We start from the raw sequence: 57671 nt of genomic DNA, 5'->3' as shown, positions 1-57671 counted from the left end.
TTAATCCCATTGTTTTCATGGCACGGGCAACAGAACCCATATTGCCGGTGTGTGACGTCTCCACCAGCACAATTCGAATATTTTGCAGCATTGTCTTTCTTCGTCTAAAGATTATTCGCGCATCTTATCATAAAACGAAGACAGATGCCGATCTCGCTGCTATACTCTGCGCCGTTTTCCCGTTCTTTAACATCCAGTGAGAGAGACCGATGCATCCGATGCTGAACATCGCCGTGCGCGCAGCGCGTAAGGCGGGTAATTTAATTGCCAAAAACTATGAAACCCCGGACGCTGTAGAAGCGAGCCAGAAAGGCAGCAACGATTTCGTGACCAACGTAGATAAAGCTGCCGAAGCGGTGATTATCGACACGATTCGTAAATCTTACCCGCAGCACACCATCATCACCGAAGAAAGCGGTGAACTTGAAGGTACTGATCAGGATGTTCAATGGGTTATCGATCCACTGGATGGCACTACCAACTTTATCAAACGTCTGCCGCACTTCGCGGTATCTATCGCTGTTCGTATCAAAGGCCGCACCGAAGTTGCTGTGGTTTACGATCCTATGCGTAACGAACTGTTCACCGCGACTCGCGGTCAGGGCGCACAGTTAAACGGCTATCGTCTGCGCGGCAGCACCGCTCGCGATCTCGACGGTACTATTCTGGCGACCGGTTTCCCTTTCAAAGCGAAACAGTACGCAACCACCTACATCAATATCGTTGGCAAACTGTTTAGCGAATGCGCTGACTTCCGTCGTACCGGTTCTGCGGCGCTGGATCTGGCTTACGTAGCCGCTGGTCGCGTTGACGGTTTCTTCGAAATTGGTCTGCGTCCGTGGGACTTCGCCGCAGGCGAACTGCTGGTTCGTGAAGCAGGCGGTATCGTCAGCGATTTCACCGGTGGTCATAACTACATGCTGACCGGTAACATCGTTGCCGGTAACCCACGCGTAGTAAAAGCCATGCTGTCAAATATGCGTGACGAGTTAAGCGACGCTCTGAAGCGTTAATGACTCTGGCGGGTGATATCACTCACCCGCCCTCGCCTTTCAGGCGCTATTCCGAAATACTTCCTCACCGCTTTACTTTCTTTCGCCGCTCTCCCACCATCTTTCCCCGATTAATGGATTATAAAGAAGTCGCAAGGAAAGGTTATGGCACTGCCAGTGAACAAACGCGTTCTCAAAATTCTGTTTATCCTCTTTGTTGTTGCCTTCTGTATTTATTTAGTACCGCGCGTTGCCATCAACTTCTTCTATTACCCTGACGACAAAATTTACGGTCCCGAACCCTGGTCTGCAGAATCCGTCGAATTTATGGCTAAGGACGGTACTCGTCTGCAAGGCTGGTTTATCCCCTCTTCGACGGGTGCCGCTGACAACGCCATCGCAACCATCATTCATGCTCACGGCAATGCCGGAAACATGTCCGCCCACTGGCCGCTGGTCAGTTGGTTACCCGAGCGCAATTTCAATGTTTTTATGTTTGACTATCGCGGGTTTGGTAAATCAAAAGGCACGCCGTCCCAGGCTGGATTACTGGACGATACGCTAAGCGCCATCAGCGTGGTGCGCCATCGCAGTGATGTAAACCCACAACGGCTGGTGCTGTTCGGGCAGAGTATTGGAGGAGCGAATATTCTTGATGTTATTGGTCAGGGAGGTAGTGAGGGCATACGTGCGGTGATCCTCGACTCCACATTTGCCTCTTATGCGACCATCGCCAACCAGATGATCCCTGGCAGTGGCTACTTACTTGATGAGAGTTATAGCGGCGAAAATTACATCGCCAGCGTCAGCCCGATCCCGCTTTTACTGATTCACGGTAAAGCCGATCACGTTATCCCGTGGCAGCACAGTGAAAAGTTATATGCTCTGGCGAAAGAGCCAAAACGCCTGATTCTGATCCCTGACGGCGAACACATTGATGCCTTTTCCGATCGTCATGGTGATGTTTATCGTGAGCAGATGGTGGATTTTATCCTCAGTGCGTTGAATCCCGAGAATTCCCCCTAAGAATAAAACAGCAATAAATCACATTAAGACATGGTATTAAACTGGTCATATCCGTTTATATCGATAAAAATTCTGTGATGTCTGCCAGCATTTCTGATAATTAGCATTCCATTCCCCATTTCCCTAAGCAAACTTTAGCTATTCTTATCAATTATGCTTATGGGAGATCTACAGATGATGTCTACACTTGCTCCACCATCTGTCCTTTCTGCTCCCCAGCGCCGCTGCCAGATCTTGCTGACACTATTTCAGCCGGGGTTGACCGCCACCACGGCCACTCTCAGCGAGCTTAATGGTGTGGATGATAATATTGCGGTTCGCGATATCAGCGAAACAGGACGGGAAATCCTCCGCTATCACCAGCTCACGCTCACTACTGGTTATGACGGTAGCTACCGGGTTGAAGGTACAGTACTTAACCAACGTTTATGTTTATTTCACTGGCTACGACGCGGTTTTCGTTTATGTCCATCATTCATCACCAGCCGTTTCACCCCAGCCTTAAAGGAAGAACTGAAGCGCCGGGGGATTGCTCGCAACTTTTACGACGATACCAACCTGCAAGCTTTAATTAATCTCTGTGCACGACGGTTGCAAAAATGCTTTGAAGCACGTGATGTTCATTTTCTGTGCCTGTATCTGCAATATTGCCTGCTACAACATCATGCCGGGATCTCGCCACAATTTAACCCGCTGCAACGTCGATGGGCTGAGTCCTGTCTTGAGTTTCAGGTAGCACAGGAAATTGGTCGCCACTGGCAACGGCGGGCACGCCAGCCTGTACCACCAGATGAGCCTTTGTTTATGGCGTTGCTCTTTTCCATGTTGCAAGTTCCCAATCCGCTGCAAGATGCTCATCAGCGCGATCGGCAATTACGTCTGGCCATTGTTCGTTTGGTACAACGTTTTCGTGAGCAGGGAAATGTTCGTTTCTATGATGAACAGGGGTTATGCGATCAGCTTTATACTCATCTCGCTCAGGCATTACGCCGCAGTTTGTTTACCATCGGTATTGATAACACCTTGCCAGAAGAGTTCAGCCGACTTTACCCACGCCTGGTTCGTACAACTCGCGCGGCGCTGGCCGGGTTTGAAAGTGAATACAATGTCCGTTTTTCCGATGAGGAAAGTGGCCTGGTGGCGGTGATTTTCGGCGCATGGCTGATGCAAGCAAATGAAATTAACGAAAAAAAGATTATTTTGCTGACGGGCAATGACAGTGAAAGAGAAGCGAATATTGAGCAGCAATTGCGCGAACTTACACTATTGCCACTCAATATTAAGCATATATCGGTGAAGACATTTTTACGAAATGGCGCCCCGAGAAACACGGTGCTGATTATTACACCTTATACCATCCCTTTACCGCTCTTTTCGCCACCGCTGATTCATACGAATCAGATCCTGACCGTACACCAACAGGAGCAGATCCGTAAAATGCTGGAATAGTCAGCATGAGGGAACCACTTTCGGGCGCAAAAACATTGCCGGAAGCGCCACCAGCACCATCACCCAAAACACGCCATGTCCGAGATATTGATACAGGAAACCGGCGAAGACGGTCATGATAGCGATACTGCCGCCCATCGCGACGGCAGAATAAACCGCCTGTAAACGGATAACCTCGCTTCCCTGACGAGCAGCAATGTAGCGCATGGCGGCCAGGTGGCACACAGTAAAGGTGCCGCAATGCAGAATTTGCACCACTATCAACCACGCTAGCTCAGTGGTTGCCCCCATAATGCCCCAACGTACTACCCCGCAAATCGCCGAGATCAACAACATATCGCGGGCGCTACAGCGACGAAAAAGTTTGTTACTCAGCGCAAAGATAATGACTTCCGCCACTACACCAAGCGACCATAAATAGCCCACCGCCGAAGCCGAGTAACCCGCAGCCTGCCAGTATATGGCGCTAAACCCGTAATATGCCGCGTGCGCCCCCTGCAATAGACAAACGCAGGCCAGAAAGCGCCAGTTCTGGCGAACCAGCGCCAGCCAGGCCGGCCACCCCGTGCTCTCTTGCTGGCGGCTCTCCCCTTGCGGTTGAATGGTCGGGCGAATCAGAAAACCAAGTAGCATGGATGCCACGCCCAACGTCAACAGCGCGAGGATCACCCGATAATCAAACACGCTGACCAGTTTGCCCGTCAGCGCCGAACCAATGACAAACGCCACTGAGCCCCAAAGTCGCACTTTGCCGTAATCAAGCGGGAACTGCTTTTGCCAGGTATTCGCCAGCGCGTCAGTTAACGGCACCAGCGGTGAGAAAAAGAGGTTAAAACCAACCATCACAAGCATCAGCCATGCCACATGCGCGCCAGCCCAGAAGGCGATGGCGAACAGCAGTGTCAACAACGCCAGTACACGAAGTGCAGAAATCAGGCGAGAAGGATCGCTGACGCGGGGCGCAATTATCAAACTGCCGAGAAAACGGGCAACCAGCCCTGCCCCCAACAACAGGCCGATAGTTTCTGGCGTTAAGCCAATCCCCTTAAGCCAGACGCTCCAGAAAGGTAGAAAAATACCGTAGCTAAAAAAGTATGTGAAATAACCGAGCGCCAGCCAGCGCGTGGATTGCAAAACCATGAGTCCCTCCCGTCAGGAGGCGTTAGTCTGAAGTTAATCGAATGTTGTTGCAAGTTGAAAAATAAGAAAATCAGGGCCACTTCCAGTACACCATTCTGGAAAAAATTATCGTTAATACCACTAACAAAATATCACCTACAGAAAATGTGCTGGATGTTGACCTGGATAATTACCAAATTTCTCATCTGCTGAGGCGTGGCGAGGTGCGAGTGTGTGTATTACGTTTAAATCACATTATCTTGCAAAGGGATTGGTTATGAACACACTACGTTATTTTGATTTTGGCGCAGCCCGCCCCGTGTTGTTATTAATTGCTCGTATTGCCGTCATCTTAATTTTCATTATTTTTGGTTTTCCCAAAATGATGGGCTTTGACGGTACGGTACAATATATGGCCTCGCTGGGTGCGCCGATGCCGATGCTGGCAGCCATTATTGCGGTAGTTATGGAAGTCCCCGCTGCGATATTAATCGTGCTTGGCTTTTTCACCCGTCCGCTGGCGGTGCTGTTTATTTTCTACACTCTGGGTACTGCGGTGATTGGTCACCATTACTGGGATATGTCCGGGGATGCAGTCGGGCCAAATATGATTAATTTCTGGAAGAATGTCAGTATTGCTGGCGCATTCCTGCTGCTGGCAATTACCGGGCCGGGGGCGATTTCTCTCGATCGACGTTAGGAAAGACGCCGGATGCGGCCTACAGATCCAACACCGATTGTAGGCCTGATAAGACGCGATAAGCGTCGCATCAGGCATGGTGCTCCGATTGCTACAAAATTGAAATTACTCGCATCCGGCATTCTATAAATTACAGCAACTCAACCCGCAACGACATCTCTGAGGTTGTTGACTCCCCCGGCGCAAGTGCAATGAGGTCACCACCTTCCGGGCGATGATGGTCATCCGGCGCATGGCTCATCGGTTCCAGACAGAAGAAATCAAACGCATATCCTTTATCAAACGCGGGGTCGGAGACAAAGATGAAATAGCACGGCGCAGGCGGCGTCGCTTCCATAGTGATGGCATAACCCTCCTGCGGCTGCTCAATGCGTGCCTGACCATTCCAGCCGGCAAAACCATTATTCACCCACTGGCGCGGCAGCGGCGCGAGCTGGTTGAAATCCAGTTCTGGCGGTAACTGCTCGCAAAACTCACCCGCCAGCCACTGCTCCCGCTCCAGCCAATAACCGCTCGCCAGTGCCTGAATCCGCGTTTGCGGCGACAACGGAAAATAAGGATGCCAGCCCGTACCAAACGGCAAAGATTCTGCCCCTTGATTGGTGACAGAGAGCGTGACCGTCAGCGTATCCGCCGTCAAATGAAACGCCTGACTTGCCCGATAGTGATAAACACCACTGCGATGTTCATACACCAGGCACAAGCTATCATCACTGCGCGTTACACATTGCCACTCGCCCAGCCAGCCATCGCCGTGCAGATAATGCGCATCCCACTCAACATTCGGTTGCAGTTGATACTCTCGCTCCTGCCAGACAAAACGGTTACCGCTCACCCGGTTTGCAAACGGCACCAGCGGAAAACAGGAGGCATCGGTTGCCACACCGCTTTTTTTACCGGGACGTAGCAGTGGCGTCGTATCGCGCCAGAAACCTTCTATGACACCGCCCTGGTCAGAAACGTCCAGCTTTAGCGCCCCGTGAGATAAGGTATAGATGGTCATTCGCTAACTCCTTAATCCGGGAAGTTAATCACAACTTTCCCGCATTTGCCGCTTGCCATCAGCGCATAAGCATCACCGGCCTGTTCCAGTGAGAAGCGGTGGGTAATGGCGTTACGCGGCCACAGTTTCCAGTCGGTCAAATCGTGGGCGCATTTTTCCATATGGAATAAACTGGTCACCCAGGAGCCAATAATCCGCCGTTGATGATGCATCAGATCGGCGCTGACCTCGAACTCCACTTTTCCGGTTTCTCCGATGTAAACCACGCGCCCCCAGTCGGCGGTGGATTGCAATGCCAGTAAGCGACCTGCGGCATTACCGGAACAATCGAGCGCAACATCTGCGCCGCCGTGGGTGAGTTCGGCGATTATCTGCGGCAGACCTTCGGTGGTTGCTAAATAACCGTGATCCATCACGCCTAACTGTTTCGCCATAGCCAGACGTTCCGGCAGCATATCAACGCCGATGATCCGTTTCGCACCGCGACCTTTCGCCAGCATCATCGCCATCATGCCGACCGGCCCCAGACCGACCACCAGCACGTTATCGCTGCCTGAGACTTCGCCGCGCAAAATCCCTTCATACGCCGTGCCAACGCCGCAACTGATAAACGCACCATCTTCGTAGCTCAGCGCATCCGGCAGGAGGATCAGATCTTTTTCTTCCGCCAGCAAGTATTCGGCATGACCGCCGTCACGCTGCCAGCCGTAAGCCGCTTTTCCTTCGCCAGTACAAGAGATAGGAAAACCGCGACGGCAGTTCGGGCAAAAACCACAGCCAGAAATGTGATACACCAGCACGCGGTCGCCCTCTTTAAAATGGCGGCAACCCTGCCCCATCGCCACAATCTGCCCGCACGGTTCATGACCGTTGATAAATCCCTGGTATAACGGTTTATCGGGCGCCGCCGCCGTGGCGCGGTGTTGATGATAGATATAGTGGACATCGCTTCCGCAAATCCCGGAGGATTTCATTTTGATCAATACCTGGTTAATCCCCGGCGTCGGCATCGCAACTTCCCGCAGATCAACGGTCGAATTTCCTGGTAAATAAGCTGCCAGCATCGTTTTCATAAGTCCCTCATTAACAATACGATTAATTTTCATCCCTGCCGCACCCGCGCCAGGGGCGTTAAGGTTTAGCGTTTCGCTTTAGTGCTTCGCTGGGTCAGCAAGATATTCGCCAGGACCGCCACCACGATGATGACGCCGCGCACCACCTGCTGGAAAAAGGAGTTAATCCCGAGCAACACCAGACCGTTACCGATTAGCGTAATCACCAGTACGCCAAGCAACGTACCGAACAGCGAGCCACGACCGCCGGAAAGCGCCGTACCGCCGACCACGACCGCAGCAATGACATCAAACTCCAGCCCGTTTGCGGCACCTGCGTTACCGGAACCGAGACGAGCAGCCAGCAAAATCCCGGTGACTGCTGCTAATACTCCCGAAAGAGTAAAGATAAGAATGCGCACCCGACGAACGTTAATACCGCACAACTGCGCCGCCGTGGCATTACCGCCAACAGCAAACACCGAACGCCCAAAAGCGGTTTTGCGGCTGATAAACACAAACAGCGCAAACAACACCATCATGATCAGCGCGGATACCGGCACGCCGAGAAATTGCCCGCCCAGCCAGTCCAGCACCTCGTTTTCATCAATGGGCACTGGCAGGGCGTTCGTCATAAACAAGCCCATCCCGCGCAGGGCACTCCACAACCCCAGAGTGGCCACGAAACTTGGCACGTTAAACACACCGCGCAGCACCCCGGCCAGCGTTCCCATCAGCGCGCCTAACAGCAACACCAGTAGACACGCCACCGCCAGCGGAACTTCAAATTGCAGCAAAAATGCCAGGCACACCGAGACAAAAGCCACCATCGGTCCAACGCTGACATCAATTTCACCGGAGATAATAATCAGCGCCATCGCCCAGGCGGCGATCCCAATAGTGGCGGCATCGCGCAGCACGTTCATCTGGTTATTCAATGAGATAAAGCCAGGCGCGTTCAGAGAGAAGACCAGATAAAGAATGGCGATCACCACCAGCAAACCGATCTCATTAATATGGCGACTGACAAATTGTTTGAGCGAGACGCTCTTGCCCTGCGGCAATGGTAATGACGAAGCAGACATCTTCAGGTTCCTCGGTAAAATTCATCAGTGCACAGACAGAATGGCGGACATCAGCTCATCCACATTGACCGGCGAGTGAAACTCCTGCGAGAACGTACCGTGCTGTAATAACAGGATGCGGTCACACACCAGCGGCAACTCCTCCACTTCACTGGAGATAAACACCACGCTTTTTCCTTCGGCAGCCAGCTCGCGGACAATACGGTAAATCTGCTGTTTGGCTTCGATATCGACGCCGCGCGTTGGCTCGTCGAGCAACAAAATCTGGCTGGCGGCATAAACCCAACGACCGATCACCACTTTTTGCTGATTGCCGCCAGAAAGCGTGCCAATAGGCGTTTCGCTACTGGCGGCCTTGACCGTCATCCGCTGCATCACCTCTTCGGTCAGGCGGCGGATGGTGGACCATTGCAGCACGCCGTTGGCGCTGATTTTTTGCCGATTGGTCAGCACTGTATTTTCGTCAACGCCCAGCCAGGGAATGATCCCCGCTTCTTTGCGATTTTCTGGGGTATAGCCAATCCCGCGTTTCAGCATGTCGCCGTAATCGGGGCGGCGATTTTCTCGCCGTTGATAACAATCTCACCCTGCTCATACGCTTCCAGCCCAACAATCGCTTTCAGCAATTCACTACGCCCTGCACCCAGCAGGCCAGCAATGCCAAGCACTTCGCCACGACGCAGGGAAAAACTGATCTCCGTAAGTTTGGGTCTGTGGCGTAACGCGCGGACTTCCAGCACGGCCTGCTCTGCAATGTCCTGAGCGACAACCGGCGCAATATCAACGTGATCGCGCCCGAGCATCAGCGACACAATATGACGCGTGGAGGTATTTTCGAGCATCACATCACCCGCCACCTGACCATCGCGCATGACGGTGGCGCAGGAAGCGATACGGCGGATTTCTTCCATCCGGTGGCTGACATAAATCACCGCTACGCCAAGTGCCGACATCTTTTTCACTGCGCTTATCACCAGTTCAACTTCCGCACTGGCAAGCGAACTGGTGGGTTCATCAAGAATGACCACGCGCGGCTCGCCCTTCATCACCCGCGCAATTTCCACCAGTTGCTTTTGCGCCGGACTTAGCGTTGAAACAAGTTGTTCAGGGCTAACATCAACACCCAGCGCCTGTAAGCAACGTTGGGCATCCTGCGCCATTTGCAGGTAATCAATCATGCCGTTGCGGCGGGGCCACTGACCGAGGCAGAGGTTTTCCGCCACCGTCAGCCCTTCCACCAGACTTAATTCCTGATAAACCGCACGAACCCCCAGTTCAGCGGCACGGCGAGTCAGCGTAGCTTCGTCACCTTCCAGTCGCGTCTCGCCAATCCAGATATCACCGCTGTCCGGACGTTCGCTGCCGGTAAGCATTCGAATGAGGGTCGATTTGCCCGCGCCGTTTTTGCCTAACAGCGCGCGAACTTCGCCTTTATTGAGCGTGAAGTTAACGTTATCCAACGCAACGACGCCGGGGTAACGCTTATTTCCTGCCACCACTTTTGCTACCGGGACTGCCTCTGTTGCCGTGAACATAGGAACCTCTGCGAATCAGCTATTAGGGCAGACCATCAACGTGCGTTGCCAGCCACTGTTTACCGTCTTCCGTTTTGGTATAGAGATCGATAGGCACCTGAATCACTTTGTCACCGTCGGCTTGTTTATTGATAACCTTCAATGTTTGCGCAAAAACAGCATTGCCCATTTTCTTACCGGAAATATCCACCACCGCTTTCAGCACCTGGTTGTTTTCCAGTTCCTGAGCAATTTCAGTCGTCATATCCGAACCGAAAACAGCAATTTTTCCGGCCTGATTTTGATTGCGTACCGCTTTTACCGCGCCGAGTGTCGCACCGCCAGATTCCCCCATAATGGCGTTGAGATCCGGCGTGGAGATAATCAGTTTTTCACCAACGGAAATCGCTTTATCTAAAACAGTCCCTTCCTGATTAGCGACAATTTGCGCACCGGGAACGCGAGCTTTTAATATTTCTTCAAATCCTTTTCGACGCTGCACACAAACTTCAAAGGCTTCGCAATTGATAACGGCAATTTTCGGTTGAGCAATTTTGTTGGCAATAAAATAATCGGCAGCAGCGTTACCCAGTTTTTTACCAAATTCTAGCGGATCGCCGACCAGATACGCCGAGACATATTTATCGACGCCCTTCTGATTAATACAGGTGTTGTAGCAAATCACCGGAATACCCGCTTCACTGGCGCGACGAACGGTGCGGCTGCTGCCATTTTCAGAAACAGCAGATAAAATAATGGCATCGACATTACGCGCCACGAGCGTATCAACAAAAGTACTTTCTTTCGAAATATCGCCCTGCGCGTTAGTTTCTATTAACTGAACCTGTACTGAGGAATCTTTTGCCGCATCCTGAACACCCTGACGCACACCGGCATAATATCCCTGAGTATCAAGATATATTGCGCCAATGGTCATTTCTTTTTCCGCAGCCCTGGCAAATAGTGCGCTACCTAATAGCGTAGCCATTAATAATAGATTACGGGTTATTCTGCTTTTTTTAGGCATAGTGCCTCCTGTAGGGTTTTTATTAACAACGGCTTATTCTAATTATTTAGTGATGAGCGGCAGTGCGTGCCGCTCAAAGATTACAGTTAATAGGGTTTAGTGAACGTAGTTAAAAATAAAAGGCATCACGGTGGTGAATAATGCTGCTTTCGGCCAGGCCGGATTAATCGCCGTCAATTCAGCGCGAGCAGATTCATATTGCGCAATCTCCCCTAATCCCGCTGCCGCCAGCATCGCCACCATCAGGCATTTTTCTTTATGCTGCTGTTGTAAATCGCCATACAGCGACAACAAGTCGGGTTGCGAGACGGCAAAGAAATCCGCTTCGATACTGGTTTTCGCCATCTCTTGTGCCCACTGTTTCATTTCAGTGAACAGTTGTTGTGCGGTTTGTTGTTCGCCCAGCAATCGCAGCGCCATCCCTTGCCAGAAGAGATAATCAACTGGCTGATCGTTGTAATAACTGTGGATGTTGATGGTGCGATCGCCGGTCGCCGCCAGGCGTAAACAACGCGTCGCCTCAGCTTCATCACCCTGCGCTTTGGCGCATACTGCCTGCCAGAACCAGATGTCATTATCAGTCTGCCCCGGTAAACGGCCTTCGCTCAAATTCTCCGGGTAATGCAGCGCGGCATGAAGCAGTTCGCTGGCCTGCTGCGGCTGTCTGGCATCAAGATGGTGCCAGGCACGTAACAACTGATTGAGGATAAACTGGCTGGTGACCTTCCCTTCTCCGCCTTCCCACGGGTGGAATTTGCGCGTGGCGAGAATATCTGCCGCTTTGTTTGCCTGACCGGTGAGATGCCACAAATTGAGCAGTTCTGCGGTCATGTCGTCGCGTTTCAGGGCAATTGCCAGATTATTTTCCAGACGCGCCAGTCGTTTCTCCGGTGCAGCCCCGGTTAACTTATCCAGCAAATCCCGTTCGAAAAGCAGACGAGCATCCTGCGGCGCAAGTTGATAAGCATTATCAAGATAACGGGCAGCCAGTTCATAATCATGCTGTTTATTCCACGCATGGATCGCCAACCCGCGCCAGCCATCGGCAAACTCCGGCGTCATCTCTACGCAACGTTGCCATAACGCTATCGCTTTGCCATAACTGCGCTTGTTGTAGTGGAAACAGGCCAGTAAATGACGGGCGAACCAGCACTCTTCAATACTCTCCAGTGCCGCGACTTCTTCCAGCGTATTCGGGAAACGAACAAACTGCGGGAACACGTCAATGGCTTTCGCAATCAATTCGCCGCGCTCAGCTTTCGGCAACAAACTGGCTTGCAGATAAAGCGGCAGCGTTCGCTGGCAGTCCAGTGCGTTCAGCATCTCTGCCGCCAGGGCGGGCATTCCCCAGTTAATCAGTTGCCCGGCGGTCATCAGGGCGTTAACGTCACGCCCCTGACACAGACCACGCCACTGCGTGAGGGCTGACTCGGTACGACCATCGAACCAGTTCAGCCACCACAGGGGGGCGTTCAGCGGATAATCGCGCAGCAGTTTCTCGCGCTGCAAACGCGCGTTGTCCTGACGACCGCTTAACACCAGCAGCAGATTATGCAGGCACAGCACTTGCTGATTGGTTGGGCAGGCGCGCAGACTTTGTTGGCAAAAATCCAGACCAGCGTCGAAGTTACCATTACGCGCCGCCAGCCGTGCCAGACCATAATAGCCGCCTGCTTTACTGTTACCGCTCCAGACCGAACGCCAGAAATCTTCTTCAGCTTGTTGATATTGCCCCTGACGTTCATACGCACTGGCGCGAATCAAACTTGCCTGTCCGCACTGCGGGTTTTTGTTCAGCGCATGTGCGCGTTTCAGCGCCTGACTGGCATACGCCACCGCTTGCGGGAAATCGGCACGGTTATATTCCAGCATCGCCAGCGCCAGGTTACAGCGATAATCCAGCGGATCCAACGCCACGCCGCGCAGGTAGTAATCGAACGGTGAACGGCTGGCATGATGGTATTGCTCCAGATGCTGACCGATAAACCAGGCTTCATCTGTACTGGTAATGTCTTGCGCTGCCAGTGGCGCTTTGGCGACGTCCGGCAGCGGCAACTCTTGCGGCTGATGTTCCTGATAACTCAGAACAATATTGCCGTCAGCATCGGAAAGTTCGATGGTCAATCTGTCCGGCTCAATACCGTGCAACACGCCCTGGATGGCGGTCGCTGGCGTCAGGGCCACGGCATCGTTAAGTAACGCTTCGCGCTTGCCGATTTCGCGGATCGCCAGACGGTATCCGTTCAACGGGGAGATAGCATACAGCCCCCACTCAATCCCCCGCTCGCTACGCTGTAATTTAATCACCGCATCGCGGGAGGCGTTTTGCACCATGCCCAGAGAATGGTAAGGCAGGAAATACTGCTCGAAACGCTTCTCTTCGTAAGCATCAAGCCAGGTAAAATCGGGCTGGTTATCAGCAAAAATGCCGGTCATCAGCTCGATATACGGGCCGTTATTGTCGGTCAGGCTCTTATCCCACGCCTGGCCAAATTCACTGTGTCCCCAGCTCCACTGTTTTTTACCCGGCGCAATGTGGTGGTTGGCAACGTGTAATAAACCGCCATCTTCATCGTGACACCACGCGCCAACAAAATCGTACTGCGATTTTTCGGCCATATATGAGGTAGGAACAGGCACGTTTTTATAACGCGAAATGTCCACGCCGGCGGAGTAGTCCACTTTGTAATAGGTGCCGGTGGCGATGGGGAAAGCGGAAACTGCGCGTTTGCCGTGATCAAACACCGCAGTCACATCGGGCGGAAAAACGCTCTGATGCCCTTCCCCACCTTTCACTGCCGGGTTGGCCCACCATAAAAAATGACGCGGCGTGGCGTTGCCGTTATAGACGCGGCTGGCAATCTCCAGTGCGGCACGGTCAGGGCGCAGCGTGAAGCCTGTCATCACCTGTAGACCGTGCATCGGCTCCGTCTCACCAACCCACACGGTCTGTGCACCGTCTTCATGGGCTTCAATGGTGAAATCGACGGGCATAAAGGTGGTCGGGCGATGGTGTTGCGGCCAGTTAAACTCAATCCCGCCGGAGATCCACGGCCCCAGCAGCCCGACCAGCGCCGGTTTAATGACTTCATTGTGATAGACAAAATCGCGCTGTTTCACTTTATCCCACGCGCGATGCACCCGACCGCCCAGCTCCGGCAGGATCATCACTTTGATGTAGTCGTTTTCCAGCCACACCGCCTGCCAGGATTTCAGGGTTTTCTGCTCATTCAGCGTATCGGTCACGCCGTAGGGATAAACCGCGCCGGACGATCCCTGATAAACGCGATTTTCCAGGAACATGGGATGTATATCCTGCGGCCCGGTTTCATAGGTAGGGATCTCAACGCGCTCTTGCCACACTTTTACTGGAGTCATGGTGCCCTCAATATTAACAAGACATACTGAATTAAAAGATTTGTGGCAGTGTATTGAACAATCTGGCAATGTTTTCGCGGAATAATCACGCAATTAACTAAACAAGGTTTAGTGAAGATGAGAGCCTGCATAAACAATCAACAGATCCGCCACCATAACAAATGCGTGATTCTGGAACTGCTGTACCGGCAAAAACGTGCCAATAAATCGACGCTCGCCCGGCTGGCACAAATTTCGATTCCGGCGGTCAGTAACATTTTGCAGGAGCTGGGAAACGAAAAACGGGTGGTGAATATCGACGATGAAAGCCAGACACGCGGGCATAGCAGCGGCACATGGCTGATTGCGCCGGAGGGCGACTGGACGCTGTGCCTGAACGTTACGCCCACCAGCATTGAGTGTCAGGTCGCCAATGCCTGTCTAAGTCCGAAAGGCGAATTTGAGTATTTACAGATTGATGCACCGACGCCGCAGGCGCTGCTGTCCGAAATCGAAAAATGCTGGCATCGCCACCGTAAATTGTGGCCGAACCGTACCATCAACCTGGCGCTGGCAATCCACGGTCAGGTTGATCCGGTGACCGGCGTGTCGCAAACCATGCCGCAAGCGCCGTGGACAACGCCAGTTGAGGTGAAGTATCTGCTGGAAGAGAAGCTGGGCATTCGGGTGATGGTCGATAATGACTGCGTAATGCTGGCGCTGGCGGAGAAATGGCAAAATAATTCACAGGGACGGGATTTCTGCGTGATCAACGTTGATTACGGCATTGGCTCGTCGTTCGTGATTAACGAGCAAATTTATCGCGGCAGTTTGTATGGTAGCGGACAGATTGGTCACACCATCGTTAATCCGGATGGCGTCGCCTGCGACTGCGGACGTTACGGCTGCCTGGAAACCGTCGCCTCGTTAAGCGCATTAAAAAAGCAGGCGCGGGTATGGCTAAAATCACAACCTGGCAATACTCAGCTTGATCCTGAAAAACTGACTACCGCGCAATTAATCGCTGCATGGCAGAGTGGAGAACCGTGGATCACCAGTTGGGTTGACCGCAGTGCCAACGCCATTGGTTTGAGTCTGTATAACTTCCTCAACATCCTTAATATTAATCAGATTTGGTTGTATGGTCGCAGTTGCGCCTTTGGCGAGAACTGGCTTAATACCATAATTCGCCAGACGGGATTTAACCCGTTCGACCGCGACGAAGGACCGAGCGTAAAAGCGACGCAAATTGGCTTTGGGCAATTAAGCCGCTCACAACAGGTGCTGGGGATAGGCTATTTGTATGTTGAAGCACAGTTACGCCAGATTTGATGGTGTGATAAGGTAAAAAGGCTTCCCGGAGGAAGCCTTTTTTCAACAGATTAACCGTTTCGCTTATGCGTAAACCGGGTAACGTGCGCAGATGTCGAGAACTTTACCTTTGATGCGCTCGATAACCGCTTCATCATTGATGCTGTCCAGCACGTCACACATCCAGCCAGCCAGTTCTTTCGCTTCAGCTTCTTTGAAGCCGCGACGCGTAATCGCCGGAGTACCCACGCGAATACCGGAAGTCACAAACGGGCTCTTCGGATCGTTCGGTACGCTGTTTTTGTTCACAGTGATATTGGCACGACCCAGAGCGGCGTCTGCTTCTTTACCGGTCAGGTTTTTATCAACCAGATCAACCAGGAACAGGTGGTTATCAGTACCGCCAGAAACCACTTTGTAACCACGCTCCAGGAACACTTCTACCATCGCTTTGGCGTTTTTCGCGACCTGCTGCTGGTAAATTTTAAACTCTGGCTCCATCGCTTCTTTCAGCGCAACCGCTTTACCGGCGATTACGTGCATCAACGGACCGCCCTGACCACCAGGGAAAACGGCAGAGTTCAGTTTTTTGTACAGCTCTTCGCTACCACCTTTCGCCAGGATCAGACCGCCGCGCGGACCCGCCAGGGTTTTGTGAGTGGTGGTAGTGACAACGTGCGCATGAGGAACCGGGTTCGGGTAGACGCCAGCGGCAACCAGACCCGCAACGTGCGCCATATCAACGAACAGGTAAGCACCGATGCTGTCAGCGATTTCACGCATTTTCGCCCAGTCAACCACACCGGAATAAGCAGAGAAGCCACCGATAATCATTTTCGGCTTGTGTTCTTTGGCTTGTTTTTCCAGATCTGCGTAGTCGATATGACCGGTAGCATCAATACCGTAAGGAACGATGTTGTACAGTTTACCGGAGAAGTTAACCGGAGAACCGTGAGTCAGGTGACCGCCATGCGCCAGGTTCATACCCAGAACGGTATCACCTGGTTCCAGCAGCGCGGTGTAGACCGCAAAGTTAGCCTGGGAGCCGGAGTGCGGCTGGACGTTAGCGTAGTCAGCGCCGAACAGTTCTTTCGCGCGATCGATCGCCAGTTGTTCGACGATATCAACATACTCGCAACCGCCGTAGTAGCGTTTGCCCGGATAACCTTCAGCATATTTATTGGTCAGCTGAGAACCCTGCGCCTGCATTACGCGCGGGCTGGTGTAGTTTTCGGAGGCGATCAGTTCGATGTGCTCTTCCTGACGTACTTTTTCCTGCTCCATAGCCTGCCACAGTTCGGCATCATAATCGGCAATGTTCATTTCACGCTTTAACATCCGCATCTCCTGACTCAGCTAACAATAAAATTTTTGGCCTTTATAGGCGGTCCTGATGGACAACGGCGAACAGTATAACCGAATCATTCTGCGATAACAGGTCTTGACAAAGGAATTTACGCAAACGATTACCTTCAGGCTGTGCAAGGCTTTGGAGAATAAAGAGCTTGCAACCGGAAACGGATTTCTTTTCAGGTTTGTGATGCAAATTTTTCACTTCATCACATTCTTGATGAAAAACACCAAAGAACCATTTACATTGCAGGGCTATTTTTTATAAGATGCATTTGAGATACATCAATTAAGATGCAAAAAAAAGGAAGACCATATGCTTGACGCTCAAACCATCGCTACAGTAAAAGCCACCATCCCTTTACTGGTGGAAACGGGGCCAAAATTAACCGCCCATTTCTACGACCGTATGTTTACTCATAACCCAGAACTCAAAGAAATTTTTAACATGAGTAACCAGCGTAATGGCGATCAACGTGAAGCCCTGTTTAACGCTATTGCCGCCTACGCCAGTAATATTGAAAACCTGCCTGCGCTGCTGCCAGCGGTAGAAAAAATCGCGCAGAAACACACCAGTTTCCAGATCAAACCGGAGCAGTACAACATCGTTGGCGAACACCTGTTGGCGACGCTGGACGAAATGTTCAGCCCGGGTCAGGAAGTGCTGGACGCGTGGGGGAAAGCCTATGGCGTGCTGGCAAATGTATTTATCAATCGCGAGGCAGAAATCTATAACGAAAACGCCAGCAAAGCCGGTGGCTGGGAAGGTACTCGCGATTTCCGCATTGTGGCTAAAACACCGCGCAGTGCGCTTATCACCAGCTTCGAACTGGAACCAGTCGACGGTGGCGCAGTGGCAGAATACCGTCCGGGGCAATATCTCGGTGTCTGGCTGAAACCGGAAGGTTTCCCGCATCAGGAAATTCGTCAGTACTCTTTGACCCGTAAACCTGATGGCAAAGGCTATCGTATTGCGGTGAAACGCGAAGACGGCGGACAGGTTTCTAACTGGCTGCACAATCACGCCAATGTTGGCGATGTCGTGAAGCTGGTGGCTCCGGCGGGTGATTTCTTTATGGATGTGACAAATGACACACCGGTAACCTTAATCTCTGCTGGTGTCGGTCAGACGCCAATGCTGGCTATGCTCGATACGCTGGCAAAAGCAGGCCATAGCGCCCAGGTGAACTGGTTCCATGCAGCAGAAAATGGCGATGTTCACGCCTTTGCTGATGAAGTTAAGGAACTGGGGCAAGCACTGCCGCGCTTTACTGCGCATACCTGGTATCGTCAGCCGAGCGAGGCCGATCGCGCGAAAGGTCAGTTTGATAGTGAAGGTCTGATGGATTTGAGCAAACTGGAAGGTGCGTTCAGCGATCCGGCCATGCAGTTCTATCTCTGCGGTCCGGTGGGCTTCATGCAGTTTGCCGCGAAACAGTTAGTGGATCTGGGCGTGAAGCAGGAAAACATTCATTACGAATGCTTTGGCCCGCATAAGGTGCTGTGATTTGATATTGCCGGATGGAGACATCCGGCAACCCTGACGCGGTTTAAATTGCCGCGTCGTCCTCTTCACCGGTACGGATACGAATGACCCGTGCCACGTCAAAGACGAAGATTTTACCGTCACCGATTTTGCCGGTTTGCGCCGTGCGAATAATGGTATCGACACAGGTATCGACAATGTCGTCCGGTACGACAATCTCAATTTTCACCTTCGGCAGAAAATCCACCATATACTCCGCGCCGCGATACAGCTCGGTATGGCCTTTCTGGCGGCCAAAACCTTTCACCTCGGTGACCGTCATGCCGGTAATGCCGACTTCAGCCAGTGCTTCGCGGACATCGTCCAGCTTGAAGGGTTTAATAATCGCATCAATCTTTTTCATGCTATTCCTTGAAAAGGTCGCCTGTCTTCTGATCTGCTAAACGTAACACATTACGCCAATTCATTCCTTGAAATCGTTTGCATCCAGCTCGTGTCGGGAAAGCAGTTTATAAAATTCTGTCCGGTTGCGCCCCGCCATTCTCGCCGCATGGGTGACGTTACCTTTAGTGATTTGCAGAAGCTTGCGCAAGTAATTGAGTTCAAACTGATTACGCGCCTCAACAAAGGTTGGCAACGCGGTGTTTTCGCCCTCCAGCGCCTGCTCCACCAGCGCATCACTAATTACCGGGGAGGAGGTCAGCGCCACGCACTGTTCAATCACGTTGACCAACTGGCGAACATTACCTGGCCAGGTGGCGGTCATCAGGCGTTTCATTGCATCGGTGGAGAACGCGCGAACAAAGGGTTTATGTCGCTCTGCTGCCTGGCGCAACAAGTGATTTGCCAGCAGTGGAATATCTTCCGTGCGCTCCGCCAGTGCCGGAATTTTCAGGCTGACAACGTTGAGGCGGTAATAAAGATCTTCGCGAAACTCCCCGCGCGCCATCGCTTTTGGCAGGTCGCGGTGAGTGGCAGAGATAATCCGCACGTCGATATCAATATCGCGGTTGCTGCCCAGCGGGCGCACTTTACGCTCCTGCAACACGCGCAGCAGTTTGACCTGCAACGGTGCGGGCATATCGCCAATCTCATCGAGAAATAGCGTACCGCCTTCCGCCGCCTGGAATAAACCTTCGCGATTGCTGACAGCGCCAGTAAACGCACCTCGCGCATGACCAAACAGTTCTGACTCCAGCAACTGCTCGGGCAATGCGCCACAGTTAATAGCAATAAATGGTTTGCTGTTGCGCGGGCTTGCGTTGTGGATAGCCTGGGCGAAAATCTCTTTCCCGGTGCCGCTCTGGCCGTTAATCAGCACGCTAACATCTGATTGCGCCACCAGTCGCGCCTGTTCCAGCAAACGCAACATCAGTGGACTGCGGGTAACAATCGCCTCACTCCAGCGTTCGTCTGTGGCTGGCGCGGATTGCTCCAGCGCATCGTCAATTGCCTGATACAACGCGTCTTTATCAACAGGTTTGGTGAGGAAACTGAACACGCCCTGCTGTGTCGCTGCAACGGCATCAGGAATGGAACCATGCGCGGTAAGAATGATTACTGGCATACCCGGCTGCACTTTCTGGATTTCAGCAAACAGCTGCATACCGTCCATTTCATCCATTCGCAGGTCGCTGATGACTAAATCTACTTTTTCGCGATTCAGTACCCGTAATCCTTCTGCACCACTTTCTGCCGTGACCACACTGTAGCCTTCGCTGGTCAAACGCAGGCCAAGTAATTTCAGCAATCCAGGATCATCATCCACCAATAATAAATGCGCAGGTTTATGGCTCATCAGGGGTGACCTCACTGGTAGATGATGCGGGCGTTTCGCTCTCGTGTGGCGCGTCCGGGACGAAATTTCCAGCCGGTTTGCGGGTCGAGAGCTGACGTTCAATATCGGTCAGATTTTCCAGCTTGCGGGTGGTGAGTTCCAGTTGTTGCTGTAGAACGTGATGCTGCTGGCGCAAGGTATCCAGTTCGCTGTCGCTGGACTGCTGGAGTTTACTGTAGCGTTGGCGCTCTTGTGCCAGTTGCAATTGTAACGCCTGATCGTCGCGCCAGAGTTGATACAGCGGTCGAACCTGCGCCGGGATCTCAGTACTTAACGCGTCTATGCGCGCGACCATCTGGCGACGCTCATACGGCGTAATTTTAGCGTCGGCGAGCAAAATCCCCTGTTTAAAGGTATTTTGCCAGCTGCCGTCGCCATACTTACGGGCTTGCTGGCGCGACTGCGCTGGCATTAAACGGTTGGCACAATCCATCGCCCGTAGCCAGTAAAGCGGATTAGTTTCGGTTGATTTACCTTGCAGCGCCCAGATGTCGCTACATTCGGTAGAAAGATAGTCAGCCAGTTGATAAACCGGAATTTTTTCTTGTGCAGACGTATCTATGGCAGGCTTATCGTGACTCTGCACACAACCCAGCAACGCCAGACAAGGCAACCCTGCCAGCCACAGCCGTCGGGGCAATAATCGTTGAAAAATGTGTCGCATATTCACCAGACTTAGAGCCTATCCCAGTGGGCGTAATTGTTGCAGGCAGTTTGGACACGGACAGCGCGGAGAAACCGGAGCGTACACATAGTACGTGATGATTTCGAGCACTGCCCGGAGCCAAACTGGCAAATAAAATAGCCTGATGGGATAGGCTCTTAACATTATTTTGTGTTTTTCGACGACGGTAATTCAATGCGGAAACAAACGTCTTGCCCGCTTTCGTCGACCAGATACAGTTCCCCCTGCATACGGCGAATACAATCCCTGGCAATGCTTAATCCCAGACCACTGCCCTTCACCGCCCCTTTTCGCTGGTGGCTTCCCTGAAAAAAGGGTTCGAAGATCATGGCGCGTTCTTCTTGCGGAATGGGCGTGCCTGTATTGATGACATCAATATAAACCCGCGCACCATGTAAACTGCTGCGAAGGCAAATGTTACCGGATTCAGCCCCGTAGTGCACCGCATTGGAGTAAAGATTATCCAGCACGCTCATCAGCAGCATTGGCTCCGCCAGGCAAGCTGTTGCTTTGAGATCGACGTCGGTATGCATCATTTTAGCCCGTGCTGGCAAGCTATGAGCGGAAACCACCATCTCCACCAACGGTGCCAGCTCTACGTTCTCCAGTTCCACCGCGCCGTCCGCCTGTTTACGGTTGTAATCAAGCAGTTGTTCGATCAGTTTTTGCAAATTGCGGCTACTGCTATCAAGAATGCTCACCACCTCTTTTTGCTCTGGCGTAAGCGGCCCGACAACCTGGTCAGCCAGTAATTCCGTGCCTTCGCGCATACTCGCCAGCGGCGTTTTTAATTCATGAGATAAATGACGTAAGAACTGGTGCCGCTGGGATTCCAGCCATGACAGGCGCTCGCTTAACCAAAGAATACGCTGCCCAACCGAACGTAACTCACTCGGGCCACTGAACGAAACGCTATTGCCCAGAGAACGCCCTTCCCCCAGACGGTTGATCATCCGTTCAATATTTTTCACCGGACCGATAATCATCCGCGTGAAAAGCAGCACCATCACCAGGCTCACCAGAAATAGCACCAGCGACTGCCAGCCAAAATATTGCCCACGTTCGGCGATTTCGCGTTGTAACTGCTGCCCGCGAGAGAACACCACAGCGCGAGTGGCTTGAACCATTTCGGTATTGGCATTGGCGAAGGCTTCCAGACGTGCGGCGGCAGCGGTATCGGGACCGCTGTTGTTACACTGAAGTTGAGCCAGATTGTTCAAATCCTGACGCAATGCCTGATAGAGTTTATCGTCCGGCAACACGCCTGCGTGGGCATCAAGCATTTCACTGTAACGCTTGCGCTGGCTTTGATACACCTTCGCCAAAGTGGGATCATCCAGCACACAATACTGACGGTAGCTACGCTCCATCTCCAGCGCCGCGTTGGTCATCGCTTCACTGCGCCGGGCATCGATAAGCGTCGTGCGATTGACCAGCGCCGCCTGATCGCTAAGTGCATTCAGGCTTTGCCAGGCTTGCCATGCCAGCACCAGCAAAGGGAGCAAAATGAGCAAGAATGCCAGCATTACCAGCTGTCGTAATGAGCGGGGAAAAACGGGCCAGCGTTTCAAGGTGTTACTCTCGTCAGACGCGAATAGACTGATGCTAACCGAGGGGACGTTCAGATACAACAAAGCCGGGAATTACCCGGCTTTGTTGTGGAATAAGGCGGTGCCTAACTCGACGTTTCGCCCGATGGTTGATATAGCTAAGCTGATATCAGAAGTTGGACGGCAGGCACCTTGTTGTGCGTCATTCTAATTTTATGTAGCACGTCCCGAAGGGGCTGACATAAGTCGGTGAATGAGCCACTGGTTATTATTATGCAGTAACTGTGCCAATAAATAAAATAGTTTGATAACGTACTGATAAACGTAGCTTTGATGAATTAATGGCTACTCCACTGTTTGGCTATAAATCAGCCACTGTGTCGTTTAAAAGAGACATCCAAAGATGAAATTGTTTGTTTTAAATTAAATCAACAAGTTAAGTGTCACCTATAAGCGACACGGTAAATCACACATTGTCGTGATTTACAGACACAAAAAAGCTCCCGGTGTTGGGAGCTTATAATTGTTGGCTAAGTGGTTGTGTGTAACGCCACATCCGGCCTACAAAATATTGCAAATTCAATACATTGCAGGAAACATCCGAGCCAACCAGACAAGCATAGCGCATCAGGCGATGCGCATATTGCCCGATATCTTAACCCAGCTGCTTACGCGCATTGCGGAAAATACGCATCCATGGCCCATCCTCGCCCCAGTTTTCCGGATGCCATGAATTGCTGACAGTACGGAAAACACGCTCCGGGTGCGGCATCATAATGGTGACACGACCGCTTTCAGTCGTGACCGCCGTAATACCGTTCGGGGAACCGTTCGGGTTAGCCGGGTAAGTTTCGGTGACTTTGCCGAAGTTATCGACATAGCGCAGCGCCACCAGCCCTTTGCTTTCCAGTGCTGCCAGATGAGCCGCATCGCGCACTTCCACACGCCCTTCACCGTGAGAAACGGCAATCGGCATCTGTGAACCCACCATTCCCTGCAACAGCAGCGACGGGCTTTGAGTCACTTCAACCAGGCTGAAACGCGCTTCAAAGCGATCCGAGGTATTACGCACAAAACGTGGCCACAACTCGCTACCCGGGATCAGTTCACGCAGATTAGACATCATTTGGCAACCGTTACATACCCCCAGCGCCAGCGTTTGCGGACGGTGGAAGAAGGTTGCAAACTCATCGCGTACACGATTATTGAACAGGATTGATTTCGCCCAGCCTTCACCTGCGCCCAATACGTCGCCGTAGGAGAAACCACCGCACGCTACCAGGGCGTGGAAATCCTCCAGGCCCGTGCGTCCAGCCAGCAGGTCGCTCATATGTACGTCGATTGCATCGAAGCCTGCACGGTGAAAAGCTGCCGCCATTTCCACATGCGAGTTCACGCCCTGCTCACGCAGCACGGCAACTTTCGGGCGCGCGCCAGTGGCAATAAATGGTGCCGCCACATCTTCGTTGATATCGAACGACAATTTCACATTCAGACCCGGATCGGCATCGTTAGATTTCGCCTGGTGTTCCTGGTCGGCACATTCCGGGTTGTCACGCAGGCGCTGCATCTGCCAGGTAGTTTCTGCCCACCAGACACGCAACGTGGTGCGGCTTTCGCTGAATACCGCCTGTCCGTTGGCAGTAATCACAAAACGGTCACCGGAAACCGCCTGACCGACATAATGGATGCAATCAGCAAGGCCGTGCTGTGCCAGTAGGGTTTCTACTGCTTCACGTTCTGCTGCGCGTACCTGAATCACCGCACCCAGCTCTTCGTTAAACAACGCAGCCAGGCGATCCTCTCCGAGAGAGGCGATATCCGCTTCAATGCCGCAATGACCGGCAAACGCCATTTCCGCCAGCGTTACCAGCAGGCCGCCATCAGAGCGGTCGTGGTACGCGAGCAGCTTACGCTGTGCTACCAGCGCCTGAATCGCGTCATAGAAGCCTTTCAGTTGCGCGACGTCACGTACATCTGCCGGTTTGTCGCCAAGCTGACGATAAACCTGCGCCAGCGCCGTTGCGCCCAGCGCGTTATTGCCTTTGCCCAAATCAATCAGCAGCAGTGCGTTATCTTCGGTAGAAAGCTGCGGCGTGATGGTGTGACGTACATCTTCCACGCGGGCAAATGCAGAAATCACCAGCGACAGCGGTGACGTCATTTCGCGCTCTTCGTTACCTTCCTGCCAGCGGGTTTTCATCGACATAGAGTCTTTACCCACCGGGATCGTCAGGCCCAGCGCCGGACAAAGCTCTTCGCCCACGGCTTTAACGGCTTCATACAGGCCCGCATCTTCACCAGGGTGGCCTGCCGCCGCCATCCAGTTGGCGGAAAGTTTAATGCGTTTGATATCGCCAATCTGTGTTGCGGCAATATTGGTTAACGCTTCACCGACCGCCAGACGGGCAGAGGCGGCGAAATCCAGCAGCGCAACCGGCGCACGCTCGCCAATCGCCATCGCTTCACCGTAGTAGCTGTCGAGGCTGGCGGTAGTGACCGCGCAGTTAGCGACCGGCACCTGCCACGGACCCACCATCTGATCGCGCGCCACCATGCCGGTTACGCTGCGGTCACCGATGGTCACCAGGAAAGTTTTCTCCGCCACGGTCGGCAGATGCAGTACGCGTTTCACCGCGTCTGCAATGGTGATCCCTTCACGGACCAGCGCATCGCCCTTCGCTTTCAGCGTTTGTACATCGCGGGTCATCTTCGGCGTTTTACCAAGCAGGACGTCCAGCGGCAGATCGATCGGCTGATTATCAAAATGACGATCGTGCAGAGAAAGATGCAGTTCTTCGGTCGCTTCACCAATCACCGCGTAGGGTGCGCGCTCACGCTTACACAGTTCGTCAAACAGCGGTAATTGATCGGCAGCAACCGCCAGCACGTAGCGTTCCTGGGATTCGTTACACCAGATTTCCAGCGGGCTCATGCCCGGTTCGTCGCTCAGAATGTCGCGCAGTTCGAATTTACCGCCGCGCCCGCCGTCGCTCACCAGTTCCGGCATCGCGTTAGAAAGACCGCCTGCGCCAACGTCGTGGATAAACAGAATTGGGTTAGCATCACCAAGCTGCCAGCAACGGTCGATCACTTCCTGGCAGCGACGCTCCATCTCCGGGTTGTCGCGCTGTACGGAAGCAAAGTCGAGGTCAGCATCAGACTGACCAGACGCCATAGAAGACGCCGCGCCGCCGCCAAGACCGATATTCATTGCCGGGCCGCCGAGAACGACCAGCTTCGCACCAACGTTGATCTCGCCTTTTTGTACGTGATCGGCGCGAATGTTGCCGATCCCGCCCGCCAGCATGATCGGTTTGTGATAACCGCGCAGCTCTTCGCCGTTGTGGCTGTTCACTTTTTCTTCATAAGTACGGAAGTAGCCGTTCAGTGCCGGACGACCAAATTCGTTGTTAAACGCCGCGCCGCCCAGCGGGCCTTCGGTCATGATGTCCAGCGCGGCGACAATGCGCTCAGGCTTACCGAAATCTTCTTCCCACGGCTGTTCGAAGCCAGGAATTCGCAGGTTGGAAACGGAGAAACCAACCAGACCGGCTTTCGGCTTCGCGCCGCGCCCGGTGGCACCTTCATCGCGGATTTCACCGCCGGAACCGGTCGCCGCGCCCGGCCACGGAGAAATCGCCGTCGGGTGGTTGTGAGTTTCGACTTTCATCAGAATATGCGCCGGTTCCTGATGGAAATCGTAGCGGCCCGTTTCGTGGTCAGCAAAGTAGCGGCCCACTTCAGAACCTTCCATTACGGCGGCGTTATCTTTATAAGCAGAGAGAACATGATCCGGCGTGGTTTCGAAGGTGTTTTTGATCATCTTAAACAGCGATTTCGGCTGCTGTTCACCGTCGATAATCCAGTCGGCATTAAAAATTTTGTGGCGGCAGTGCTCAGAGTTCGCCTGAGCGAACATATACAGCTCGATGTCGTTCGGGTTACGACCAAGCTTTGTGAAAGCATCCTGCAGATAGTCAATTTCATCTTCCGCCAGAGCCAGGCCAAGACGCAGGTTAGCGTCGATCAGCGCCTGACGGCCCTGCCCCAGCAAATCAACGCTGGTGACCGGAGTCGGTTGATAGTGGGCAAACAACTGCTCTGCATCATCTAAAGCAAAAAAGACCGTTTCCATCATGCGGTCGTGCAGTTCAGCGGTAACCTGCTGCCATTGTTCATTGGTCAGCGTACCGGCTTCTACATAGTAAGCAACGCCGCGCTCAAGGCGGTTTACCTGTTGCAGCCCGCAGTTATGGGCGATATCGGTCGCTTTTGAAGACCAGGGAGAGATGGTGCCTGGACGCGGGGTCACCAGCAGGAGTTTGCCTTGCGGGGCGTGGCTGGCGAGTGCCGGGCCATATTTCAGCAGGCGTTCAAGTTGTGCGTGCTCATCATCGTTTAACGGCGCATTGAGGTCAGCAAAATGGACATACTCGGCGTAAATAGTGTGAACCGGGAGCCTGGCAGCCTGAAAACGTGCCAGCAGTTTGTTGATTCGGAATGCCGACAGTGCAGGCGAACCACGCAGAATTTCCATCATAAGTCTCTCGTCTTCTAAGCTTTCGGTGTACCCAAGGGGGGGAAACGAGCGTCATTATAAAGAATCTGATGCGCTGACGAAACCGTTTGCGTGGAAATAAAATCACCAGCGTGAATTAGCAACGCGTGCCGCCAATGGCTGTAATAAGTTGCCAACTGGCGCAGGTTTACGCAAAATGCCGCTCATTTATGAGTAAACCTTTCACTATTATTACGTTTTTTCAAGCTGGGACGCGCACGACACAGAGAATTAACTAATTGAAAAAATTAAAGATTAATTATCTGTTCATCGGCATTCTGGCACTGCTGCTCGCGGTCGCTCTCTGGCCATCCATTCCCTGGTTTGGTAAAGCCGACAACCGTATCGCCGCCATTCAAGCGCGGGGAGAGTTGCGTGTGAGCACCATTCATACTCCCCTGACTTATAACGAAATCAACGGGAAACCTTTTGGCCTGGATTACGAACTGGCGAAACAGTTTGCCGATTACCTCGGCGTAAAACTGAAAGTGACCGTGCGGCAGAATATCAGCCAGCTGTTTGACGACCTCGATAATGGTAACGCCGACCTGCTGGCGGCAGGACTGGTCTATAACAGTGAGCGGGTAAAAAATTATCAGCCTGGCCCAACCTATTATTCCGTTTCACAACAACTGGTCTATAAAGTGGGTCAGTATCGACCACGGACGCTGGGCAATCTGACGGCAGAACAGTTGTCCGTCGCTCCAGGGCATGTTGTCATTAACGATCTGCAAAAACTGAAAGAGACTAAGTTCCCGGAATTAAGCTGGAAAGTGGACGACAGAAAAGGATCTGTGGAGTTAATGGAAGATGTTATCGAAGGTAAGCTCGATTACACCATTGCCGATTCTGTCGCTATCAGCCTGTTTCAGCGCGTTCACCCGGAACTTGCTGTGGCACTGGATATCACCGATGAACAACCGGTGACCTGGTTTAGTCAATTAGATAACGATAATACGCTTTCTGCGGCTCTGCTCGATTTCTTCAATGAAATGAATGAAGACGGCACACTGGCGCGTATTGAAGAGAAATATCTCGGACATGGCGATGATTTTGATTACGTTGATACACGCACATTTTTACGCGCCGTTGATGCGGTACTGCCGCAGTTAAAGCCTCTGTTTGAGAAATACGCCGAAGAAATTGACTGGCGTTTGCTGGCCGCTATTGCTTATCAGGAATCGCACTGGGATGCGCAGGCCACTTCGCCGACCGGTGTACGCGGCATGATGATGTTAACCAAAAATACCGCGCAAAGCCTGGGCATTACCGACCGCACTGATGCCGAACAAAGCATCAGCGGTGGCGCGCGTTACTTGCAGAATATGATGAGTAAAGTGCCAGAGAGCGTGCCAGAAAATGAGCGGATCTGGTTTGCGCTCGCCGCCTATAATATGGGCTATGCACATATGCTGGACGCCCGCGCCCTGACAGCAAAAACCAAAGGCAATCCTGACAGTTGGGCCGATGTCAAACAGCGTCTGCCTTTACTTAGCCAGAAACCCTATTACAGCAAGCTGACTTACGGCTATGCGCGTGGGCATGAAGCCTATGCTTATGTCGAAAATATTCGTAAGTATCAGATTAGCCTGGTGGGTTATCTGCAAGAGAAAGAGAAGCAGGCTACAGAAGCGGCGATGCAGCTGGCGCAGGATTATCCGGCGGTATCACCCGCTGAATTGGGTAAGGGAAAATTTCCCTTTCTCTCGTTTCTTTCGCAGTCGTCATCTAATTATCTGACGCACTCCCCTTCTCTACTGTTTTCCAGGAAAGGGAGTGAAGAGAAGCAAAATTAATCTGTAGCGGGTTGCGCTTTTTTCTGCGCTTTGATTTCCTGGCGGCGCATTCGGAAAAAATCGCTGAGTAGCGCCGCGCACTCATCCGCCAGTATTCCTTCCGTAATTTCCACTCGATGATTCATACCAGGATGGTGCAATACATCCATTAATGATCCGGCAGCGCCAGTTTTCGCATCACGCGCGCCAAAGACTACGCGACCAATACGGCTGTGGATCATCGCTCCGGCACACATCACGCATGGCTCCAGCGTGACATACAACGTGGCGTCGATCAGGCGATAATTCTGCATCACCAGCCCTCCTTGCCGCAGCGCCATGATTTCTGCATGTGCAGTAGGATCATGACGTCCTATCGGACGATTCCATCCTTCGCCGATTACGCGATTGTTATGCACTAATACCGCGCCGACCGGCACTTCTCGCTCGTCCCAGGCACGTTTCGCCAGCGTCAGCGCATGACGCATCCAGTATTCGTGGCTAAATTCGACTTCAGACAAAAAGAAAACTCCGGTTATAAAAGCGCGGCGCATTATACACGGACGCTATGCTTTACTCTATTCCAGTTGCTGGAGTTCACCGCGAGGCGTTACCCGCCAGCGATGCTGACAAAAATAGAGTAGCGGATTGTCCTGATTACTGTCGCTATAGCCACTGTACAGCCGCAGCGGTGTGCCGATTTTGCGTTCCAGTTGCGCGACCTTTTCATGGCCAAGACAGCGCATAGTCAGCACCCAGCCGCCATAGCCGCGCTGGATCTGACTGGCGATAAGATTAACGCGTGGCAGCCACGGCGTATCGAAATAAACCGCTTCGACCAAAGCCTGAGGGGAACCGGTAATCAACCAAATGTCAGCATCGGAGCTTAGCAAATAGCTGGTCAGACGTTCCTGCACTAGCGGGAACGCCGTAACATTGTCGCGAAACCAATGCACGAAATCGGCTTGTAACGCCTGTAAACGTGCTTCGCTATGACCAAAGGTACAGCCCCATAGCAGCAGACTCATCGGCCAACGTGCCGCTCGCCCCTTGATTAATAATGCAATGACAATGACCGGCAACAGCGGCAGAACAAGTAACGCATTCAGCGGCTGTCGGCGCAGTAAGTAGCGCAGAAAACTGCCGAACATATCCTGTTGATGCAATGTTCCATCTAAGTCAAAAAACACCACACGGCGCTCGTGAGTTGCCAAACCATACCCCTCTGGACTGATACATCCTGATTAATTTTCACTACCAGATAGCCTAACAGATAGATCATCACTTTTCCGGCAACAATCTATCGCATAATGGTTGACTGGAATTTTTAATTCATGGCAATTAACTTTGATGGAATATAATATTCTCTCGCTTGTGTCTCATATTGCCTGTTGTCGCCATTAATTCATCGCGAGGAAAGATATGAACGGCTTACTTCGTATCCGTCAGCGTTACCAGGGGCTTGCCCAGAGTGATAAAAAGCTGGCGGACTATCTCCTGCTACAACCGGACACTGCCCGCCACCTTAGTTCTCAACAACTGGCCAACGAAGCCGGAGTCAGTCAGTCCAGCGTAGTGAAGTTCGCGCAAAAACTTGGCTATAAAGGTTTTCCGGCACTTAAATTGGCGTTAAGCGAAGCTCTGGCAAGCCAACCGGAATCGCCCTCCGTACCCATTCATAACCAAATTCGCGGTGATGATCCGTTACGGCTGGTTGGCGAAAAGCTGATTAAAGAAAATACGGCTGCCATGTACGCAACACTGAACGTCAATAGTGAGGAGAAGCTACATGAATGCGTGTCGATGCTTCGTTCTGCGCGACGGGTTATTCTGACTGGTATTGGCGCTTCCGGTCTGGTGGCGCAGAATTTTGCCTGGAAGCTGATGAAGATTGGTTTTAATGCTGCCGCTGAGCGTGATATGCACGCGTTGCTTGCAACAGTGCAAGCTTCGTCACCGGACGATTTGTTATTAGCCATCTCATACACAGGTGTACGGCGCGAGTTAAACCTGGCAGCAGATGAAATGCTGCGAGTGGGTGGAAAAGTGCTGGCAATCACCGGTTTCACCCCCAATGCCCTGCAACAGCGCGCTTCTCATTGCCTGTATACCATTGCCGAAGAACAAGCGACAAACAGTGCTTCGATCTCCGCATGTCATGCTCAGGGAATGTTAACGGATTTGCTGTTCATTGCGCTGATCCAGCAGGATCTGGAACTGGCACCAGAACGTATTCGTCATAGTGAGGCGCTGGTGAAAAAACTGGTTTGAGTAAAGAATGCGCGTATAATGCCCGCCCGGTTTGTGTTGTTTTGAGAGTTTCCTTATGGCGCTGTTAATCACTAAAAAATGCATCAATTGTGATATGTGTGAACCCGAATGCCCGAATGAGGCGATTTCGATGGGTGAACATATCTACGAGATTAACAGCGACAAGTGTACCGAATGCGTAGGTCATTACGAGACGCCAACCTGCCAGAAAGTGTGCCCGATCCCCAATACTATTGTGAAAGATCCGGCGCATGTTGAAACAGAAGAACAGTTGTGGGACAAGTTTGTGCTGATGCATCATGCGGATAAGATTTAGTATTTTTCCTCTGGAGCAGGATATTGCTTATTCAGTCGTGTAAAAACGAAATTATTATATTTATTTTTATGATGTCATTAATAAAAACATTCATTAAATGAATTTCGATAATATCTGCGCAGACACTTAATTATTATTAAAGGCGCGTCTGGCTGGTTAAGCCGACGCGCCTTAAGTACGTTTCCTGATGTTACAAGAACAGAAGGATCAGCTGTAAAACAGCAATGACGACTTTAATAACCCGTTTAATAAGGTATCGACAATCAGTCATTCGTTTTTCCTTAAACAAGGAATGCAGCCGTTCAGATTAGCCCTTACATCTCCCCAAAACTGAACGTGCGAGTTATTGAGGGTACATGCTGCACTCCGCACCAGAGCTTTGACGACACCACTCGTTTCAATGGGGGAATTCAGTGATATGGTGTAAAGCACAGCAAAATCTCCAATAACGAAGCCAATTTTAAAGTGCTTATGAATTGGCAGTCACGTTAATCTTTCCATCGATATCGAATTCTTCGTCAAGGCTCGAGTTTTTATGCTAAAGATTGCAAGTTGCTTGTAAAAGATAACCCCCCTGATCCATAATCACTCCCGTTGAGGGTGCGTGCTGCACAATATTATTTAAGTTATAAAGTAAAACCCCCGTTCCTTACCAGTTCGGGGGTTTTACTTTTTAAAAGAACGGTATTATTTAGGTGTTCGAGAAAGAGTTTTAACTTTCAATTATTACCGTGGCGCAAGCATAGTGGCGTTCATCTGCCAGCGTCACATGCATATGTGCGACACCCAGCTTTTCTGCCAATTTTAACGCCTCGCCCCACAACCGCAGCCGTGGCTTGCCGAGTTCATCGTTGAACACTTCAAACTGATTAAATGCCAGGCCATTGCGGATCCCAGTACCAAACGCTTTTGCCGCCGCTTCTTTCACGGCAAAACGCTTCGCCAGAAAACGCACCGGCTGATGGTGCGTTTTCCAGATCTCCCATTCATTATCGCTTAATACGCGTCGTGCCAGCCGATCACCGGATCGGGCGATCACCGCTTCAATACGGGCAATCTCCACGATATCCGTGCCTAAACCTAATATTGCCATTAGCCACGCGCTTCCAGCATCAGACGCTTCATTTCTGCCACCGCATCTTTCAGTCCGGTCATCACCGCACGACCGATAATGGCATGTCCGATATTCAGTTCGTGCATCTCAGGGATGGCGGCGATGGCTTTCACATTATGATAGGTCAGACCGTGACCGGCATTAACTTTCAGACCGAGGCTTGCGGCAAAGGTCGCAGCTTTAGTAATACGCGCCAGCTCTTGCGCCTGTTCAGCATCAGTTTTGGCATCGGCGTAACAGCCTGTGTGGATCTCAATAAACGGTGCGCCAACCTCAGCGGCAGCTTTGATCTGATCTTCATTGGCGTCGATAAACAGAGAAACCTGAATCCCGGCATCTGCCAGACGTTTACAAGCATCGCGCATTTTGTCACGCTGACCCGCAACGTCCAGGCCGCCTTCGGTTGTCACTTCCTGACGCTTTTCCGGCACCAGGCAGCAAAAATGCGGCTTCGTCTCAACGGCAATCGCCAACATCTCTTCAGTCACCGCCATTTCCAGATTCATGCGGGTATCCAGCGTCTGACGCAGGATTCGCACATCGCGGTCGGTAATGTGGCGACGATCTTCGCGCAAATGCACGGTAATGCCATCAGCACCCGCCTGCTCGGCAATAAACGCCGCCTGTACCGGGTCTGGATAAGCAGTACCACGCGCATTACGCAGCGTTGCGATATGGTCAATGTTGACGCCTAACAGTAATTCAGCCATGACAATCCTCATCAGTCATTATGTGTTTTCACCGTTCGCTTAGGCATAAACTGCCGGAACAGTTCCCTGCTTTTTAAAGGTTTACCGCCAAGATAAGGCTTAAGCGCCATGCGGGTAAAGCGTTTCGCTGCTCGCAATGTGTCGGCGTCAGGAAATTCCCGCGCGTGTAACGCTTTCAACTGCCTCCCGGTGAAAGTTTTATTGTCGATAACCACACTGGCAATAAAACCTTTCTCTTCGCGATAACGATACGTCATGGTGTCATCTACCGGCTCACCGCTACCTGCGCAATGGGTAAAGTTGACCCCATAACCCAAATGCCCGAGCAACGCCAGCTCAAAGCGACGCAACGCCGGTTCTGGCGTACCAGTGGCACCTGCCAGAGACTGAATGCAGTGCAAGTAATCGAAAAAGAGTTCCGAGAAGCGCGTCTCGTATTCCAGAACGCGGGAGAGAAGTTCGTTGATGTACAGACCGCTGTAAAGCGTAATACCGCTTAATGGCAGCGCCAGCGAGACAGCTTCGGCACTGCGCAGCGTTTTGACTTCACCGCGCCCGCCGAAGCGTAGCAAGAGAGGTGTGAAAGGCTGCAATGCGCCTTTCACGGTAGAACGTTTTGAACGTGCGCCTTTGGCAACCAGACGCACGCGTCCCGATTCCTCCGTAAAGACGTCCAGCATCAGGCTGGTTTCGCTCCACGGGCGACTATGCAGGACAAATGCGCGCTGCCAGCCTTCCATCATACTCGTCGCCTTTCAAGTTGCAGGTGCCCTGGCTGCAACTGTTCCCCCTGGTCACTTACTTTAGTAAGTGACCAGGGATTCACGGTCTTGCCGCCTTCCTGCACCTCGAAAGTCATAGAGTGTGCTAATTAGAGATCGTCAACGTAACCGAGACTACGCAGCGCACGTTCGTCGTCGGCCCAGCCGGATTTCACTTTCACCCACAGCTCAAGGTGGACAGGCGCTTCGAACATTTCCTGCATGTCTTTACGCGCTTCAATCCCGATGGTTTTGATCTTGGCCCCTTTGTTGCCAATCACCATCTTCTTCTGCCCTTCGCGCTCAACGAGAATCAAACCGTTGATGTCATAGCCGCCGCGCTCATTGGTGACAAAACGTTCGATTTCCACGGTCACGGAGTACGGCAGTTCTGCACCGAGGAAACGCATCAGTTTTTCGCGGATGATTTCAGACGCCATAAAACGCTGTGAGCGATCGGTGATGTAATCTTCCGGGAAGTGATGGGTCGCTTCAGGCAGATGCTTACGCACGATTGCCGCAATAGTGTCGACATTCAGCCCGGTTTCAGCAGAGATCGGCACGATATCGAGGAAATTCATCTGGCTTGCCAGGAACTGCAGATGCGGCAGAAGATCGGCTTTCTCCTGCACGTTGTCCACTTTGTTCACCGCGAGGATCACCGGCGCTTTGCCATCACGCAGCTTGTTGAGCACCATTTCATCGTCCGGCGTCCAGCGGGTGCCTTCAACGACAAAAATCACCAGCTCAACGTCGCCAATGGAGCTGCTCGCCGCTTTGTTCATCAGGCGGTTAATGGCGCGTTTTTCTTCCATATGCAGACCTGGGGTATCGACGTAGATCGCCTGATACGCGCCTTCAGTATGGATACCCACAATGCGGTGACGGGTTGTCTGCGCTTTGCGGGAAGTGATGGAGATTTTCTGCCCCAACAGTTTGTTCAGCAGGGTGGATTTGCCAACGTTCGGGCGTCCGACGATGGCAATAAATCCGCAGTAACTTTTATCGATGCTCATTCCAGCTCCAGTTTTTTCAACGCCTGTTCGGCGGCAGCCTGTTCAGCCTTACGGCGGCTTGAACCTGTGCCAACCACCGGTTCGCTCAGGCCGCTAACCTGGCAGTGGATAGTAAATTCCTGATCGTGCGCTTCGCCACGTACCTGAACTACCAGATAAGTTGGCAGAGGCAGATGGCGCCCCTGCAAATATTCTTGCAAGCGCGTTTTCGGATCTTTTTGTTTATCGCCTGGGCTAATTTCGTCCAGACGGGTTTGATACCAGTTAAGGATTAATTTCTCGACGGTCTGAATATCGCTGTCGAGGAATACGCCGCCAATTAATGCTTCGACGGTGTCAGCAAGAATCGACTCGCGACGAAATCCACCGCTTTTAAGTTCACCCGGCCCTAAACGTAAGCACTCACCTAACTCAAATTCACGCGCCAGTTCTGCCAGCGTATTGCCACGGACTAGCGTGGCGCGCATCCGGCTCATATCCCCTTCATCCACACGAGGGAAACGGTGATACAGCGCATTGGCGATAACGTAGCTCAAAATAGAGTCGCCTAAAAATTCTAAACGCTCGTTATGTTTGCTGCTGGCACTACGATGGGTTAATGCCTGCTGCAACAGCTCCTGATGATTAAAAGTGTAGCCCAGCTTCCGTTGAAGCCGATTAATTACGATGGGGTTCATGCGATACCAATAAATAAATGCGTCAACAATTCAGCACACGAAACAGACCTGATATGCAGGGTTCTGCTAACAGCTTTGCAGCAGTTTCAGTTGACCTGTATATGGGGACCAACGCTGTTTCGTGTGCCGTGGCGACCTGGAGGTGCCAACCTTAAACTTCGGGGGAATATTCTATACACAACGACGGGGGATGTCGTTAGCCACGGGAGATTTATCTCATAAATAATTCACGTTGTCGCCATAACGGCGACAACGTGAACGGATAACAGCAATTAGTGAATGCCACCAATGCGACTTAAGCGCACGCCTGTCGGCCATTCACCTTCTTGCTTATCGAAACTCATCCAGATAGCCGTTGCCCGACCGACCAGATTCGCTTCCGGCACAAAGCCCCAGTAACGGCTGTCCGCGCTGTTATCGCGATTATCACCCATCATGAAGTATTGCCCTGGCGGAACAATCCAGGTTGCCAGTTGTTGTCCTGGTTGCTGGTAATACATCCCCACCTGATCCTGCGCAATCGGCACGGTCAGGATACGATGCGTTACATCGCCCAGTGTCTCTTTACGTTCAGAAAGACGAATACCGTTTTCTTTAGTTTCGTTTTTCGGCACCTCAAAGAATCCGCTGGTTGCTTCCCCGCCGTTACGACGTGAGAAGGTCTGTACGAAATCGCTCGGCTCCACGTTGGAATAGGTGACCGGCAACGCGTTTTCACACGCCTGACCGGAACTGCATCCCGGTTGAATAGTCACTTCTTTCGCTACCGGATCGTAAGTGACTTTATCGCCCGGTAATCCCACCGCACGCTTGATGTAATCAAGCTTTGGATCTTCCGGGTATTTAAAGACCACAATATCGCCACGTTTCGGATGACCGGTTTCGATCAGCGTTTTCTGGTAGATAGGGTCTTTAATGCCGTAAGCAAACTTCTCTACCAGAATAAAGTCACCGATTAACAGAGTCGGCATCATCGAACCTGACGGGATCTGGAACGGTTCATAAATAAACGAACGCACAATCAATACGATAGCCAGCACCGGAAATACAGAAGCGCCGGTTTCCAGCCAACCAGGCTTCGGCGCAACTTTTTTCAGCGTTGCTTTATCCAGTGAGTCCCCGGCAGCCGCTTGCGCCGCTGCCTGACGTTCCCGCCGTTTAGGTGCGAAAAAGAATTTATCCACGCACCACAAAATGCCCGTCACCAGTGTGGCAATCACCAGAATCAGGGCAAACATATTCGCCATGCCAACTCCTAATGGTTATTTGTTGTCTTTGCCGACGTGCAGAATGGCGAGGAACGCTTCCTGCGGCAGTTCGACGTTACCGATCTGCTTCATGCGTTTCTTACCTTCTTTCTGCTTCTGCAGCAGCTTTTTCTTACGGCTGATATCGCCGCCATAACATTTAGCCAGTACGTTTTTACGCAGCTGTTTCACGGTGGAACGCGCAATGATGTGCGTTCCAATCGCAGCCTGAATGGCGATATCAAACTGCTGGCGGGGGATCAGATCTTTCATCTTCTCCACCAGCTCGCGACCACGGTTTTGCGAATTATCACGGTGGGTGATCAACGCCAGCGCATCAACACGTTCACCGTTGATTAAAACGTCAACACGCACCATGTCGGACGCCTGGAAGCGTTTGAAGTTGTAATCCAAAGACGCATAACCACGCGAGGTAGATTTCAGGCGATCGAAGAAGTCGAGTACCACTTCCGCCATCGGGATCTCATACGTCAGTGCCACCTGGTTCCCGTGATAAACCATGTTGGTCTGTACGCCGCGTTTTTCTACGCACAACGTAATGACGTTACCAAGATACGCCTGCGGCAGCAGCATGTGACACTCTGCTATCGGCTCGCGCAGTTCATAGATGTTATTCACCGCTGGCAGCTTAGACGGGCTGTCGACGTAGATAACTTCTTTCCCCGTAGTTTCTACTTCATACACTACTGTCGGAGCGGTAGTAATCAGGTCAAGATCGTACTCGCGTTCCAGACGTTCCTGAATAATCTCCATGTGCAGCAGGCCGAGGAAGCCACAGCGGAAACCAAAGCCCAGCGCCGTGGAGCTTTCCGGCTCGTAGAACAAAGAGGCATCGTTGAGACTCAATTTACCCAGCGCATCGCGGAAGGCTTCATAGTCGTCGGAACTTACCGGGAACAGACCGGCGTAAACCTGCGGTTTAACTTTCTTAAATCCTGGCAGCGCCTTTTCTGCCGGATTACGCGCCAGCGTTAAGGTGTCACCGACTGGTGCGCCGTGAATATCTTTAATCGCACATACCAACCAGCCTACTTCGCCACATTTCAGCTCTGTACGGTCAACTTGCTTCGGCGTGAAAATACCCAGACGGTCGGCGTTATAAGTCTGCCCGGTACTCATGACTTTCACTTTGTCGCCCTTACGCAGGGTGCCGTTTTTAATACGGATAAGTGAAACAACGCCCAGGTAGTTGTCGAACCAGGAGTCGATAATCAGAGCCTGCAACGGGCCTTCCGGATCGCCTTCCGGCGGTGGGATGTCGCGCACCAGACGTTCGAGAACGTCCTGCACACCAACGCCGGTTTTCGCCGAGCAACGCACTGCGTCGGTGGCGTCGATTCCAACGATATCTTCAATTTCTTCCGCCACGCGTTCAGGATCGGCTGCCGGCAGGTCAATCTTGTTCAGTACCGGCACTACCTCAAGATCCATTTCCATTGCGGTGTAGCAGTTTGCCAGGGTTTGCGCTTCTACGCCCTGCCCGGCGTCAACCACCAGCAATGCACCTTCACAAGCGGCCAGCGAACGCGATACTTCATAAGAGAAGTCCACATGACCAGGGGTGTCGATAAAGTTAAGTTGATAGGTTTCGCCATCGGATGCTTTATAGTCCAGCGTCACGCTCTGCGCTTTGATAGTTATGCCACGCTCACGCTCAAGATCCATGGAATCGAGAACCTGTGCCTCCATTTCACGGTCAGACAGGCCACCGCAGATCTGGATAATACGGTCAGACAGCGTCGATTTACCGTGGTCAATGTGAGCTATGATCGAAAAGTTACGTATATTCTTCATAAAGTATGATTATTGTGCCTTAATGCCCGGTTAACCAGGCTTTTAGAAGTCGCTGTTCTGAGCTTAACGTCTGTATTAATAGAAACGCCGCATTCTACACTACAACATTGAGGCGAGGAAATGTTCATACCGTATGGATTGTGGTATCTGGAAACGTCCTCGCATTTGTTATGCAAAATACAACAAAGCCAGTGAAATCACTGGCTCGCGTCTTCCGAAGATGTTTCAAATCGCACAAGGCCAGGCGGCAATGCCACGCTTAAGATGACAGGTTGCCATTCTGCCCGGGCAGCAAACTTACGTGAGTATCCACGCGCAATGAGGAATCCGCCAACGCCGCCGAGAATCGCACCGCACAATGCTGCAATATCTGAAGCAAAGAGTAGCTGAAATAACGAAGCGATGAGGAATAATCCCACTAGCGGCGACATATAAACCAGTAATGCGGAGCTGAGCAGGCTGCCTTCGGCGATTCCCAATTCCACTTTTTGCCCCGGCACTAACGGTTCATCACAGGGTACGACGATGGTATGTGTGGTTTGCGGGCCAAGTTTATTCAACACGCGGCTACCGCAACCAGCACGGGAAGCGCAGCTGCTGCATGAGGCTTTGACATCACAACTGACCAGCGCCTGCCCGTTTTTCCAGGAGACGACAGTGGCCCACTCTTTAATCATTGCCCTGCCCCAAACTTAATATTCTCGGCAATGCGCTTCGCCGTTTGCGGTGGCAGTTCACCAACAATGGTGATTTCGGCGTTATCACGTACGCTGGTACTAACGGTTCTGCGTCCGGTGCGCAACATCTGGTCGGTGCTCGATGGCGTAGCACGGTTAACGTTTACCGAAAAGCTGAATAATCCGTCGGAATAGAGACGTGATTCGATAGGCATGTTGTCCATCGTCGGTAGCGGACGCCGACTGCTGGAAACTTCGCTAAACCCCTGGGGCAACCAGGTTGGAGCCCAGTTAAATTTGGCTTTTTCCCCCACAGGTACAGAAAGCAGCGGTGGCAAGTTCGCCTTCGCCAGCGTCTGCATACTGCTGCTGATATCCTGATTGACGTTGAAAGCAATCACACGGAATTGTTCCAGCGTTTCACCATCGCGATCAAGGAGATCTACCCGCATCGGTAATTTCGATTCGGTGTCCATCCATACGATGTAGCTGTAGCGTGTGCCATCACGGGCGACTACGCGGATTACCTCACATAAGCGGTCAGCAATACGCGTGCGCCCCACGGAGATAAAGTCGTAGTAAGGAGAAAGGCGTTTGAAATCGGTATAGATGAGCGATGGCAGAGAATCAACAATGTAATCGCCATTAAGTGTGAACGGTTCAAGACCCGGTTCAAAATAGCTGATTTCATTGCCGCGCTGTACCACTTCCCGGCGCGGGCCATCCATTTGCAACAACTGTGCAAGAGGACGGTTATCGAGGCGTGCATGTCGATAACGCAGAGACTCAACACCTTGTTTATTGATGCTGATGAATGACAGCTCGTAATTCAGTGACTGACTAGCCAGGTTCATCTGCTGTAATAACGCCCCGGACGCAGGGGGGGCCGAGGCGTTAGCAGAGAATAACAGGCTACCTGTCACTAATGACATGGCAAACCAAAGTTGCTTCATTACTGCGATTGCGTTCCTAAAGTTTGAATTCCTGGCACCTGTACAGCGGCTTGCTGTGTTTGTGCCTGCTCAAACTGAAGCTGTTCGGAGTGGAGTCGACGTTGCAGTTCGTAATCCTGCAACATGGCATTAATGCGACGACGCTGCTCCTGTACCTGCTGCTGTTGACCATTATTCGCGGTCGCTTCAGAAGGCACTCCCAGACTTACCGGACTGGCTTTACCCATCATCGGCAGAGTATTAAATACCGGAGTTTCGGGCTGCTGGGACGTTTCAGATTGTCCATTATAGTGCTGGACGCCAACGATAACTGCAAGCGATACACACGCCGCTACGCCCATTTGGGTAAGCTGTGCCGCCCATGGACGTACTTTCTGCCAAAATGGCATTTTCTGCCATTGATGCGGTGCAGGCTGAGCCTCTGGGATCAATGTCGTCGGTTGACGTACTGGCTCTTCTTCAATGGCAGCCATCACGCGGGAAGAGATATCGAAATGAAGCACCTCGGGAGTATCACCCCGCATAGAGTCACGGATTAAGTGATAGTTTTCCCAGGTTTTCTGCATTTCCGGGTTGTGAGCCAGTTCGTTAAGCAGCTCACTATCCAGCGTTTCGCCATCCATTAAAGCGGAAAGTTGTTCTTTCTGCATGCCTAATACCCTTATCCAGTATCCCGCTATCGTCAACGCCTGATAAGCGGTTGAACTTTATTATCAATAGCTTCCCTCGCTCGGAAGATACGTGAACGCACCGTACCCACCGGACAATCCATGATAGCGGCTATCTCTTCATAGCTCAGGCCATCCAGCTCCCGCAAGGTTATTGCCATGCGTAAATCTTCCGGGAGGGACTCAATAGTTCGGAAAACTATCTGTCTCAGTTCTTCTGACAACATTAAGTTCTCAGGGTTCGAAATTTCTTTTAGCGCGCCGCCACTTTCGAAGTTTTCAGCTTCAATGGCATCCACATCACTGGAAGGTGGACGACGCCCCTGAGCAACCAGGTAATTTTTTGCCGTATTAACAGCAATCCGATACAGCCATGTATAAAAAGCACTATCTCCCCGGAACGAATCCAGCGCACGATAGGCTTTAATAAAAGCTTCTTGTACCACATCGGGAACATCACCCGACGGCACATAGCGGGAAACCAGACTCGCCACCTTATGCTGATAGCGCACTACCAGTAAGTTAAAGGCTTTCTGATCTCCCTTCTGGACCCGCTCAACCAGGACCTGGTCCGTTAACTGCTCGCTCATCCGAGGTAAAATCTCCCCAAACCAAATTTCCACGCGCTATCGAAACGCCACTCCATTAGCTGCAATTTGAGCAAGCAAAGGGTTAGAGTGTCTCGTTTTTGTAAAGTTCCGTAACGCATCTGTTTTTGTTTGTCATGCTGTAGACGGATCATTATCTATCATTATAAGTCTACAGAATCTGAATAACGCATTATCTGTGTAGAAATGCCCATTTAACTGCCTGAAGAGTAACCCAACGGCCTTTTTATTTCACCACCTAATCCTCCGCCGACGATCAACTTCTCTTTTTCCCGCCTCCCTGAATCAACATGTTTAGCCCATGCAACAAACATCAAAATAACAGGTGTTTAATTATACAACATGATGCTATGCTGGCCGAACGGTGTTTAGTAAATTAAACAATCAAAATGAATATTTTCCCTGAACATTCTTGTGATGTGTTGATTATTGGTAGCGGTGCCGCCGGGCTTTCACTGGCGCTACGTCTGGCGGATAAGCATCAAGTCATCGTTCTAAGTAAAGGTCCAGTTACAGAAGGCTCGACGTTTTACGCCCAGGGCGGAATTGCCGCCGTGTTTGATGAAACTGACAGCATCGATTCACATGTGGAAGATACCTTAATTGCTGGTGCCGGAATTTGCGATCGCCATGCTGTTGAATTTGTTGCCAGCAATGCGCGTTCCTGCGTGCAATGGTTGATCGACCAGGGGGTATTGTTTGATACCCACGTTCAGCCAAATGGCGAAGAGAGCTACCATCTGACCCGTGAAGGTGGACATAGTCACCGTCGTATTCTTCATGCCGCCGACGCCACTGGTAAAGAAGTAGAAACCACACTAGTGAGCAAGGCGCAAAATCATCCGAATATTCGCGTGCTGGAACGCAGCAACGCCGTCGATCTGATTATTTCTGACAAAATTGGTCTGCCGGGTACGCGACGGGTTGTTGGCGCATGGGTGTGGAATCGCAATAAAGAAGCGGTAGAAACCTGCCACGCAAAAGCGGTAGTGCTGGCAACCGGAGGCGCATCGAAAGTTTATCAGTATACCACTAATCCTGATATATCCTCCGGCGATGGTATTGCCATGGCCTGGCGCGCGGGTTGCCGGGTTGCTAATCTAGAATTTAATCAGTTCCACCCTACCGCACTGTATCATCCACAGGCTCGAAATTTCCTGTTAACGGAAGCCTTACGTGGCGAAGGCGCTTATTTGAAACGCCCGGACGGTACACGATTTATGCCCGAGTTTGATGAGCGCGGCGAACTGGCCCCGCGCGATATTGTCGCCCGCGCCATTGACCATGAAATGAAACGCCTCGGCGCGGATTGTATGTTCCTCGACATCAGCCATAAGCCCGCCGATTTTATTCGTCAGCATTTCCCAATGATTTATGAAAAGTTATTGGGGCTGGGCATTGATCTCACGAAAGAGCCTGTGCCAATAGTGCCCGCTGCGCACTACACCTGCGGTGGCGTGATGGTAGATGATTATGGGCGTACCGACGTTGATGGCCTGTATGCCATTGGTGAAGTCAGCTATACAGGATTACATGGCGCTAACCGAATGGCCTCTAACTCATTGCTGGAGTGTCTGGTCTACGGCTGGTCGGCAGCGGAAGATATTGCAAAGCGTATGCCTTATGTGCGCGGCGTCAGTACGTTACCGCCGTGGGATGAAAGCCGCGTTGAGAATCCTGATGAACTGGTGGTGATTCAACATAACTGGCATGAGTTACGCCTGTTTATGTGGGATTACGTGGGCATTGTACGCACAACAAAGCGCCTGGAGCGCGCCCTGCGGCGGATCAATATGCTGCAGCAGGAGATAGATGAATATTATGCTCACTTCCGTGTGTCGAATAATTTGCTGGAGCTGCGTAATCTGGTGCAGGTTGCCGAGTTGATTGTTCGCTGCGCGATAATGCGCAAAGAGAGTCGGGGCTTACATTACACGCAGGATTACCCGGAGCTACTCACGCATTCCGGTCCATCGATTCTCACCCCCGGCAATCATTACATAAACAGATAAAAAGCCTGGGTCAGCGCCGTATACGCTTCGGAATAGTTCTGGTCTGGCCCACGAATCACTAAGCGATCGCTAAAACACTCCCCCGCCTGTGGGGAGAATGCCAGCAGCACCCGATGCGGCAGTCGCGCTTCGTTTTCCGCCACATCCGTCCGTAAACGTAAATGCCAGCCCATATTTAACGCCAGTTCAGTAAAACCATTACCGATCTGTTCTGGCAGCACCACGCAGAAAAATCCCTCTTCGGTAATGCATTCTGCCGCGCAAGTGAGCAACGTCTGGTGATCAAGCGTAGTGGTATAGCGCGCCTGCTCCCGCTGTGGTGTTGCGCACTCTACTCCCTGCTGATAATACGGCGGGTTACTGATGATTAAATCAAAGCGCGTTGTCTGCTGGGTAAGCCACTGCTGAATATCCCCCGTATGGACGTTAATCCGCTCTGCCCACGGGGACTGCGCGATATTTTTCTGCGCCTGGGCAGCCGCTTCGTTTTCAATTTCAACCGCATCGATTATCACGCCATCATCGGTGCGCTGCGCCAGCATCAAAGCCAATAACCCGCTACCGCTACCGATATCAAGGCAGCGTTTTACCCCAGCCACAGGAGCCCATGCGCCCAGCAAAATTCCATCCGTTCCCACTTTCATTGCACAGCGATCGTGTGCGACAAAAAACTGTTTAAAAGTAAATCCATTACGACGAAGCACGGATGTAGACTGTGACATGAAAATAAAACCTTGCTGGAAAAACGGCGATAGCACCGGGTAAGAACAATACCTGAGAAGCGATATCCATACAAACAGATGAAGATTGCAGCCGTAACGTCTATAATCAGCGCCCCACACAGAGGTAGAACATGACTGTAACGACTTTTTCCGAACTTGAACTCGACGAAAGCCTGCTGGAAGCACTCCAGGATAAAGGTTTCACTCGCCCGACCGCCATTCAGGCTGCCGCCATTCCGCCTGCGCTCGATGGCCGTGATGTACTCGGTTCTGCGCCGACAGGCACCGGTAAAACGGCGGCGTATCTGCTGCCAGCGTTGCAGCACCTGCTCGATTTCCCGCGTAAGAAATCCGGTCCGCCGCGTATTTTGATCCTCACCCCAACTCGCGAACTGGCGATGCAGGTGGCCGATCATGCCCGCGAACTGGCGAAACATACGCATCTGGATATCGCCACCATCACTGGTGGCGTGGCTTATATGAACCACGCAGAAGTGTTCAGCGAAAACCAGGACATCGTGGTCGCCACAACCGGTCGTCTGCTGCAGTATATAAAAGAAGAGAACTTTGATTGCCGCGCGGTTGAAACACTGATCCTCGACGAAGCAGACCGTATGCTGGATATGGGCTTCGCCCAGGATATCGAACATATTGCTGGCGAAACTCGCTGGCGTAAACAAACCCTGCTCTTCTCAGCAACGCTGGAAGGCGATGCCATTCAGGATTTTGCTGAGCGTCTACTGGAAGATCCAGTGGAGGTTTCTGCGAATCCGTCCACTCGTGAGCGCAAAAAAATTCATCAGTGGTATTACCGTGCCGATGACCTTGAGCATAAAACCGCGTTGCTGGTGCATCTGTTAAAACAACCAGAAGCGACCCGCTCAATTGTGTTTGTGCGTAAGCGTGAGCGTGTGCATGAGCTGGCAAACTGGCTGCGCGAAGCGGGCATCAACAACTGCTATCTCGAAGGTGAGATGGTACAAGGCAAGCGTAACGAAGCGATCAAACGCCTGACCGAAGGTCGTGTTAACGTGCTGGTTGCAACCGATGTTGCCGCGCGCGGTATCGACATTCCGGATGTCAGCCACGTCTTTAACTTCGATATGCCGCGCAGTGGCGATACTTATTTGCACCGTATCGGGCGTACCGCTCGCGCTGGTCGTAAAGGTATCGCTATCTCGCTGGTTGAAGCTCATGACCATCTGCTGCTGGGTAAGGTCGGTCGTTATATTGAAGAGCCGATTAAAGCACGCGTAATTGATGAGTTACGACCGAAGACCCGAGCACCAAGCGAGAAACAGACCGGCAAGCCATCGAAAAAAGTGTTGGCAAAACGCGCCGAGAAGAAAAAGGCTAAAGAGAAAGAGAAGCCACGGGTGAAAAAACGCCATCGCGATACCAAAAATATTGGTAAGCGCCGCAAACCAAGCGGAACGGGCGTGCCGCCGCAAACGACAGAAGAGTAATCATAATGCCGGGTTAAGCCCGGCTTTTTTTATTCCGGCAAAAAGCACTCTTCAATACACTGAATAAAAATGTGCATCGCCGGGCTAACCGCTTTTCCGGCATGGTGAGCGCACATTGCCGTAATGGTTTGCGACGGTTCGCCAAAGGGTAATTCAATTAATTCTCCGCACTCCAGCTCTTTTGCTACCGCAAAGCGCGGTAAGTAGCTGACTCCGATATTTGCTGCGACACATCGCTTGATACTTTCAATGCTTATAAGCTCAATGGTGTGTTCCACCGTAATCCGTCGCTGACGCAGCGTGCTTTCAAATATCTGGCGGAAGACGCATTGCGGTTCGTTGATAATAAAGCTACAGGCGTTATGTCTTCCCGGCTCAGTAAAATCGACATCTTCAATATGCGGCGAAGCCACCAGCACCAGCGATTGTTCACCTAACTCTCGTCGGTTCAGAGCATCATCATTCCCTACGCGATAAAAAACCCCGACATCGGCCTCATCATTCAGTAGCGCATCACGGATCACGTAACAGTTCAGCGACTGCAACGATAAACGCACTTTTGGTGCGCGTTGCCGAAAACGCTGCAACACCTGCGGCATTCGGTAAGAGAGCAATGTTTCGCCCGAAACAACGCGTAGTTCCCCGTCCGGATCCGACTCTTTTTTGGCAGCCTCACGAAGGGTATCCATCACTCTGGTAAGTTCATAGATGTGCGGCAGCAGCTTTTTACCTTCGCGAGTGAGGCACATCCGTCGGCCAATTTTCTCAAATAACTGTACCGAGAACTCCTGCTCAAGCTGCTGAATATGAAAAGTCACCGTCGATTGTGTGCAGCACAATTTTTGCGAAGCTCGCAAAAAGGAACCCTCTTCCACCACGGTTTTAAGCGTAATAAAACGGCGCAGATCCATAAACCCAAACCTATCGATATTGTCGAATTTAGAATGTAAAAACATTCATTTTTTTAAATATTTCATGTCGGGTACTGTCTATCAAAACAAAGGAGATAACAAGTGACACCGACCCTATTAAGTGCTTTCTGGACCTACACCCTGATTACTGCCCTCACGCCTGGACCGAACAATATTCTTGCTCTGAGTTCAGCCACGTCGCATGGGTTTCGTCAGAGTACCCGCGTACTGGCGGGGATGAGTCTGGGATTTTTGATTGTCATGCTGCTGTGTGCGGGAATTTCATTTTCATTGGCTGTTATCGACCCGGCAGCAGTGCATCTGTTGAGTTGGGCGGGGGTGGCATATATTGTCTGGCTGGCGTGGAAAATCGCTACCAGTCCAACAAAAGAAGACGGACTTCAGGCAAAACCGATCAGCTTTTGGGCGAGCTTTGCGCTACAGTTTGTGAACGTCAAAATTATTTTGTACGGCATTACGGCACTGTCGACGTTTGTTCTGCCGCAAACACAGGCGTTAAGCTGGGTAGTTGGCGTCAGCGTTTTGCTGGCGATGATTGGGACGTTTGGCAATGTCTGTTGGGCGCTGGCGGGGCATCTGTTTCAGCGATTGTTTCGCCACTATGGTCGCCAGTTGAATATCGTTCTGGCGCTGTTGCTGGTCTATTGTGCGGTACGTATTTTCTATTGAAAGACAAAAGAAAAGCGGAAGAGATTACCCTCTTCCGCTTAATAACTTGCTACTTAAGCCTTACAGGCTTTCAGTAAAGGTACGAGCGATAACGTCGCGCTGCTGTTCCGGAGTCAGAGAGTTGAAGCGAACTGCATAACCGGATACACGGATAGTCAGCTGCGGATATTTTTCCGGATGCTTAACTGCATCTTCCAGAGTTTCACGACGCAGAACGTTTACGTTCAGGTGCTGACCACCTTCAACGCGAACTTCTGGTTTAACTTCTACTGGAACTTCACGGTATTCAATGTCACCCAGTTTGCTTACTGCAACCACTTCGTCTTCTGCAAAACCTGCTTTCGCAACGATGCAACGCGCTTCGCCTTTTTCGCTGTCCAGCAGCCAGAAAGAGTTCAGCAGATCGTCATTAGCGGCTTTAGTAATCTGGATACCTGTAATCATGTGATGCCTCCCCGGCAAATTATTTGATTTGATTAGCCTGTCGCGGCCAATTGGTAAAACCATTGTTGCTTGAGTGTATATATACTCCTCAAACACCCTTGATTCTTTGATTTAAATCAACAAAAACCACACATCAAATGTGGTCGGAAATGGATTTTATTGTTTTACATCAACTTATGCGAGCGTGAGATTTTACCAATTTACACTTTTTTGCACTCGTTTATGGCTAAAAAATGAGCTTGATTTTGTTCTGTAGAAAGAAGCAGTTAAGCTAGGCGGATTGAAGATCCGCAGGAGAGCGAGATGACTAACCAATTAACCTGGCATGATGTGCTGGCTGAAGAAAAGCAGCAACCCTATTTTCTTAACACCCTCCAGACCGTTGCCAGCGAGCGGCAGTCCGGGATAACCATCTACCCACCACAAAAAGATGTCTTTAACGCCTTTCGCTTTACTGAACTGGGCGATGTCAAAGTGGTGATCCTCGGTCAGGATCCTTACCACGGCCCCGGACAAGCGCACGGTCTGGCATTTTCCGTTCGCCCAGGTATTGCTATACCGCCTTCTCTACTGAATATGTATAAAGAACTGGAAAATACCCTTCCAGGCTTTACTCGCCCGACACATGGCTATCTTGAAAGCTGGGCACGTCAGGGGGTTCTCCTGCTCAACACCGTATTGACGGTACGCGCAGGCCAGGCACATTCCCACGCCAGCCTCGGCTGGGAAACGTTTACTGATAAAGTCATCAGCCTGATTAATCAGCATCGTGAAGGCGTGGTGTTTTTGTTATGGGGATCACATGCGCAAAAGAAAGGGGCGATTATAGATAAGCAACGCCATCACGTGCTGAAAGCGCCGCATCCGTCGCCGCTTTCGGCGCATCGTGGATTCTTTGGCTGCAACCATTTTGTGCTGGCAAATCAGTGGCTGGAACAACGTGGCGAAAAACCGATTGACTGGATGCCAGTGTTACCGGCAGAGAGTGAGTAAATTTGCGGGAAAATGCCGGATGACATCGTTGCCATCCGGCTGATTTATCAGGCTTTGTTCTGACGCCACCATTCGCCAAGCAGCACGCCAGTTGCGACAGAGATATTCAGCCCGGCAACATTACCAGTACCGTCAATCTTCACGCGCAAATCGTTCGGATCGCGTGCGGCATCCGGTAACCCTTCATATTCCTGCCCCAGCACCAGCACCATTTTCTCTGGCAAACTGGTTTTGAACAGCGGTTTACCCTGCTCGCTGGAAGTGGTCACTACGGTATAACCCGCCTGACGGAAATCATCCAGCACGTTAACAATGTTGTCGCCGGTAATCGGCTGAACGTGCTCTGCGCCGCCTTCTGCGGTACGGATTGCCGCACCCGATTCCAGCAACGCCGCATCCTGCACCACAACGCCTTTCACGCCAAAGTGCGCGCAGCTACGCATCATGCCACCCAGGTTATGCGGGTTAGATTCGTTTTCCAGCGCCAGTACACAATCCTGCGCGCCGGCCTGGCTTACCCACTGCTGTACGGTTGTGCCGTTACGCTTTTTAATCAGGAAGCAAACGCCGCCGTGATGTTCCGTGCCTGACGCTTTTGTCAGTTCCGCTTCATCCACTACATGGTACGCTTTGCGGTTTGCAGCCATCCAGCGCAAGGCTTCTTTAAAACGCGGCGTTACGCTCTGGATAAACCAGGCGCGAACAATCGCTTCCGGACGGCTCTGGAACAGTGCCTGACATGCATTTTCGCCGTAAACGCGGGTTTCTTCCGCACGCTGACGACGCAACACTTCTGGATCAATAAAACTTTTACCACTGATGCCACCATGATCGGCCTTTTCCGGCGTCTCATCACCCGGCGCGCGGGAAACCGTGCGCCACGGCGAATCTTCCCACTTGCGGTCACGGGGCTGACTCTGTTTGTCATCGCGGGCGGGGCGACGGCCACCGTCGGCACGAGATTTTCCTGGACGCCCGCCCCCTTTCCCGGTTCGCGGGTTATGGGTACGTTTATCAGAATCATCATCACTGCGGACATACATCACTTTGACCTTGCCGCTTTTACCTTTCATTTCATCGTTCATGCTTTTCTCCACCAGCGCTGCGCGAAGCGCGCAGATTACCCGAAGTGCGCGCGGTTCGCCATGATTTCGTACCAAAGCCTGCGACTATCATACCTATTGAATAAAACAGATTGTTGTCTGGAACATTGCCTTTGATAATATGTAACATATTAGAAACATACCGGCGTCATTGCCGATAAGTCTCCTTACTCATCCCGAGGTTAGTTATGAATACCGTTTGTACCCATTGTCAGGCCATCAATCGCATTCCCGACGATCGGATCGAAGATGCGGCAAAATGCGGACGCTGCGGTCACGACCTGTTTGACGGAGAGGTGATTAATGCGACCGGTGAAACACTCGACAAATTGCTGAAAGACGATCTGCCTGTAGTGATCGACTTCTGGGCGCCGTGGTGCGGCCCCTGCCGTAACTTCGCGCCGATTTTTGAAGATGTTGCGCAAGAGCGTAGCGGTAAAGTGCGTTTTGTAAAAGTGAATACCGAAGCTGAACGTGAATTAAGCAGCCGCTTTGGTATTCGTAGCATTCCGACGATTATGATTTTCAAAAATGGTCAGGTTGTTGACATGCTCAACGGCGCAGTGCCGAAAGCACCGTTCGATAGCTGGTTGAACGAATCTCTTTAATCTTACCGGGGCGCATCTTGTGCCCCGTTTTCTCCTCTGCGACAATGGCGGTTTTTCGACGCCCTCTCTCATGACCGAAAACGCTGTTCTCCAGTTACGCGCCGAACGTATTGCACGCGCAACGCGTCCTTTTCTTGCCCGTGGTAATCGCGTTCGTCGTTGCCAACGCTGCCTTTTGCCAGAGAAACTTTGCCTCTGTTCGACAATCACCCCAACTGAAGCAAAAAGCCGTTTTTGTTTGCTGATGTTCGATACCGAGCCAATGAAGCCCAGCAATACCGGACGTTTAATTGCTGATATCTTGCCGGATACTGTCGCGTTTCAATGGTCGCGCACTGAACCATCGCAAGATTTGCTGGAGCTGGTACAAAACCCGGATTACCAACCAATGGTGGTTTTTCCCGCCTCGTATGCCGGCGGGCAACGGGAAGTCATCTTCTCGCCGCCTTCCGGTAAGCCGCCGCTGTTTATCATGCTCGATGGCACCTGGCCGGAAGCTCGGAAAATGTTTCGTAAAAGTCCGTATCTGGATAATCTTCCCGTCATTTCCGTCGATCTTTCCCGGCTTTCTGCCTATCGCCTGCGTGAAGCCCAGGCCGAAGGCCAATATTGTACTGCCGAAGTAGCCATCGCACTTTTAGATATGGCGGGCGATACCGAAGCAGCAACGGGCTTAGGCGAGCATTTCACTCGTTTTAAAACGCGCTATCTGGCAGGAAAAACGCAACATCTGGGTAGCATCACAGCAGAACAGTTAGAAAGCGTTTAAAATCATTCGGTCACTTCTGCGGGAGACCGGTATGAGTCAGCGAGGACTGGAAGCACTACTGCGACCAAAATCGATAGCGGTAATTGGCGCATCGATGAAACCCAATCGCGCAGGTTACCTGATGATGCGTAACCTGCTGGCGGGTGGCTTTAACGGGCCGGTACTCCCGGTGACGCCAGCCTGGAAAGCGGTGTTGGGTGTGCTGGCCTGGCCGGATATTGCCAGCTTGCCCTTTACACCCGACCTTGCGGTTTTGTGTACCAATGCCAGCCGCAATCTTGCTCTTCTGGAAGAGCTCGGCGAGAAAGGCTGTAAAACCTGCATTATTCTTTCTGCACCAGCATCGCAACACGAAGATCTCCGCGCCTGCGCCCTGCGCCATAACATGCGCCTGCTAGGACCAAACAGTCTGGGTTTACTGGCTCCCTGGCAAGGTCTGAATGCCAGCTTTTCGCCCGTGCCGATTAAACGCGGCAAGCTGGCGTTTATTTCGCAGTCGGCTGCCGTCTCCAACACCATCCTCGACTGGGCGCAACAGCGTGAGATGGGCTTTTCGTATTTTATTGCTCTCGGCGACAGCCTGGATATCGACGTTGACGAATTGCTCGATTATCTGGCGCGCGACAGTAAAACCAGTGCCATCCTGCTCTACCTCGAACAGTTAAGCGACGCGCGGCGCTTTGTTTCGGCTGCCCGTAGCGCCTCTCGCAATAAACCGATTCTGGTGATTAAAAGCGGACGTAGCCCAGCGGCTCAACGTCTGTTGAACACCACGGCAGGAATGGACCCGGCGTGGGATGCGGCTATTCAGCGCGCAGGTTTATTACGAGTGCAGGACACTCACGAACTGTTTTCGGCAGTGGAAACCCTTAGCCATATGCGCCCGCTACGTGGCGACCGGCTGATGATAATCAGCAACGGTGCCGCGCCTGCCGCGCTGGCGCTGGATGCCTTATGGTCGCGCAATGGCAAACTGGCAACGCTCAGTGAAGAGATCTGCCAGAAACTGCGCGATACGCTGCCAGAACATGTCGCTATCTCTAACCCGCTCGATCTGCGCGATGACGCCAGCAGTGAACATTATGTTAAAACGCTGGATATTCTGCTCCACAGCCAGGATTTTGATGCACTGATGGTTATTCATTCGCCCAGCGCCGCAGCGCCCGCAACAGAAAGTGCGCAAGCATTAATTGAAGCGGTAAAACATCATCCCCGCAGCAAGTATGTATCTCTACTGACGAACTGGTGTGGCGAGCACTCCTCGCAAGAGGCACGACGTTTATTCAGCGAAGCTGGACTGCCAACCTATCGAACGCCGGAAGGAACCATCACCGCTTTTATGCATATGGTGGAGTACCGGCGAAACCAGAAGCAACTACGCGAAACGCCGGCGCTGCCCAGCAATCTGACCTCTAATACCGCAGAAGCGCATATTCTGCTACAGCAAGCCATTGCCGAAGGAGCGACATCACTCGATACCCATGAAGTTCAGCCCATCCTGCAAGCGTACGGCATGAACACGCTCCCCACCTGGATTGCTACTGACAGCACCGAAGCTGTACATATTGCCGAACAGATTGGTTATCCGGTGGCGCTAAAATTGCGTTCGCCGGATATTCCGCATAAATCAGAAGTTCAGGGCGTGATGCTCTATTTGCGTACGGCTAATGAAGTCCAGCAAGCCGCGAACGCTATTTTCGATCGCGTAAAAATGACCTGGCCGCAGGCGCGGATCCACGGACTGCTGGTGCAAAGTATGGCTAACCGTGCAGGCGCTCAGGAGTTGCGCGTAGTCGTCGAGCACGATCCGGTTTTCGGGCCTTTGATCATGCTGGGTGAAGGCGGTGTGGAATGGCGTCCTGAAGATCAAGCCGTCGTGGCGTTGCCACCGCTGAACATGAACCTGGCTCGCTATCTGGTTATTCAGGGGATCAAAAGTAAAAAGATTCGTGCGCGCAGTGCGCTACGCCCATTGGATGTTGCAGGCTTGAGTCAGCTTCTGGTGCAGGTTTCCAACCTGATTGTCGATTGCCCTGAAATTCAGCGGCTGGATATTCATCCTTTGCTGGCTTCCGGCAATGAATTTACCGCGCTGGATGTCACGCTGGATATCGCGCCGTTTGAAGGCGATAACGAGAGTCGCCTTGCTGTGCGTCCGTATCCGCATCAGCTGGAAGAGTGGGTAGAATTGAAAAACGGTGAACGCTGCTTGTTCCGCCCGATTTTGCCGGAAGATGAGCCACAGCTTCAGCAATTCATTTCGCGAGTCACCAAAGAAGATCTTTATTACCGCTACTTTAGCGAGATCAACGAATTTACCCATGAAGATTTAGCCAACATGACGCAGATCGACTACGATCGAGAAATGGCTTTTGTGGCGGTACGACGTATTGATCAAACAGAAGAGATCCTCGGTGTCACACGAGCGATCTCTGACCCTGATAACATCGATGCCGAATTTGCCGTACTGGTTCGATCGGACCTCAAAGGATTAGGCTTAGGCCGCCGCTTAATGGAAAAGTTGATTACCTATACGCGAGATCACGGACTGCAACGTCTGAATGGTATTACGATGCCAAACAATCGTGGCATGGTGGCGCTGGCCCGCAAGCTCGGGTTTAACGTTGATATCCAGCTCGAAGAGGGGATCGTTGGGCTTACGCTAAATCTTGCCCAGCGCGAGGAATCATGAGTAAGGTACTGGAAATGTTGACCACTTAATCGGGACTGGTGTTATTATTGCCCGCTTATGTCGTCTGCATTGCACAGAGGACCCTTCAATGAACAGAGAAGAAATGCACTGTGATGTTGTCAAAATTTAAGCGTAATAAACATCAACAACACCTTGCCCAACTACCCAAGATTTCTCAATCAGTTGATGATGTCGATTTCTTTTACGCTCCCGCCGACTTCCGGGAGACGCTGCTGGAAAAAATAGCCAGCGCGAAGCAGCGCATTTGCATCGTTGCCCTGTATCTCGAACAGGACGACGGTGGCAAAGGCATTCTGAACGCGTTGTATGAGGCTAAACGGCAGCGTCCGGAACTGGATGTGCGGGTGCTGGTCGACTGGCATCGTGCACAACGTGGACGCATTGGCGCTGCGGCATCTAACACTAATGCTGACTGGTACTGCCGCATGGCGCAGGAAAATCCGGGCGTAGATGTTCCGGTTTATGGCGTTCCAATCAATACCCGTGAAGCCCTTGGCGTTCTGCACTTTAAAGGCTTTATCATCGACGATAGCGTACTTTATAGCGGTGCCAGCCTGAACGATGTTTATCTGCATCAGCACGATAAATACCGCTACGACCGTTATCATCTGATCCGTAACCGTAAGATGTCAGACATTATGTTTGAATGGGTTACACAGAATATTATGAATGGTCGCGGAGTTAACCGTCTGGATGATGTTAATCGCCCAAAAAGTCCGGAAATCAAGAACGACATTCGCCTGTTCCGCCAGGAGCTACGTGATGCCGCTTATCATTTCCAGGGCGATGCCGATAACGATCAGCTTTCCGTAACGCCGTTGGTTGGTCTGGGGAAATCGAGTCTGTTGAACAAGACCATTTTCCATCTTATGCCTTGTGCCGAGCAGAAACTAACCATCTGCACGCCATACTTCAACCTGCCAGCAATCCTTGTGCGCAATATCATCCAGTTGCTGCGCGAAGGGAAGAAGGTCGAAATCATTGTCGGTGATAAAACCGCGAATGACTTCTACATTCCAGAAGATGAACCTTTCAAGATAATTGGCGCACTGCCTTATCTTTATGAGATCAATCTGCGTCGCTTCCTGAGCCGTTTGCAGTATTACGTCAATACTGACCAGTTAGTGGTTCGGTTATGGAAAGATGACGACAACACCTATCATCTGAAAGGAATGTGGGTTGATGATAAGTGGATGCTGGTAACCGGTAATAACCTCAACCCACGCGCCTGGCGTCTGGATCTGGAAAATGCCATTTTGATCCACGATCCGCAACTGGAACTTGCGCCACAGCGTGAGAAAGAACTGGAGCTGATCCGCGAGCATACCACCATCGTTAAGCACTACCGCGATCTGCAAAGTATTGCCGATTATCCGGTGAAGGTTCGCAAACTTATCCGCCGTTTGCGCCGTATCCGCATCGACCGATTAATTAGTCGCATCCTGTAATCACAACCCCGTCCTGTACGGGGTTTGTTTTTTGGAGGCCCACGTTTTGCGTATTCTTTTTGTTTGTTCGCTATTGTTACTTTCTGGATGCAGCCATATGGCTAACGATAGCTGGAGCGGGCAGGATAAAGCTCAACACTTTATCGCCTCGGCGATGCTTTCCGCAGCCGGAAATGAATATGCACAGCATCAGGGGATGAGTCGCGATCGCAGTGCGACTTTCGGGCTGATGTTCTCTGTTGGGCTGGGCGCGTCAAAAGAACTTTGGGATAGCCGCCCCGAGGGGAGCGGCTGGAGCTGGAAAGATTTTGCCTGGGATGTCGCCGGTGCAACTACCGGCTATACCATCTGGCAACTGGCGCATCACTAAAGACGCATTCCCTTCCCTTTGCGATGCAGCATCAAAGAAACCAGAAACGCCACCACGGCCATCAAGGTCACATACCAGAAGAAGGCTGTTTCCATTCCTATTGATTTCAACGACAACGCTATGTACTCCGCCGAACCACCAAATATAGCATTGGCGACCGCATATGACAGACCAACGCCTAATGCGCGAACCTGTGCCGGGAACATCTCAGCCTTCAGTATTCCACTGATTGAAGTATAAAAACTCACTATCAGCAGGGCGCACATCACCAGACCAAAAGCGGCATAAGGAGAGGAAACGTTCTGCAATGCTGAGAGAATGGGAACGGTAAAAATGGCTGCCAGAGAACCGAAACATAGCATTGAAGTTCGACGGCCAATCTTATCCGACAGCGCACCAATGAGCGGCTGGATGAGCATGAATACAAACAGTGCGGCTGTCATAATGCCGCTTGCTACGTTGGCGTGCATTCCCGCAGTATTCACCAGATACTTCTGCATGTAAGTGGTGAAGGTATAGAAACAAAGGGAGCCCGCAGCAGTAAAACCGAGAACCATGATGAATGCACGGCGATTGCGCCATAATCCTTTCAGAGATCCAGCTTCTTTTAAAGCGCGTGTTTCTTGTTGTGAAGTTTCATCTAACTGACGGCGTAACCACAAAGCCACAACGGCTAATACCGCTCCTAACGCAAAGGGAATGCGCCATCCCCACTCTCTGAGTGCAACGTCTTCCATGGTGTGTTGTAAAACCACTACAACCAGTAGTGCCAACAGTTGTCCGCCGATTAACGTGACATACTGAAATGAGGCATAAAAACCTTTACGACCTTCTACTGCGACTTCACTCATATAGGTGGCGCTGGTGCCATATTCTCCACCTACAGATAATCCCTGGAATAAACGCGCGAGAAGTAACAATGCCGGAGCCCAGGTGCCAATAGTTTCATAGCCTGGCAGACATGCGATAACCAGAGAGCCGAAACACATCATACATACTGATAACAGCATCGATTTCTTGCGGCCATGTTTATCGGCTATGCGGCCAAATAGCCAACCGCCTATTGGGCGCATCAAGAATCCTGCTGCAAAAACACCGGCTGTTTGCAGTAGTTGAGTGGTCGTGTTACCAGAAGGGAAGAAGATGTGGGCGAAGTAGAGGGAACAAAACGAGTAGACGTAAAAATCAAACCATTCGACCAGGTTGCCTGAAGAGGCCCCTACAATTGCCCAGATGCGGCGACGAGTATCACTACTTGTCAGTTTGCCGTCTGCTGTTACAGTGCTTTCTGCCATGCCACTATTTCTCCTGCCATAATCCGATGCTTTGTTGGTTGCTGTTGTTTATTTTTTGGTAAAGAAAATGTTATACATTTGTTGCACACCATTATGCAACCTTAACCATGAATTTAGTTAGCAGGAAAATGGTTATTGAGGAGCTTAAGGATAAGTTTCTGGTAAGGAGGACACGTATGGAAGTGGGCAAGTTGGGGAAACCGTATCCGTTGCTGAATCTGGCGTATGTGGGGGAATAATGCGCTGTTGCCCCCTACCGTAACCCTGCGTAGGACGGATAAGATGCCCAAGCGTCGTATCCGGCATTCTTTCTGCAGCAACGCAAAAAGGCCATCCTTCCGGATGGCCTTTCGCTTTATCTGATGCCTGGCAGTTCCCTACTCTCGCATGGGGAGACCCCACACTACCATCGGCG

General features: G+C 51.7%; 52 protein-coding genes and 1 pseudogene (1 of these 53 running past the window's edge). 18 read left to right on the top strand and 35 right to left on the bottom strand.

All coding sequences use genetic code 11. The features are described from left to right. Positions 1–91 carry the beginning of a tRNA (cytosine(32)/uridine(32)-2'-O)-methyltransferase TrmJ gene (gene trmJ, locus BEG40_RS07360; protein WP_000940022.1) on the bottom strand. 650 nt of this gene lie to the left of the window's left edge, so the window shows 91 of its 741 coding nt (coding positions 1–91); it begins with the start codon at positions 89–91; the stop codon falls past the left edge of the window. A 118-nt stretch (positions 92–209) separates the two neighbouring features. Between trmJ and suhB the strand changes: the two genes are divergently transcribed. From suhB to csiE, 3 genes are all read left to right on the top strand, one after another. Beyond that, positions 210–1013: an inositol-1-monophosphatase gene (gene suhB, locus BEG40_RS07355; protein WP_000553455.1), complete on the top strand. Its 804-nt coding sequence runs from the start codon at positions 210–212 to the stop codon at positions 1011–1013. A 144-nt stretch (positions 1014–1157) separates the two neighbouring features. Next, the gene (locus tag BEG40_RS07350) at positions 1158–2018 is read left to right on the top strand and encodes an alpha/beta hydrolase (protein WP_105285154.1); all 861 of its coding nucleotides are present in this window, start codon (positions 1158–1160) and stop codon (positions 2016–2018) included. Between the two features lie 174 nt (positions 2019–2192). Then, complete coding sequence (gene csiE, locus BEG40_RS07345) at positions 2193–3467, top strand: stationary phase inducible protein CsiE (RefSeq protein ID WP_000987935.1); 1275 nt, start codon at positions 2193–2195, stop codon at positions 3465–3467. On the opposite strand, the gene BEG40_RS07340 is transcribed toward csiE, so the two are convergent. Then, on the bottom strand, positions 3468–4607 hold the full coding sequence (locus BEG40_RS07340) for a 3-phenylpropionate MFS transporter (protein WP_105285153.1): 1140 nt from the start codon (positions 4605–4607) through the stop codon (positions 3468–3470). A 256-nt stretch (positions 4608–4863) separates the two neighbouring features. On the opposite strand from BEG40_RS07340, the gene BEG40_RS07335 reads away from it, so the two are divergent. Continuing rightward, entirely contained in the window at positions 4864–5286 is a 423-nt protein-coding gene (locus tag BEG40_RS07335) for a DoxX family protein (RefSeq protein WP_001094719.1), read from the top strand. 130 nt (positions 5287–5416) lie between these two features. Here BEG40_RS07335 and BEG40_RS07330 read toward each other — a convergent pair whose 3' ends face one another. The 6 genes and pseudogenes from BEG40_RS07330 to BEG40_RS07305 form a co-directional block, all read right to left on the bottom strand. Then, a complete protein-coding gene (locus tag BEG40_RS07330; RefSeq protein WP_000158493.1) occupies positions 5417–6289 on the bottom strand; it encodes an aldose 1-epimerase in 873 nt (290 codons plus the stop codon). A gap of 11 nt (positions 6290–6300) precedes the next feature. Then, positions 6301–7395, bottom strand: a complete 1095-nt coding sequence (locus BEG40_RS07325; protein ID WP_024191155.1) for a zinc-dependent alcohol dehydrogenase family protein — start codon at positions 7393–7395, stop codon at positions 6301–6303. Positions 7396–7427: 32 nt separating this feature from the next. Continuing rightward, entirely contained in the window at positions 7428–8426 is a 999-nt protein-coding gene (locus BEG40_RS07320; RefSeq protein ID WP_105285152.1) for an ABC transporter permease, read from the bottom strand. A gap of 24 nt (positions 8427–8450) precedes the next feature. Continuing rightward, positions 8451–9961, bottom strand: a pseudogene (locus BEG40_RS07315) (sugar ABC transporter ATP-binding protein). Positions 9962–9983: 22 nt separating this feature from the next. Next, complete coding sequence (locus BEG40_RS07310; RefSeq protein ID WP_001124983.1) at positions 9984–10967, bottom strand: substrate-binding domain-containing protein; 984 nt, start codon at positions 10965–10967, stop codon at positions 9984–9986. 96 nt (positions 10968–11063) lie between these two features. Beyond that, positions 11064–14345, bottom strand: coding sequence for a DUF5107 domain-containing protein (locus BEG40_RS07305; RefSeq protein WP_105285151.1), 3282 nt, complete (start codon positions 14343–14345; stop codon positions 11064–11066). 117 nt (positions 14346–14462) lie between these two features. Between BEG40_RS07305 and BEG40_RS07300 the strand changes: the two genes are divergently transcribed. Further along, complete coding sequence (locus BEG40_RS07300; protein ID WP_105285150.1) at positions 14463–15656, top strand: ROK family protein; 1194 nt, start codon at positions 14463–14465, stop codon at positions 15654–15656. A gap of 63 nt (positions 15657–15719) precedes the next feature. Here BEG40_RS07300 and glyA read toward each other — a convergent pair whose 3' ends face one another. Beyond that, positions 15720–16973: a serine hydroxymethyltransferase gene (gene glyA, locus BEG40_RS07295; protein ID WP_000919151.1), complete on the bottom strand. Its 1254-nt coding sequence runs from the start codon at positions 16971–16973 to the stop codon at positions 15720–15722. A gap of 328 nt (positions 16974–17301) precedes the next feature. Here glyA and hmpA point away from each other — a divergent pair, with 328 nt between their 5' ends. Then, complete coding sequence (hmpA, locus tag BEG40_RS07290) at positions 17302–18492, top strand: NO-inducible flavohemoprotein (protein WP_105285149.1); 1191 nt, start codon at positions 17302–17304, stop codon at positions 18490–18492. A gap of 43 nt (positions 18493–18535) precedes the next feature. Here the strand turns inward: hmpA and glnB are convergent, their stop codons facing one another. The 5 genes from glnB to purL form a co-directional block, all read right to left on the bottom strand. Further along, on the bottom strand, positions 18536–18874 hold the full coding sequence (gene glnB / locus BEG40_RS07285; protein ID WP_000717694.1) for a nitrogen regulatory protein P-II: 339 nt from the start codon (positions 18872–18874) through the stop codon (positions 18536–18538). 60 nt (positions 18875–18934) lie between these two features. After that, positions 18935–20269 (bottom strand): two-component system response regulator GlrR, encoded by a 1335-nt coding sequence (gene glrR, locus BEG40_RS07280; RefSeq protein ID WP_000018523.1) that lies wholly within the window; start codon positions 20267–20269, stop codon positions 18935–18937. Then, positions 20259–20972 carry a two-component system QseEF-associated lipoprotein QseG gene (qseG, locus tag BEG40_RS07275; RefSeq protein ID WP_016158798.1) on the bottom strand — a complete coding sequence of 238 codons (714 nt, stop codon included), beginning with the start codon at positions 20970–20972 and terminating at the stop codon, positions 20259–20261. The genes glrR and qseG overlap by 11 nt, the downstream gene beginning before the upstream one ends. A gap of 164 nt (positions 20973–21136) precedes the next feature. Continuing rightward, positions 21137–22564 carry a two component system sensor histidine kinase QseE/GlrK gene (qseE, locus tag BEG40_RS07270; protein WP_105285148.1) on the bottom strand — a complete coding sequence of 476 codons (1428 nt, stop codon included), beginning with the start codon at positions 22562–22564 and terminating at the stop codon, positions 21137–21139. Between the two features lie 634 nt (positions 22565–23198). Beyond that, positions 23199–27086, bottom strand: coding sequence for a phosphoribosylformylglycinamidine synthase (gene purL / locus BEG40_RS07265; RefSeq protein ID WP_105285147.1), 3888 nt, complete (start codon positions 27084–27086; stop codon positions 23199–23201). Positions 27087–27343: 257 nt separating this feature from the next. Between purL and mltF the strand changes: the two genes are divergently transcribed. Next, entirely contained in the window at positions 27344–28900 is a 1557-nt protein-coding gene (mltF, locus tag BEG40_RS07255) for a membrane-bound lytic murein transglycosylase MltF (protein ID WP_105285146.1), read from the top strand. Here the strand turns inward: mltF and tadA are convergent. Continuing rightward, on the bottom strand, positions 28897–29400 hold the full coding sequence (gene tadA / locus BEG40_RS07250) for a tRNA adenosine(34) deaminase TadA (RefSeq protein WP_016158802.1): 504 nt from the start codon (positions 29398–29400) through the stop codon (positions 28897–28899). The genes mltF and tadA overlap by 4 nt on opposite strands. 57 nt (positions 29401–29457) lie before the next feature. Next, a complete protein-coding gene (gene yfhb, locus BEG40_RS07245; RefSeq protein ID WP_000190662.1) occupies positions 29458–30093 on the bottom strand; it encodes a phosphatidylglycerophosphatase C in 636 nt (211 codons plus the stop codon). Positions 30094–30301: 208 nt separating this feature from the next. Here yfhb and BEG40_RS07240 point away from each other — a divergent pair, with 208 nt between their 5' ends. Both BEG40_RS07240 and yfhL read left to right on the top strand, forming a co-directional pair. Continuing rightward, positions 30302–31150, top strand: a complete 849-nt coding sequence (locus BEG40_RS07240; protein WP_001013777.1) for a MurR/RpiR family transcriptional regulator — start codon at positions 30302–30304, stop codon at positions 31148–31150. Between the two features lie 55 nt (positions 31151–31205). After that, positions 31206–31466 (top strand): 4Fe-4S dicluster ferredoxin YfhL, encoded by a 261-nt coding sequence (gene yfhL / locus BEG40_RS07235; protein ID WP_001196294.1) that lies wholly within the window; start codon positions 31206–31208, stop codon positions 31464–31466. A 190-nt stretch (positions 31467–31656) separates the two neighbouring features. Here yfhL and shoB read toward each other — a convergent pair whose 3' ends face one another. The 13 genes from shoB to rseD form a co-directional block, all read right to left on the bottom strand. After that, positions 31657–31737, bottom strand: a complete 81-nt coding sequence (gene shoB / locus BEG40_RS07230; protein ID WP_000128779.1) for a type I toxin-antitoxin system toxin ShoB — start codon at positions 31735–31737, stop codon at positions 31657–31659. A 441-nt stretch (positions 31738–32178) separates the two neighbouring features. Further along, positions 32179–32559 (bottom strand): holo-ACP synthase, encoded by a 381-nt coding sequence (gene acpS / locus BEG40_RS07215; RefSeq protein ID WP_000986026.1) that lies wholly within the window; start codon positions 32557–32559, stop codon positions 32179–32181. Continuing rightward, positions 32559–33290 carry a pyridoxine 5'-phosphate synthase gene (pdxJ, locus tag BEG40_RS07210; RefSeq protein ID WP_105285145.1) on the bottom strand — a complete coding sequence of 244 codons (732 nt, stop codon included), beginning with the start codon at positions 33288–33290 and terminating at the stop codon, positions 32559–32561. Before pdxJ ends, acpS begins: the two co-directional genes overlap by 1 nt. Positions 33291–33301: 11 nt before the next feature. After that, positions 33302–34030, bottom strand: coding sequence for a DNA repair protein RecO (gene recO / locus BEG40_RS07205; protein ID WP_024192255.1), 729 nt, complete (start codon positions 34028–34030; stop codon positions 33302–33304). A gap of 131 nt (positions 34031–34161) precedes the next feature. Beyond that, positions 34162–35067, bottom strand: coding sequence for a GTPase Era (gene era / locus BEG40_RS07200; protein WP_000020738.1), 906 nt, complete (start codon positions 35065–35067; stop codon positions 34162–34164). Beyond that, entirely contained in the window at positions 35064–35744 is a 681-nt protein-coding gene (gene rnc / locus BEG40_RS07195; protein ID WP_001068343.1) for a ribonuclease III, read from the bottom strand. Before rnc ends, era begins: the two co-directional genes overlap by 4 nt. A 272-nt stretch (positions 35745–36016) precedes the next feature. Further along, positions 36017–36991 (bottom strand): signal peptidase I, encoded by a 975-nt coding sequence (lepB, locus tag BEG40_RS07185; protein ID WP_000002532.1) that lies wholly within the window; start codon positions 36989–36991, stop codon positions 36017–36019. 15 nt (positions 36992–37006) lie between these two features. Continuing rightward, positions 37007–38806 (bottom strand): translation elongation factor 4, encoded by a 1800-nt coding sequence (gene lepA, locus BEG40_RS07180; protein ID WP_000790174.1) that lies wholly within the window; start codon positions 38804–38806, stop codon positions 37007–37009. A gap of 197 nt (positions 38807–39003) precedes the next feature. Further along, positions 39004–39483, bottom strand: a complete 480-nt coding sequence (gene rseC, locus BEG40_RS07175) for a SoxR-reducing system protein RseC (RefSeq protein ID WP_000589062.1) — start codon at positions 39481–39483, stop codon at positions 39004–39006. Further along, positions 39480–40436 carry a sigma-E factor regulatory protein RseB gene (gene rseB / locus BEG40_RS07170; protein ID WP_105285144.1) on the bottom strand — a complete coding sequence of 319 codons (957 nt, stop codon included), beginning with the start codon at positions 40434–40436 and terminating at the stop codon, positions 39480–39482. The genes rseC and rseB overlap by 4 nt, the downstream gene beginning before the upstream one ends. Next, the gene (gene rseA, locus BEG40_RS07165; RefSeq protein ID WP_001168448.1) at positions 40436–41086 is read right to left on the bottom strand and encodes an anti-sigma-E factor RseA; all 651 of its coding nucleotides are present in this window, start codon (positions 41084–41086) and stop codon (positions 40436–40438) included. Before rseA ends, rseB begins: the two co-directional genes overlap by 1 nt. Positions 41087–41118: 32 nt before the next feature. Continuing rightward, complete coding sequence (gene rpoE / locus BEG40_RS07160; RefSeq protein WP_001295364.1) at positions 41119–41694, bottom strand: RNA polymerase sigma factor RpoE; 576 nt, start codon at positions 41692–41694, stop codon at positions 41119–41121. Then, on the bottom strand, positions 41691–41846 hold the full coding sequence (gene rseD / locus BEG40_RS21715; RefSeq protein ID WP_032147913.1) for a rpoE leader peptide RseD: 156 nt from the start codon (positions 41844–41846) through the stop codon (positions 41691–41693). Before rseD ends, rpoE begins: the two co-directional genes overlap by 4 nt. Positions 41847–42101: 255 nt before the next feature. On the opposite strand from rseD, the gene nadB reads away from it, so the two are divergent. Next, positions 42102–43724 carry an L-aspartate oxidase gene (gene nadB / locus BEG40_RS07155; RefSeq protein WP_105285143.1) on the top strand — a complete coding sequence of 541 codons (1623 nt, stop codon included), beginning with the start codon at positions 42102–42104 and terminating at the stop codon, positions 43722–43724. Here nadB and trmN read toward each other — a convergent pair. Then, positions 43709–44446 carry a tRNA(1)(Val) (adenine(37)-N(6))-methyltransferase TrmN gene (gene trmN / locus BEG40_RS07150; protein ID WP_010349146.1) on the bottom strand — a complete coding sequence of 246 codons (738 nt, stop codon included), beginning with the start codon at positions 44444–44446 and terminating at the stop codon, positions 43709–43711. The genes nadB and trmN overlap by 16 nt on opposite strands. A gap of 131 nt (positions 44447–44577) precedes the next feature. Between trmN and srmB the strand changes: the two genes are divergently transcribed. Further along, complete coding sequence (gene srmB, locus BEG40_RS07145) at positions 44578–45912, top strand: ATP-dependent RNA helicase SrmB (protein ID WP_000219187.1); 1335 nt, start codon at positions 44578–44580, stop codon at positions 45910–45912. A gap of 29 nt (positions 45913–45941) precedes the next feature. Here srmB and BEG40_RS07140 read toward each other — a convergent pair whose 3' ends face one another. Continuing rightward, positions 45942–46823, bottom strand: a complete 882-nt coding sequence (locus BEG40_RS07140; protein ID WP_105285190.1) for a LysR family transcriptional regulator — start codon at positions 46821–46823, stop codon at positions 45942–45944. A gap of 102 nt (positions 46824–46925) precedes the next feature. Between BEG40_RS07140 and eamB the strand changes: the two genes are divergently transcribed. After that, positions 46926–47513, top strand: coding sequence for a cysteine/O-acetylserine transporter (gene eamB, locus BEG40_RS07135; RefSeq protein ID WP_105285142.1), 588 nt, complete (start codon positions 46926–46928; stop codon positions 47511–47513). 60 nt (positions 47514–47573) lie between these two features. Here the strand turns inward: eamB and grcA are convergent, their stop codons facing one another. After that, positions 47574–47957, bottom strand: a complete 384-nt coding sequence (gene grcA, locus BEG40_RS07130) for an autonomous glycyl radical cofactor GrcA (RefSeq protein ID WP_000627804.1) — start codon at positions 47955–47957, stop codon at positions 47574–47576. A gap of 303 nt (positions 47958–48260) precedes the next feature. Here grcA and ung point away from each other — a divergent pair, with 303 nt between their 5' ends. After that, a complete protein-coding gene (gene ung / locus BEG40_RS07125; protein ID WP_000184514.1) occupies positions 48261–48950 on the top strand; it encodes a uracil-DNA glycosylase in 690 nt (229 codons plus the stop codon). A 47-nt stretch (positions 48951–48997) separates the two neighbouring features. On the opposite strand, the gene BEG40_RS07120 is transcribed toward ung, so the two are convergent. Next, complete coding sequence (locus tag BEG40_RS07120) at positions 48998–50035, bottom strand: tRNA/rRNA methyltransferase (protein ID WP_000997406.1); 1038 nt, start codon at positions 50033–50035, stop codon at positions 48998–49000. Between the two features lie 206 nt (positions 50036–50241). Here BEG40_RS07120 and trxC point away from each other — a divergent pair, with 206 nt between their 5' ends. From trxC to BEG40_RS07090, 5 genes are all read left to right on the top strand, one after another. Next, positions 50242–50661, top strand: coding sequence for a thioredoxin TrxC (gene trxC / locus BEG40_RS07110; RefSeq protein ID WP_001098726.1), 420 nt, complete (start codon positions 50242–50244; stop codon positions 50659–50661). A gap of 70 nt (positions 50662–50731) precedes the next feature. After that, positions 50732–51430 carry a tRNA-uridine aminocarboxypropyltransferase gene (tapT, locus tag BEG40_RS07105; protein WP_000138188.1) on the top strand — a complete coding sequence of 233 codons (699 nt, stop codon included), beginning with the start codon at positions 50732–50734 and terminating at the stop codon, positions 51428–51430. A 31-nt stretch (positions 51431–51461) separates the two neighbouring features. Continuing rightward, positions 51462–54122 (top strand): peptidyl-lysine N-acetyltransferase PatZ, encoded by a 2661-nt coding sequence (gene patZ / locus BEG40_RS07100; protein ID WP_021551248.1) that lies wholly within the window; start codon positions 51462–51464, stop codon positions 54120–54122. A 113-nt stretch (positions 54123–54235) separates the two neighbouring features. Then, positions 54236–55591, top strand: coding sequence for a CDP-diacylglycerol--serine O-phosphatidyltransferase (pssA, locus tag BEG40_RS07095; RefSeq protein ID WP_000949267.1), 1356 nt, complete (start codon positions 54236–54238; stop codon positions 55589–55591). Between the two features lie 46 nt (positions 55592–55637). Continuing rightward, a complete protein-coding gene (locus tag BEG40_RS07090; RefSeq protein WP_105285189.1) occupies positions 55638–55961 on the top strand; it encodes a YfiM family lipoprotein in 324 nt (107 codons plus the stop codon). Here the strand turns inward: BEG40_RS07090 and kgtP are convergent. Continuing rightward, the gene (gene kgtP, locus BEG40_RS07085) at positions 55958–57256 is read right to left on the bottom strand and encodes an alpha-ketoglutarate permease (RefSeq protein WP_105285141.1); all 1299 of its coding nucleotides are present in this window, start codon (positions 57254–57256) and stop codon (positions 55958–55960) included. The genes BEG40_RS07090 and kgtP overlap by 4 nt on opposite strands. A gap of 144 nt (positions 57257–57400) precedes the next feature. After that, on the bottom strand, positions 57401–57671 hold a 271-nt coding region (locus BEG40_RS22000; protein WP_105285139.1), incomplete at its 5' end, for a hypothetical protein.

Source organism: Escherichia sp. MOD1-EC5495, assembly GCF_002965965.1.
Classification (GTDB): domain Bacteria; phylum Pseudomonadota; class Gammaproteobacteria; order Enterobacterales; family Enterobacteriaceae; genus Escherichia; species Escherichia ruysiae.
Note: the sequence above shows the minus strand (reverse complement) of the source record. Positions and strands in the feature narration are given on the sequence as shown.

Coding starts and splice junctions, on each gene's coding strand:
- suhB (WP_000553455.1), top strand. CDS start 210: ATGCATCCGATGCTGAACATCGCCGTGCGCGCAGCGCGTAAGGCGGGT.
- BEG40_RS07350 (WP_105285154.1), top strand. CDS start 1,158: ATGGCACTGCCAGTGAACAAACGCGTTCTCAAAATTCTGTTTATCCTC.
- csiE (WP_000987935.1), top strand. CDS start 2,193: ATGATGTCTACACTTGCTCCACCATCTGTCCTTTCTGCTCCCCAGCGC.
- BEG40_RS07340 (WP_105285153.1), bottom strand. CDS start 4,607: ATGGTTTTGCAATCCACGCGCTGGCTGGCGCTCGGTTATTTCACATAC.
- BEG40_RS07335 (WP_001094719.1), top strand. CDS start 4,864: ATGAACACACTACGTTATTTTGATTTTGGCGCAGCCCGCCCCGTGTTG.
- BEG40_RS07330 (WP_000158493.1), bottom strand. CDS start 6,289: ATGACCATCTATACCTTATCTCACGGGGCGCTAAAGCTGGACGTTTCT.
- BEG40_RS07325 (WP_024191155.1), bottom strand. CDS start 7,395: ATGAAAATTAATCGTATTGTTAATGAGGGACTTATGAAAACGATGCTG.
- BEG40_RS07320 (WP_105285152.1), bottom strand. CDS start 8,426: ATGTCTGCTTCGTCATTACCATTGCCGCAGGGCAAGAGCGTCTCGCTC.
- BEG40_RS07310 (WP_001124983.1), bottom strand. CDS start 10,967: ATGCCTAAAAAAAGCAGAATAACCCGTAATCTATTATTAATGGCTACG.
- BEG40_RS07305 (WP_105285151.1), bottom strand. CDS start 14,345: ATGACTCCAGTAAAAGTGTGGCAAGAGCGCGTTGAGATCCCTACCTAT.
- BEG40_RS07300 (WP_105285150.1), top strand. CDS start 14,463: ATGAGAGCCTGCATAAACAATCAACAGATCCGCCACCATAACAAATGC.
- glyA (WP_000919151.1), bottom strand. CDS start 16,973: ATGTTAAAGCGTGAAATGAACATTGCCGATTATGATGCCGAACTGTGG.
- hmpA (WP_105285149.1), top strand. CDS start 17,302: ATGCTTGACGCTCAAACCATCGCTACAGTAAAAGCCACCATCCCTTTA.
- glnB (WP_000717694.1), bottom strand. CDS start 18,874: ATGAAAAAGATTGATGCGATTATTAAACCCTTCAAGCTGGACGATGTC.
- glrR (WP_000018523.1), bottom strand. CDS start 20,269: ATGAGCCATAAACCTGCGCATTTATTATTGGTGGATGATGATCCTGGA.
- qseG (WP_016158798.1), bottom strand. CDS start 20,972: ATGCGACACATTTTTCAACGATTATTGCCCCGACGGCTGTGGCTGGCA.
- purL (WP_105285147.1), bottom strand. CDS start 27,086: ATGATGGAAATTCTGCGTGGTTCGCCTGCACTGTCGGCATTCCGAATC.
- BEG40_RS07240 (WP_001013777.1), top strand. CDS start 30,302: ATGAACGGCTTACTTCGTATCCGTCAGCGTTACCAGGGGCTTGCCCAG.
- yfhL (WP_001196294.1), top strand. CDS start 31,206: ATGGCGCTGTTAATCACTAAAAAATGCATCAATTGTGATATGTGTGAA.
- shoB (WP_000128779.1), bottom strand. CDS start 31,737: ATGACTGATTGTCGATACCTTATTAAACGGGTTATTAAAGTCGTCATT.
- acpS (WP_000986026.1), bottom strand. CDS start 32,559: ATGGCAATATTAGGTTTAGGCACGGATATCGTGGAGATTGCCCGTATT.
- pdxJ (WP_105285145.1), bottom strand. CDS start 33,290: ATGGCTGAATTACTGTTAGGCGTCAACATTGACCATATCGCAACGCTG.
- recO (WP_024192255.1), bottom strand. CDS start 34,030: ATGGAAGGCTGGCAGCGCGCATTTGTCCTGCATAGTCGCCCGTGGAGC.
- era (WP_000020738.1), bottom strand. CDS start 35,067: ATGAGCATCGATAAAAGTTACTGCGGATTTATTGCCATCGTCGGACGC.
- rnc (WP_001068343.1), bottom strand. CDS start 35,744: ATGAACCCCATCGTAATTAATCGGCTTCAACGGAAGCTGGGCTACACT.
- lepB (WP_000002532.1), bottom strand. CDS start 36,991: ATGGCGAATATGTTTGCCCTGATTCTGGTGATTGCCACACTGGTGACG.
- lepA (WP_000790174.1), bottom strand. CDS start 38,806: ATGAAGAATATACGTAACTTTTCGATCATAGCTCACATTGACCACGGT.
- rseC (WP_000589062.1), bottom strand. CDS start 39,483: ATGATTAAAGAGTGGGCCACTGTCGTCTCCTGGAAAAACGGGCAGGCG.
- rseB (WP_105285144.1), bottom strand. CDS start 40,436: ATGAAGCAACTTTGGTTTGCCATGTCATTAGTGACAGGTAGCCTGTTA.
- rseA (WP_001168448.1), bottom strand. CDS start 41,086: ATGCAGAAAGAACAACTTTCCGCTTTAATGGATGGCGAAACGCTGGAT.
- rpoE (WP_001295364.1), bottom strand. CDS start 41,694: ATGAGCGAGCAGTTAACGGACCAGGTCCTGGTTGAGCGGGTCCAGAAG.
- rseD (WP_032147913.1), bottom strand. CDS start 41,846: ATGATCCGTCTACAGCATGACAAACAAAAACAGATGCGTTACGGAACT.
- nadB (WP_105285143.1), top strand. CDS start 42,102: ATGAATATTTTCCCTGAACATTCTTGTGATGTGTTGATTATTGGTAGC.
- trmN (WP_010349146.1), bottom strand. CDS start 44,446: ATGTCACAGTCTACATCCGTGCTTCGTCGTAATGGATTTACTTTTAAA.
- srmB (WP_000219187.1), top strand. CDS start 44,578: ATGACTGTAACGACTTTTTCCGAACTTGAACTCGACGAAAGCCTGCTG.
- BEG40_RS07140 (WP_105285190.1), bottom strand. CDS start 46,823: ATGGATCTGCGCCGTTTTATTACGCTTAAAACCGTGGTGGAAGAGGGT.
- grcA (WP_000627804.1), bottom strand. CDS start 47,957: ATGATTACAGGTATCCAGATTACTAAAGCCGCTAATGACGATCTGCTG.
- ung (WP_000184514.1), top strand. CDS start 48,261: ATGACTAACCAATTAACCTGGCATGATGTGCTGGCTGAAGAAAAGCAG.
- BEG40_RS07120 (WP_000997406.1), bottom strand. CDS start 50,035: ATGAACGATGAAATGAAAGGTAAAAGCGGCAAGGTCAAAGTGATGTAT.
- trxC (WP_001098726.1), top strand. CDS start 50,242: ATGAATACCGTTTGTACCCATTGTCAGGCCATCAATCGCATTCCCGAC.
- tapT (WP_000138188.1), top strand. CDS start 50,732: ATGACCGAAAACGCTGTTCTCCAGTTACGCGCCGAACGTATTGCACGC.
- patZ (WP_021551248.1), top strand. CDS start 51,462: ATGAGTCAGCGAGGACTGGAAGCACTACTGCGACCAAAATCGATAGCG.
- pssA (WP_000949267.1), top strand. CDS start 54,236: ATGTTGTCAAAATTTAAGCGTAATAAACATCAACAACACCTTGCCCAA.
- kgtP (WP_105285141.1), bottom strand. CDS start 57,256: ATGGCAGAAAGCACTGTAACAGCAGACGGCAAACTGACAAGTAGTGAT.